The following is a 57,671-nucleotide window of genomic DNA, read 5'->3' on the forward strand; positions in this document are numbered from 1 at the left end:
CTTTGGCAAAGGCATGGGCGGCATGGGAGCCGCAGGCGGCTTCGTCACCCTGCCACCCTCCATGCGCAGCCGCTGCTCCACTCAGGAGCGCCTTGAAAAGCTCCGTCAAAACGGCGGCACCCCCGAGTGCGAGGCCGCAGTCTCCGCCTCCCTCGAATGGCTCAAAGGCAAGCAAAACGCAGACGGCTCCTGGGGTCGTGGCAACAAGTGCGCCATGACCGGCCTCGCCCTCCTCTGCTTCCTCGGCCGCTGCGAGACCCCCGAATCCCCCTTCTACGGCGACAACGTCATGAAAGGCATCATGTTCCTCATCGAAGTCGGCAAAAAGAACCCCTATGGCATCTTTTCCGAGACTGGCTGGAAAGGCGAGGCCAATGGTGGCAAAGGCGGCGCAGGCACCTACGAGCACGGCATCGCCACCTACGCCCTCGGTGAAATGTACACCCTCGCCCGCCTCGGCAGCAAATCCCTCCCCGGCATGCGTGAAGCCTTTGAAAAAGGCGTGAAGACCATAATCGAAAACCAGACCCCCAAAGGTGCGTGGGCCTACGGTGGCAAGGACCAGATCGTTTACAACAAAGACGCCGGCGCTGACCTCTCCGTCGTCGGCTGGCAGTTCCAGGCCCTCAAGGCCGCCAAGAACACTGGCCTCAAGATCGACGGCCTGCATAGCTGTATCGGCAAGATGACCGACTACCTCGAAACCATGCAGACCAAGGATGGCGGCTTCGGCGGCCCGAACCGCGATGCCCACTACAACCAGTGGTCCCTCTCCGGCGTCGGCATCCTCGGCCTCCAGACCATGGCCAAGGGCAAGACCACCGCGATCAAGAAAGGCATCAAGTTCCTCACCGAATTCCTCACCGCCGAGCCCCTCGACTGGAACAAAAACTGCAACCTCTACTGCTGGTACTACTACACCCAGGCCTTCTTCCAGCAGGGCGGTGAAGACTGGAAGTTCTACAACCAGCAGTTCCTTCCCCAGATCCTCAGCGCCCAGCAGGCAGACGGCTCCTTCAAGGCCGGCCGCCCCAACTGGCCCGCAGGTGATGCCGCAGACCCCATCTACCGCCAGTGCCTCTGCACCCTCCAGCTTGAAGTTTACTACCGCTACCTCAAAGTCGGCGACCGCGAAGAGGCCTCCTTCTTCGACAAGTAAGCTCAATCTCATCCAGATCTCTGGGTGGCATCACACGCAACGCATCGCTGCTCCGGCGCTTTGCGTTGCAGCACGCCATGAGCAGAGTTGCCGCGCGCCAGAGCTTTGACTCGCTTCGTCTGGCTTCTAAAACGCTGTCGTGGATCTGCGGCCTGACACCGCTTTGAGGCATTCAGGCACCCGCTAGGCCGCCACCATCTCATCTCGCATCTTCCAGCGCTGCTCGTGGCTGAGCAGGCTACGGAAAAAATCTTCCTCCTTCTTGGGCTCCGGGTTTGTTTCCACCGGCAGGCTGAACTCGAGCTCCAGACCTCGCGGCTCCAGATGCCGGGCCTCTGCAGTGCCGCCATGCAGATGCATCGTGACATAGCAGGCCATCATGTTCACACCAAAATCATCCGGCTTGCGGCTCCGGGTGTAGAACGGGTCAAATAGATTCACCGGCTTGTCCGCGCTCTCCCACATCCCGGTGTCGCGCACATACATCACCAGGTGGTTCTGCCCTTTCCCGTCCTGCCGCACTTTGGCGCTGATGTGTATGCTGTCGCCGGGGCTGAGGTGCGTGAGCTCCTCCATGAAAATCAAACGCCACATCTGGCGGAAGCGCGCCCCATTCACCATGACAGGCGGCAGCCCGGGATCCACCGAGACCTCCACCTTCAGGTTTTTCTCCTTCATCTGCGCTGAAAACATCTCAAGCATCTCGTTGATCACGCTGCTGAGGTGGCACGGGTCCGTGCGGTCCAGGCGCTTGGAATGCGACGCTTCGGCCAGCCGGGCCAGCATGGACTGGATGCGCTCGAGCTGCGACTGCGCCTGGTTCTGCACATCGATCCAGAAGGACGGATCTCGCGGATGCGCCCCCCCGATTTCCTCCATCAGCTTCATCGGCGCCAGGTCGATGAAGGCACGCACGACCGTGAGCGCGTTGCGCAGATGATGGTTCAGGCCCTCCGCCAGGATGCCCAGTCCGGACACCTTGTCCGCAGAGAGCATGTTACGCACTGTCTCCGCCTTTTCCGCCAGCAGGCGCTCGCGTTCGATCAGGGCGTGGTAGTAGTCCAGCGCATGCCTGATGATCATGCCCAGTTCATCCGGGTCCCAGGGCTTGTGCAGGTAGCGAAAGCAGCGCCCGGAGTTCACCGCGTCCACCGCCGCCTGGTAGTCCGTGTACGCCGTGACGAGAATGCGTACGAGATTGGGGTTCAGCTTCCGTGCATGCTCCATCAGTTCCACCCCGCTCGGGCCCGGCATCCGCTGGTCCGTCAGCAGCAGCCCGATCTGCGCCCCGTACTGCTGCAGCATGCGGTAGCCGTCCATCGCGTTGTTCGCGATGTGGATGGTGTACTCGTCGCCAAAGATCTCCTTGAAATAGTGCAGCGCCTTCTCCTCGTCATCGACGTACAAGATGTGGTAGGGCGATAGCAGCGGTGCGGGCATTGCTGACTCAGGTATGCTCAGGTTTCTTCAGGCTCAAGGTAAACTGAGTGTGGCTGCCTGCCATGGTATCTATCTTCACTTCTCCGCCCATGTTCTGGATCATGCGGAAGCAGATGCTCAGCCCCAGGCCCATACCCTGCCCCACCTGCTTGGTGGTGAAAAATGGGTCAAAGATCTTCGAGAGGTTCTCCTTCGGGATGCCCGCGCCGTTGTCACGCACGATCAGGTCCACCCCGTTGGCTGTTTCGCAGGCCTTCAGCAGGATCGTCGGAGACGGGCGGCCCGCCAGCGCATCCAGGCTGTTCTGCACCAGATTGAGCAAGATCTGGATGATGTAGTTTTCATCCCCCTGCGCGATGACTCCCGCCGGCATCTCATCCACCAGCAGCACCCCACGGTCCCCGATCTCTTTTGCCAGCAGGCGCAGGGCCTTGCGTGCGGCCTCCTGCAGATCCACCGGCCTCGACCCTCGGTTTTCCGGGTGCGCAAAGGTGCGCAGGTCAGACACGATAGCGCTCACTCGGTCGATGCCCTCGCCAATGTCCTCCGCGATGCTGTTGAAAGTCTCCGCCAGCTCCGGAGGCAGCGTCTTGCCCTTCTTCTTCAGCAGATAGATCGCCGACTTAACATAGTTCAGCGGATTGTTGATCTCATGCACGATCCCCGCGCTCAGTCGGCCGATGGAGGCCAGCTTTTCGCTCTGGTCCAGCTGTGCCTCCGTCTCACGCAGCCGCTTCAGTGTGGCTGTGAGCTCTTCATTGCGCGCGGCCAGCTCCTCGCGCTGGTCTTCCACCTTGCAGCGGTTGGCAAATTCGCGCACTCGGATCGCATGATGCTGCCGGCTGCCCACATACAGCACCACGCAGTGCAGCAGCAAAAAGCCGGTGTTGTTCACAAAGATGCCCAGCGCCCGGGGATCATCCGTCGTGAAAAGATTTGGCAGCGTCGCGGCAAAGTAGGCCGCAACCACCAGACCGAGCGTGATGCCGATCTCCCGAAACGTCCAGTGAAAGACAAAGGCTGTGGCCACGATGCACAGCAGCAGCCCCGCGTAGTAGCCTGAGCCAGGGTCCCCGCTCAGGTAGATCATGAAGCAGATCATCAGCGCAGGCAGCAGCGGCAGGATGATCGGGTAGGCGCGGCAGTACCTCCGTCCCAGCGATCCATTCAGCGCCAGCAGCAGCGGCACGCAGCTGGCCGCACAGGCCAGGCGCAACACCAAAAACTGCCAGTAGTCTGTCGGATAAGCCATCCAGTCAAGAAAGCTGCAAAGTGGCACAAGGACCATCACAAACCACGCGCCCATTTTGGCATTCCGTAGATTGAGCTCCATCTGCTCCTTTTCAAAACGGTTGGGGGCGGGCACAATCGTTTCTGCACCATTCCTTCGGGAATGATCTGTGCTGGATGCGATCAGCGGTGAACCAATCTCTGCCAGGGCTGCTATTGACATAATTACTATAAAATTAATAATAATTAGGTTATTAAAGCAAGGCTTATTCAAGGTTTTTTACAATTCCCTGACATCCAGAAGGAGCATCCCTAAGCCATTGATAATCAGCCCCCAACCCACCTTCCCTCCACTCCCATAAAAAGCGGTCTAGAAGCTCACCCCGCACCGCACGTCATCTCGCAGGCTTTGACGTCTGAAGTTCAAATTTCACGGTGGCTGGCGCGCCTTTCTGGGTAAGAACCACATTCTTGGTGTCAGCCCTGCTCTCAATGATGCACATGATTTCAGCCTTGCCCTCGGGCAGGCGGGAGAGCGTCACCTTCCCGCTTTGATCGGTGTTCTTGTGGCGGTAAAAGAGTTCGGACACCTGATCTTTGATAGCAATCTGGGCGCCAGGCACAGGCTTGCCGTCGCGCGTGACCTCCACGAGGATGGTGACCGTTGGAGCCTGCTGAAAGTCCACTCGGCTGGTCTCTCCCGCTGTCAGTGTCACCGTCTGGCTCATGCCCAAGCTGCCGTCGATTTTGTCGGTGCACAAGACGCTGGCAGGTCCCGCAGACAGCCCTCCCACTTCAAAGCTGCCGTCAGGCTGCACCTGGATGTCCTGAAAATCAAAAGCCTTGGTGCTGAGGCTCAGCCGGTCACGCACCGGATCAAAGTCTGGCAGCCCCGCCAGCGTACCCCTCACCTTCGCCTCAGGCTGCAGGTCGGACAGCTGGAGTTCTACATGGGTCACAGACTGGTTCTTTAGCAGAACAGGCGCATAGCCGCTGGCTAGAACGACGGCGGTATAGGCGGAAACGGAAGACGGAAAATGAATCTCGACCCGCCCTTGATCGTCGCTCTTCAGGATTTCGACATCATCATAGCTGCCGTAGCCCTGGATGTCCGCCAGATGCTGGCTGTTGACCCGTGCAGAATACCATTCGGGCTTACCCACGCAGAACAGGCGTGCTCCGGACACGGGTTTCTGGGTCCGGGCGTCCCGCAGCATTCCCGTGACCGTCTGGCCACGCTCCAGGGCGATCTCCACCGGCCATGCGGGATCATCTGCCGGCAGCGCAGCCAGTCGCTCCACGTGTTTCATCGCATACCCGGGCGCCGTGATCCAGAGGTCATGGCGGGCCCGGGTGATGAGGTCATCAATGATGAACTTCCCGTCTTCGCTCTGACAGTCCTGCCCACGGCGGCTAAGGTGCGCCGAGTAGCTCGGCGATGGCTCGTCAGCCGCTTTCTCTCCTTTGGGAAAGCCCAGCCGGATGTTGGCAGACGTCACCGGCTTCCTGGTCTCTGCATCTATGAGTCTTCCGACGATGGCACCCGGCCGGTCCACAGTGATGAGCAGCGGCTGGCTGGGGTCCAGCGCGGCGCGCCGGATGGATGACACCGTCCTGCCCCAGACGTCATAGGTCATATCCTTTGCAGCCAGATTCCGCAGCTCAAAGCGCCCGTCTTGATCGCTTGAGACACTGTTGCCGACATACTCGGAATGTCCCCGAATGATCATTTGCGGGGATACAGAAGCCTTGGGCACAGGGTTCCCCTTGCGGTCCACGACCTGCCCTTTGACCACCAGTCCTTTTTGCATGACGAAGCTCAGAGAGCTTTGGGCAGGATCCTTCAAAGGTGCCGCCTCCAGCCATGCCGGCGCAAATCCCTCTGCCTCAGCCACGATGGCACGCTGCTCCGTGCGCCCGATCTTCGTGATCGTGAATTTTCCCTCCGCGTCGGTGCGCGCCCACCGCAGGCCCACCAGCGACCATGAGCCGCCATAGCGCACCGTGGCCCCTTGGATTCCCTTGCCATCGGTATCCTTCACCGTGCCGCCAATCTTGAGCCCTGCATCCAGGGTAATGTCACAGCGCGCAGTCAGTCCTTCCACTGGCGGGGCTATCTCAGAGCGGTTCTGCTCGGCATAGTCCTTGTGAGCCACCTCCATGCTCCACATGGGCTTGGCTTTTGAGTACCAGCCCAGCTGATAGTTTCCGTCCGCATCGGTGACGCTTTTGTGCAGCCAGACGATGAGGTAGGGCCCCGAGTAATGATCGCGCACCGCGGCTCCCTTGACCGGTTTTCCACTCGCATCCGTCACGCGCCCGCGGATCTCAAATCCGGGCTCCAACCTGACCGCAACCCTGCTCTCGGGCTGCTCGGTCGAGTTGAAGTTCACCCGCGTGTCCGCCAGCGGAGGCGAGATCACCACCAGCTCCCGCTCTCCCATGGGCACGCCTTGCAGGGCCAGCTCCCCGTGGGCATTGGTGATGCCACAGTGCCCCGTGTCCACAACCACCCGGGCATTGGCCAGCGGTCTGCCTGTCGCCGCATCCGCTGCCGAGACATGCAGCGTGCCACCGGGAATGAGCTTGAATTCAAAATCGCGCTTTTTGTCCTTCTTCAGAATCTCCAGGTAAGTTGGGTTGTCGGGACCACCTGCCACAAGATTTCCTTGGCTGGCCAGTGCTATGTACTCTCCAGGCTCGATCTCGCCCTGCCAGGCCCCCGTGGCATCGCCCGTCACCGATACCTCAGGAGCAAAGGGACTCATGGGTTCGGGCTTGGTCACTCGAAACAGACGAAACTGAACTGACGGAACAGGCTTGCCGGCCGCATCGCGAAATTTCACCGCCAGCGCCACTTTGGGAGAGGCAGTTTTGGCAGGCACAGGCTTCGCTTTTTCAGGCACCGCCGTCTGGGCCAGCATGACAGGCAGGCCGATGACAGCCATCACAGCGGCGATGACCACAGCGGCAGACCACCGCAGCGCGCCGCGTCTGGCATGAACGTCCAGCACCGCCCTCACGCGCTGACGCAGGCTGGAGGGGCGGGACATCGAAGGTACCAAGGCGGATACACTGCGACCTCCGGAGGCCACCGTGAGCAAATGATCCGCATAAATGTCTGCCCGCATGTCGGAGCGCAGCACGGCATCATCGCAGGCGCATTCGGCCTCCAGCAGCGCCGCCCTGAGAAGCAGCCATGCGAACGGATTGAACCAGTGCATGACACAGACGCAAGCCGCCAGAAAGTGACTCTGCGCATCTCTGCGCCGGGCATGGGCAAACTCATGCATCAGCACCGCCTGCTGGCGGCCCTCCGGCCAGGAGTCAAAGCTGGCAGGCAGCAGCACCTTGGCAGAGCCAAAACCAAAAACAAACGGGCCCGAATCATCAGCTGCCACACGCATGGCAGGCACACGCTTCAATCCCGCCCGTTCCGCACACCGACCAGCGAGATCCGTCGAGGCAGCGCCCCGCCAGGCACTTGAGCCGGACCACAGCTTGCTGAGTCGTCTCAGCTCTCGCAGCAGCGCGGCCAGCCCTGCACACACCCCGGCAGCCCAGATCCAGAACAGCTTGGGCTCAAAATCTTTCCAGCTTATCCAGGTTTCCTTTCCTGCCGGAGGCGCTTCCACACGCGGTGCCATCGGCGACGGTGCGGAACTGGCCGCGCCCGAGAACGGTGCGCTGACCGGCTTTGGAGCCAGGACTGGATTCAGCGGCCGTACAGGTGGGATGGCCTGCACTGAAGCAGACGTTTGCCTCACCGGCATGGCGGGCAGCACTTTCCAGCCTTCACACAGGCCGATCAGCAAAGGCGCCAAGCCCAGAGCCGCCAGTGCGCACATCAAAAACCGGTGTCGCATGGCGGCAGAGAGCCGCGACCGCACCGTCTGGTAAAGCAGCAGCGCTATCAAGGCCAGGAGAAGTCCCCGCAGGCATGTGGAGTACAGCAGTGTGGTGGCCGTGTTCATGACTTTTCAGGCGTGTTGCGGGTTTGCTTTTGGGCCTCGCGTATCATTTGCGCTATCTGTTTCAGCTCCTCCTCAGGCAGCCGCGCGTCTGCCCCCGTCAGGTGGGAGGCGATGGCCTCACGCAGGCTGCCGCCGAAAAAGGTGTCCAGCAGCCCCTGCAGCGCCCGGCGCGCGGCAGAGCGCTTGGGCTTGGTGGGACGATACACGTGCTCACGCCCCGTTTTCGCATGGGTGAGGTGCCCTTTGTTTTCGAGGATTTGCACCAGCTTGCGCACGGTGGCGGCTCCTGGTGCATCGTGCATGGCCTCACGTATGGCAGCGGCTGTAGCCTCCCCCTGCGCATAGACAATATCCATGATTTCACGCTCGCGGCGGCTGAGTTGTTTTTCAGAGCTCATGATTTCAAAAGCGAAATTTTTCGCTCATTTGTCGAAGCCTACGCAAAAAAGGCGCATGGACACAAGCTTAATGAGCGAAATTTTTCGCTCATTCATTCCCGCCAGTCTCATGCCCCCCCTTTGCTGACGCGTTTCGAAACCTCCTTGCGCCTCTTCCCCTTGGCAGTCTGGCTCACCTCGCCATCATGCGCGGCACATGCGCATCCTTATCGCGATCGACAAGTTCAAAGGCTCCATCCCCGCCACCACAGCCGCACAGGCCATCGCCTCGGCTTTGAATCAAGTTTTGCCTGAGGCTGACTGCGATCTCTGCCCCATCGCAGACGGAGGGGAAGGCACCGCCGAGGCCGTCGTCACAGCTCTCCACGGAGAGTGGTGCCAGGCAGCCACATCGGACGCCCAAAAACGCCCGGTCACCGCCAGCTACGGCCTCGTGCGCACGGCCGCCGGCCACCTGGAGGCCGTCATGGAAATGAGCGCCGCCTCCGGCCTCGCCATGGTCAGCGATCTGCCCCTGGACCCGGCAGCCGCCACCACGTGCGGAACAGGCCTGATGCTGCAGGACGCCATCTCACGCGGAGCGCAGCGCATCGTCATCGGCATCGGCGGCAGCGCCACCAACGATGCAGGCATCGGCATGGCAGCCACGCTCGGATTTCGCTTCCTGGATGCCTCCGGTGCACCTCTGGAGCCCGTCATCGCCAGCTTGGACCGCCTCGCCGCCATTGAGCCTCCGCAAACCTCCTTCCCGGAAATTTTGGTGGCCTGCGACGTGAACAATCCCCTCCTCGGCCCCCACGGCTGCACCCGCGTCTATGGGCCTCAGAAAGGCGTGGCAGATTTCGAGTTCTTCGAGAGCCGTCTGCAGCACCTGGCCTCTGTCGCCAGCCGCGATCTCGGCGTCGACCACCGCGATGTTCCGGGCGCAGGCGCAGCCGGGGGCCTCGGCTTTGGGCTCATGACCTTCTGCAAGGCCAGGCTCACCAGCGGTTTTGATCTCATCGCTGATCTTGTGCATCTGCGTGAACGCATCGCCGCCGCCGACCTCATCATCACCGGAGAGGGGCGGCTGGATGCCCAGACCCTCCACGGCAAAGGCCCCATGGGCGTCGCCGAAATGGCACGCGAACTCGGCAAACCCATCGCCGCCTTTGCCGGAGCCATCGAGGCCGAGGAGCAGCTTCGCACCCGCTTCGACCTCCTCTGCGCCATCAAGCCCCGGGAAATGCCCCTGACCGAGGCCATGCAGCGCGGCCCCGAGCTGCTGACAACGGCGGTACTCGATCAAAGCCACGCGCTACTGCGGCTTTTGACCACCCCTTGACCGGTCCCCTGGCCCGTGCTCAGTGCATCCTCCCACTCGTCTCGAACCACCTACCACCTATCCAGCATCCCCGAATGAACGCAGTCCTCCTCTTTGCCGGTCAAGGCGCCCAGAAAGTCGGCATGGGCAAAGATCTTGCCGAAAGCTACCCCACCGTCCGCGCCCTCTTTGACCAGGCAGATGCCACCCTCGGCTATTCGCTTTCCAGCATCATGTTCGAGGGCCCGATGGAGGAGCTGACCAAGACCTCCCGCTGCCAGCCCGCACTCTACGCCCACGGCCTGGCCATTCTGGAAGTGCTCAAAAGCAAAGTCCCTGCACTGAACATCACCGCCACCGCAGGACTTTCCCTCGGCGAATTCACCGCGCACGCCGCCGCCGGCACCTTTGACTTTGCCACCGGCCTCAACCTCGTCTTCCAGCGCGGCAGCTTCATGGAGGAGGCCTGCGAAAACACCAAGGGCGCCATGCTCGCCCTGCTAGGTGGGGAAGAATCCGCCATCCGCGAACTCGCCAAGGAATGCGATGTGGACGTGGCCAATCTGAACGCCCCAGGCCAGATCGTCCTCAGCGGCAGCGCCGAAGGCATCGCCGATGCCGCTGCCAAGGCCAAGGACAAGGACAAAGGCATCAAGCGCGCCATCCCCCTCCCCGTCGCTGGTGCCTACCACAGCCGCCTCATGAAGTCCGCCCAGGACAAGCTGGCCGCCGTGCTCGCCTCCGCCCCCATCCAGAGCCCGCGCGTTCCCGTCGTCTGCAACTTTGAAGCCCGCACCGTCTCCACTCCCGAGGAGATCCGCACCACCCTCACCAGTCAGGTGACCGGCAGCGTCCGCTGGGTGGAAAGCATGCAGCACCTCATCGCCGCAGGCCACACCACTTTCATCGAGCTGGGCCCTGATGCCACCCTTGCCGGGCTCATGGGCAAGATCGACAAGTCCGTGAAAGTCATCAGCATCAAGGACGCAGCCTCCCTGGATGCAGCGGTGACGGCGCTGACGGCAGGCTGAAAAATGCTTGCCCCGTGATGCCGCAGCCGATGTTTCGCATTGAAACATCGGCCGCACTGAAGGGTCGTCTCTGGACAAGACGTTTCACCATGATGCGCTCCGTTCTTCATTCCTTCGCCCTGCTTTTCCTGCTGCTGTGCAGTCCTGCCTCCGCGCTGGAGCTGCCCGCAACGGATGGCAAGAACTACGACCCTGCTGCGACAGGCTCCAAGAAGGCATGCGTCCTCTTCTTCGTCTCCCCCTTCTGCTCCACCACGAAGTCCTTCATCAAGGAGATCAACCAGATCACCGCCGACTACGGCGACCGCGTGAATGTTTACCTCGTGCATTCTGATCCCGAGATCACCCGCGAGGTCGCCATGGAGCATGCCATCCTTTCCGAGGTGAAGGCCACTGTGCTTCTCGACAAGGAGCAGGTGCTGGCAAAGCAAGTGCAGGCAAAGATCACACCTGAGGCCGTGGTGACCGGCACGGATGGAAAGACGCTATATCAAGGCCGTATCAACGACCTCTATCTCGGCCCCACCAAGCGCCAGCGCGCCGCGACCACCAAGGATCTGCGCGATGCGCTGGACGCCATCCTTTCTCAAAAGACCGTCCCCTCTCCGCAGGAGCCCGCGCAGGGCTGCAAGATCGGCGGCATAAAGTAGTCTGGCGCACAGCTAGGCTCAGCACTACCAGACCAGCACCTCTTCCTCCTCCGGCTCCTCCTTTTTCACCACCGTCCAGCGGTACATGATGGGATAGATGGGACGCTTGTCCTCAAAGAAGTCCGAAACAAACGGCGGCCCAAACATCGTAAAGCCAAAGTGCTGGTAGAGAGGCAGCAGGTGCTTGCCTGTTTTGGTGATCAGGTATTCAGCCTCGTTTTTGACGGCATACTCGTTGATGCCCATGCATAGCTTCAGCAGGTGCATTCCGCCGCTGCCTTTGATGGTGCATGCTCGAGAAAGCTCCAGGCTCAGCTTGGCCGGCGGCAGCACGAGATCCTTCAGCTGCGACTCATGCATCATTTCAAACCTGTCCACCTCATCGCTGCGCAAAACCCGCGTCACCCCCAGCGCCTTGCCCTTCTTGTCAAAAAGCGCAAAGTGGTGCGCCTTCTCATCAAACTCATCAAGCACATGCGTTATTGATGCTCCGTACGAGGCTCGGCGGAAAGACTCAATGAGTTCACGGTTGGATTGGAAATCAATTTCTTTGACCATGGTTTTTCTTGCAGGAATACGTATGCGTTGGTTCGGTTGGCGCCAGCATTCTCTTCATTCGTTTGTTGTTGCACCCACGTCTTCCTGTTGCACCAACACCGCATGTTTAGAACATGGAATCTTTACCGGGCCGCAAAGGCCGTTCGCCATGCCCAGCGTCTCAGCCGCCCGGAGATGCTCGCGCTGCAGGAGCGCCGATGGCGCGCACTGGCTCACCGTGTCTTTGCCACCAGCCCGTTTTACCGCCGCAGGCTGGCAGGCCTGGATCTGGACTGTTGCGCCCTTTCAGACATCCCCGTCCTCACCAAGGCAGAGCTCCTGGCGCACTGGGATGAGATCGTTTCTGATCCCCGGCTGAAATGGGACGCACTGCACGAGTATCTGCATGATCCCCGCAACTGGGGCCGTCTTTATCATGGCCGCTGGATGGTCAGCATGACCTCCGGCACTTCCGGAGCCGCCATTCCCATCCCTCATGAAATCACGGCCGTGGACTGGAACAACGCAGTCTATGCTGTGCGCCAGCACCCCGAGGCCGGAAAGCAGGCTGCCAGCCCTTCGCTCTTTTTTAATAGGCGTCCCGTGGTCGCCGCTCTCGTCTGCTCTTCGGCGCCCACCGTGTCAGCCAGCATGGTGGCAACCCGCCCGTTGATCGGTTCGCTCATGTGCGACTACCGTCCCATCAACGTCACCTCCCCCTGGCATGAGATCATAGATCACCTCCATCAGATCCGGCCCACGGTGATTGCCGGGTACGCGTCACTGGTCGGACGTCTGGCCCAGGCAAAGCTCGACGGCACGCTCAGGCTGGAGCTGCCAGCTCAGGGCGGCGCCATCGTCACCGGCGGGGACAGCCTCACGCCCGGCATCCGTTCGCTCTGTCGGCAGGCTTTTGGCATCGAGCCTCTGAACGGCTATGGCTGCGGAGAGACACTGGGCATCGCACGCCAGTGGCAGGGCATGGAGCACATGGCTGTGTTTGAAGACATGGTGGTCTTTGAAGCCGTGGAGCGGGACGAAAGTGAGTCCCCCTCCGGAACGCTCTCAGACCACGCCCTGGCCACACCACTAATGGACACAGCTCTGCCGCTTTTGCGCTACCGCATCGACGACCGCGTCCGCTTCGGGCCACCTCAGGAGGGCTGGCCCTTCAAGGCCATACTGGAGCTCAGCGGACGCGGCAATATGACCTACCTTTTCAGTGTCCCGGAAAAGCTCGTCTTTGTCGGCACCCAGTTGCTCAGCGTCATGGAATACCAGCCCTTGGTGGCCCTCTACCAGTTTTGCCAGACAGGCCCCAGCACCCTTGAGGGGCGTTTCGTCCTGCAGCCGGGCGCAGAGGCCTCCGCTGTGCAGCCAGGCCTGGAGGCATCCATACGTCAGTGCCTGAATGAAGGCGGCTGCTCCAAAGTTAGCTATCAGGTGAAGTTCGTTCAGCACCTGGAGGCCGACCCGCGCACCGGCAAGGTGGAGCAGAATGTTCCCTTCAAAGGGTAGCACGCCCCCTGCTCTCTCTATTCTTTCACACCTCGGCCCTTCTTGGCCTTGCCTGCAGGCTTCGGCCCTGCCTGTGCGACGTACTCCCTCTCAAGCTTCTCCCATCGCTCGGACATCGCCTTCACGCGCTCCGGCTGTTTGGCAGCGAGGTCGTTCGACTCGGCGCGGTCCGTGTCCAGATCATAGAGCTTCCAGGCATCGCCGTTGTCGGCAGCGCTGACGAGCTTCCAGTTGCCCTCACGCAGCGCACGGTTGCCGGAGTGGTGCCAGAAAAGAAAATCGCGGCTGATCGCGTCATCCTTGGCAAACGCGGGCACCAGGCTGCGCCCGGGAAAAGATGGCGCTTTTTCCGGCATGGCGGTGACATCCCCCCCGGCAAGCGTGAGGATCGTCGGCACGATGTCGATCACATGCCCCGGCGTCTGGCGCAGTTCTCCCCTCGCACTGATCCCCCGCGGCCAGTGCGCAATGAACGGCGTGCTGATGCCGCCCTCATGCACCCAGATCTTGTGCCGCCTGAACGGCGTGTTGGAAACCGTGGAGCCTCCCGGCCCGAGGCACAGATAGGAGGCCGCCGCCCCCATCGGCGCGTTTTTGTCATGCCCCAGCCCCCTCACCATGATCTCCGCGCTCGCGCCATTGTCAGAGAGAAAAAGGATCAGCGTGTCCTCAAACGCATTCATGGCCTTGAGCTGCTCCAGCACACGTCCCACCTCCTGGTCCAGCCGGTCGACCATCGCCGCATGGATCGCCTCCTTCGTGGCCTGAAACTGCTTCTGCTCACCGCTCAGACTCTCCCACGGCACTGCATGGCGCGTCTCGCCCGGTCCCAGGATCTCCAGATCGCTCTCCTTGCCGCTCGGCGCCGTGATCTGCGGCTCAGGGTCGGACAGGCGGGTGTCCACCAGCCCCAGTTTCTTCTGCCGTTCAAAGCGCGCAGCGCGCGTTGTCGGCCAGCCCTGCTTGTAGGTGTCCTGGTATTTGGCAATGTCCTCCGGCAGCGCCTGGATCGGGAAATGCGGCGCTGTGAAAGCCACATACGCAAAGAACGGCGTCCCTGCACGCTGCTGCGCATGCTCCTTCAGAAAGTCGATCGCGTGATCCGCTATCGCAATGCTCGAATACCAGGTCCCCTCCGGCTCCGGCAGCGGCTTGTCATCCAGTTCATGCCTTTGCGGATGAAAGTGGTTGTCCTGCTTCGCCACATGGTAGGAGCGCGTGAATCCCCCGTCTGCCACCACGCGCGGCGCATTGTTCACATGCCACTTGCCCGAATGGTAGCTGCAGTACCCCAGCGGAGCCAGTCGCTGCGGCAGCGTGCGCACCCAGGCCGGAAATTTGCCATACGGAGGGTCCATGCCGATCTGCTGCGCATAGTGCCCCGTCATCAGCACGCTGCGCGTTGGCCAGCAGCGCGCCGTGTTGTAAAACTGCGTGAACTTCAGCCCGCCCGCCGCCAGCTTGTCCAGATTCGGCGTCGCGATCTCACTGCCATAGCAGCCCAGATCCGAGTAGCCCAGATCATCGGCAAGGAAGATGACGAAGTTAGGCTTTGATGGCGCAGCTTCGAGCGTGGCACACAGCAGCAGCAGCAGAAAGAAAAGAGGCAGGCGGATCATGCACCATCCAAACGATGGGCATGCTCACTTCCTACCTCAAATTCCTCCAGCCGGCGGCGGGCGTTTATTCCGCTGCAGGCGCGTCTTCCGCAGGTGGGCTCTCCTGAGCCGGCTCGGCGCCAGCCTCCGCCGCAGCTGGGGCAGCCTCCTCGCCGGAGTCTGCCTCATCCGTCACCACGGTGGCCACGTCCTGGATGGTTTCACCCTCGTTGAGCCCCATGAGCTTCACGCCCTGGGCGTTGCGACCGGTTTCGCGGATGTCACACACGCGGATGCGCACGCTCTGCCCTTTGGTGGTCATGAGCATGAGTTCATCCTTGTCGTGCACCGCCTTGGCGGCCACCACCTTGCCAGTCTTCTCCGTCACGTTCATCGTCGTCACGCCTTTGCCGCCTCGGTTGGCCAGCAGACGGTACTCGTCAAAGGCCGTGCGCTTGCCAAGGCCGTTCTCGGAAACCACCAGCACCATCGTGTCAGGCTCGTTGGTGATGCAGCTTACAATGAAGTCGCCATCGTCCAGCGTGATGCCACGCACACCGGCCGTGTTTCGGCCAATGGCGCGCAGATTCGGCGTCTCAGGATCATCCCCCGTCTCATGGAAGCGGGCACACATGCCCTCATGGGTCACGAGGCACACCTCCTTGTTGCCGTCGGTGAGCACCACGTCCACCAAGTCGTTGCCTTCATCCAGCTTGATGGCGATGATGCCGTCTTTGCGGTAGTTCTTGAATTCTTCGAGCGCGGTTTTCTTCACCGTGCCGTCCTTCGTGGCAAACAAGACATACTTGTCCGCCGCCCACATGGCCTCGTCCTCCTGCCCCTGGGCTTCCAGGATCAGCACCGCGGCGATCTTTTCTTCGGCACGCAGATTCAGCATGTTCTTGATGCTGCGCCCCTTGCCCGTGCGGGATGCCTCCGGAATCTGGTGCACACGCTCCACATACATGCGGCCCGTGTTGGTAAAGAAGAGCAGGAAGTCATGCAGGTGCGCGCTGAAGAGACGCTCCACAAAGTCGCTGGCCTCGTCCTCGCCCTGCGCCTCCCGGGTCTCCATGCCTTTGAGCCCCTTGCCTCCACGCCCCTGCACGCGGTACTCGGCGGTGGCGGTGCGCTTGATGCTGCCCAGATGCGTCATCGTGACCACCGTCGGGTCGTTCGGGATCAGGTCGATGTTTTCGATCTCGCCTTCGGCGGCCTCGATCCGTGTCAGACGCGGCGTGGCGTGCTTCAGGCGGATGGCCTGCAGCTCGTCCTTGATGATCTGCAGCACGCGGGCTTCACGCGCCAGGATGTCCATAAAGTCGCGGATGCTGACGAGTACCTCGTCATAGTCTGCCTTGATCTTGTCACGCTCAAGCCCGACAAGTTGGTACAGGCGGAGTTCCAGAATGTCCTCCACCTGCTTGTCGGTAAAGATGTACCTGTCTCCGATCACGCTGGCCTGGCCGCGGATCAGGATGCCGAGCTGCTCCGCAGTGCTGACGGCAAAGTTGTAGGCCTTGAGGCGCTCACGCGCTTCATCACGGCTCTTGCTGTCACGGATGATCTTGATGAAGTCATCCAGGTGGCCGAGCGCGAGCAGCTGGGCCTCCAGCTTCTCCGCACGGAACTCCGCCTGCTTCAGCAGGAAGCGCGTGCGGCGGATGATCACCTCCCGGCGATGCTCCACATAGCACGCGATCGCGTCCTTCATGCTCAGCACCCGCGGCTTGCCGCCGTCGATGGCCAGCATGTGGATCGAGAAGCTCGACTCCAGAGCCGTGTGCTTGTACAGGTTGTTCAGCACCACCTGGCCGCGTGCATCGCGCTTGAGGTCGATCACGACCCGGGTGTTTTCATCTGACTCATCACGTACCCCGCTGATCTCGGTGATCACCTTTTCATTCGCCAGCTCGGCGATGCGTTTCACCAGCTCGGCTCGGTTCACGTTGAACGGGATCTCGGTGATGACGATCTGCTCGCGGTTGCCGTTTTCGACAATCTCCGCCTGTCCGCGGATGCGCACGCTCCCATGCCCCGTTTCCATGTACTCACGGATGCCGTTGGTGCCCAGGATCACGCAGCCCGTGGGGAAGTCAGGCCCTTTGATGTGTGCCTGCAGCTCGCTGCAGGTGATCTGCGGATTGTCGATCTGCGCACACACGGCGTCCACCACCTCGCCGAGGTTGTGCGGCGGCATGTTGGTGGCCATGCCCACGGCGATGCCCGTGCCTCCATTGACGATCAGGTTGGGAAACGCCGCCGGAAACACCGTCGGCTCGGTGAGACGCTCATCGTAGTTCGGCACGAAATCCACCGTCTCCTTCTCCATGTCAGACATCAGCGTGCCTCCCAGCTGCGTCATGCGCGCTTCCGTATAACGCATGGCTGCCGGAGGGTCGCCTTCCACAGAGCCAAAGTTCCCCTGCGGGTCGATCAGCGGCTCACGGATGGCCCATGGCTGGCCCATGTGGACGAGCGTCGGGTAGATGACCGCCTCGCCGTGCGGATGGTAGTTACCGGAGGTGTCACCGCAGATCTTCGCACACTTCATGTGCTTCTTCGGCGGGTAGAGCGAGAGCTCATGCATCGCGTAGAGAATGCGGCGCTGGGAGGGCTTCAGACCGTCGCGCACATCCGGCAGCGCACGGGCAATGATGACGGACATCGAGTAGTCGAGGAAGGAATTCTTCACTTCTTCAGCGACAGAGATGGGGCGGATGTTGGGGTCTTGCATGAGATTGAAAAAATCGGGGCTGATTGCGGGTTGCCGTCCTAGGTTCAGGCGTTCCAGTCGGAGGATTGCGGGTGGAAAAACTCCTCAAGCGGCAGCAGGTGGATGGAGCCGCCCCTGGAGGTTTTGCTGGCAGGGTTGTTGAATGATGGGGGATCGAATGTCTCGGTGTGGTTGCTGAGCAGGCGGCGGAGGGTGTCGAGGTTCTGGGAGAGCTCCCGTGCCGCAGCATCGGGTACTAGCTTCCGAGCCACCACTTTCTCCAGCCACGTCTGCGTCTGGCTCAGGTGACCCAGGGCATCCGCATAAAATCTGGCACCCTCTTTGGCAGAGCAGCGCGCATGGCCTTCGGAAATGCTGGTGGCGATGGAGTCTGCAGAACGGATCCACTGCAGTCCCACCGTCTGTTTTGCCAGCCAGTCCCAGCCTGCCGTCAATGACCATACCGCCTCCCCAGCACGCATCGCGAGCTGATAGACTTTCAGATCATGTACTTCGGCCGTGGCCATTCAGATTTTTGGCAGTTGCCCGCCACCTTGACGTGCCCTCTCGGCTACACGTCGAGGTTGCGTACGTTGAGTGCGTTCTCCTCGATGAAGTGCTTGCGCGGCTCCACCACGTCTCCCATCAGGATGGTGAACATGCGTTCGGCCTCGTGGGAGTTGGTTTCGTCCAGCTTCACCTGCAGCAGCGTGCGCTTGTTCGGGTCCATGGTGGTCTCAAAAAGCTGCTTGGCGTTCATTTCGCCCAGACCTTTGAAGCGCTTGATCTCCATCCCGCGCTTTCCGATCTCCATCACCTTGTCAAGGATGCCTGGAATGCTGAAAACCGGGTGCACCCTGGCGTTTTCACCCTCGCCTTCGATGACCTCGAAGAGCGGCTTGTCCTGGCTGCTGAAGTGGTCCACGTGCAGGCCCAGTTCATCGAGCTGCTGAAAGCGTTTTTTCATGCCATGCGCCTCATGGATCTCAATCAGGCGCGCACGCCGGTGGGACTTGGGTGCCACACCGCCGCCGTTTGCCTCCACCGAGGCCGCATTGCTGAACAGGTGCAAGTCGTTGTTCTCCCGCGCAAACGCGGCCAGCTGTTCGTTGCTGTGGAAGTAGTGGATGTTCACCTCGTTGCCCTCACGGATGACCACCAGGTGGTGCGGCAGGTTGCCCGTGGCTTCATCACGTGCCTGGAGGTACTGCTCAAAGTCAGCTCCATGCCGGCGGATGATGTCCGCAAACTTGGCCACCGGCACCAGCAGGTCCAGGATCGACTTGAGCCTGTCCGCGGCCAGCTTGCTGCCATCGGAGATGTTGCGCAGGCTGATCTCACCTGAGCCGAGCTCGAGAAGGATGGCGTCCATCTCCGCGTCGCTCTGCACATACTCCTCGCGCTTTTTACGCGTCACCTGGTAGAGCGGCGGCTGCGCCACATAGATGTGGCCTCGCTTCACCAGCTCCGGCATCTGGCGGAAGAAGAAGGTCAGCAGCAGCGTGCGGATGTGGCTGCCGTCCACGTCAGCATCGGTCATGATGACGATTTTGTGGTAGCGCAGCTTGTCGATGTTGAAGGAGCCCTCCACCTCGCTGTCACCACCGATGCCGGTGCCGATGGCGGTGATCATGGTCTGCACTTCCTTGTTCTGCAGCACCTTCTCCAGTCGCGCCTTCTCCGTGTTGATGAGTTTTCCACGCAGCGGGAGGATCGCCTGGTTGTGGCGGTTGCGGCCCATCTTGGCGGAGCCGCCGGCGGAGTCACCCTCGACAATGAACAGCTCCGTCTTCGCCGGATCACGCTCAGAGCAGTCCGCCAGCTTGCCCGGCAGACCGCCGCTGCTCATCGCATCCTTGCGTATGGCCTCACGCGCCTTGCGCGCCGCCTCGCGGGACTTCGCGGCGATGATGATGTTCTTGATCACCTCGACAGCGGTGTCCGGGTTCTCGTCAAAGTGACGCAGCAGACCCTCATACACGACGGAGCTCACCACGCCTTCGACCTCACCGTTCACCAGCTTTACTTTCGTCTGCGAGTTGAACCGCGGATTCGGCAGCTTGACACTGAGCACGCAGATCAAACCTTCGCGGCAGTCATCGCCCTCGATGTCGGGCAGCTTGTCTTTGAAGGACTTGGGGTTGGAATTGATGTACTGCTTCACCGCCTTCGTCAGCGCGCTCTTGAGGCCGCTGTAATGCGTTCCCCCGTCCGGATTGGGGATCGCATTGGCAAAGCACAGCGTCTGCTCGCTGAGCCCCTTGTTGTATTGCAGCACACAATCCACGAGGATGAACTTCGGCTTGTCATCGATCATGATCTCACGCCGCCCGGCCAGCGCGATCGGCTCCGGATGCACCTTGTCCTTGTCCGCACCCATCTCCCGCACAAACTGCTTCACACCTTCCGTGTAGAGCAGCACCTCCTGCCGCGGTGGCGACACACGCTCATCGGTGACAGTGATGTTGATTCCAGGATTCAGGAAGGCCAGCTCACGCAGGCGCACCAGAAGGCGGTCAAAATTAAACGTGGTGGTGATGGTGAAGATCGTCGCATCCGGGAAGAAGGTGATCTTCGTGCCCGTGCGCTTCGGCTCCTCCTGCTCGCCAAGGACCGTGAGCGGCTCGGTCGTGATGCCGCGTTCAAAACCGATGGCGTAGATCTTGCCGTCACGGAACACCTCGCACTTGAACCAGTCCGAAAGCGCGTTCACGCACTTCGCACCGACGCCGTGCAGACCGCCGGAAAACTCATACGCACCGTCGCCAAATTTGCCACCGGCGTGCAGATTGGTAAGCACCAGCTCCACGGTGGGAATGCCTTTGGCATGCATTTCCACAGGAATGCCGCGGCCGTCATCCTCCACACTGAGAGAGCCGTCGCTGTGAATGGTGACGCTAACGTTTTTGCAGTTGCCCGCCAGATGCTCGTCGATGGAGTTGTCCACCACCTCAAACACGCAGTGGTGGAGGCCGCGCTCATCGGGATCGCCGATGTACATGCCCGGACGGAGGCGGACAGCCTTGAGTCCTTCGAGATGCTGGATTTGCTCTGCGCCGTAGGCTTGGGTGGCGGCTACGTGGGTGGTGCTGTGGAGGTCGTTGTTGTCGTCAGACATAGCTTTGCTTTGCGGTGAGTTCCATCGCCTGAGTCCGTCCTCAAAAACCGCTCCGGAAACGTGCTCGATGAAGGTGGTTTAAGCCTAGCAAGCTGAGGGGGCTAGCCAAGGGGTTTTTTGCTCCAAAAAGCAGTCTTTTTCGGGGTCAAAACCCGCCGTCAAACCACGTCCTGCAGCCCCAGCTTCTCGACGACCTCCGGCAGCACCCCGGGATAGGGGCCGCCGATGCTCATATTCCCCACGTATCCGAGGCTTTTCCAGGTCTGGCTGTGGCTGTAGTACCCGCCCACGCACAGCTGCCGGAACCGCTTGAAAAAGGCCGCCCCCACCCGGTGCTCCGGCTTCACCTCCGCCGCCCCGCAGATGTCATCCACGATCTGGGTCTGCTGCGCCTCAGCCAGCGCCTCAAAGCCTTTCTCAAACCGCTTGAAGCTCTCCGTGTTCAGCCAGCTCAGACCGCCCCGGATCGTCTCGCGGTCCTCCTGGTGCGCCGGATACTCCGCGCTGACCCATTCGTTGATGAAATCCGGCACCCCCACCTCCGAGGCCGCAGGCGAGGTTTCGTCCTTGGGCAAAATCAAATCCGCCAGCGCCTGCGTGGTGGCCAGTTCCTCGGCAGTCAGCAGCTTTTCCCACGGAAACTTCACCCCCGCCATGAAGTCCGGGTCATGAAAGACAAAGCGCGAGGCATGCACGGGCGGTGCCGCCTCCGTATGGTTGGGCGCGGCCATGGCAGGCGCCGCAGCCACGCCGGCGGCGCCGCCGAGGAGGCCCTTGAGAGCATGGCGGCGGGAAATGGAGGAGCTTTCAGACATAATGCAAATCGGTTAAATGTTCCCCCTCTTCATCTCCTCCATCAGCCACTCGCAGGAGCGCCAGGCCAGGGCAAGGATGGTGAGCGTCGGGTTTTTGTCAGGATTGCTGGGCAGCACGGCGCCGTCCATGAGAAAGAGGTTCTTCACATCCCACGTCTGGCAGTACTGGTTCGTCACGCTCTCAGCGCCCTTTGCCCCCATGCGGGCCGTGCCCACCTCGTGGATGATCTCCCCGGGCCGCTGGATGGCATCAGCCCCGCTCTGCGGCTTCGCCTTCCCACCCATGCCCTCCAGCAGTTCCGCAAAAGTCTGCTGCATGTGCTCCGCCTGCTTGATCTCATGGTCGCTCCACTTCCAGTGAAAGCGCAGCACAGGGATGCCCCACTGGTCCACCACCTTCGGGTCCAGCTCGCAGTAGCAGTCCTTGTTCGGAATCATCTCGCCGCGTCCCGAGAAGCCAAACTGCGCCCCGTAGTAGCGCCGCGCCTCCTCCTTCAGCTTGCGACCATAGACTCCGGGCGACGTGGAGTCCAGGTAGCCAAAGCTCTTCACCTCCGGCATCTGCCGGCCGCCGCCCATCTCGATGTGGTAGCCGCGTGCAAAGCCCAGCTTGGCATGCTCATGCACCAGCCACCACGGCACGTAGGTGTGCAGCCCGCCTGCGCCATCCTCGTTCATCGGCGGCAGATCCTCCATCGCGGGAATGTGCGCCCCCAGGCGCGTACCCACGCTGTCCATCAGATTGCGCCCCACCTGCCCCGACGAGTTGGCCAGCCCCGCCTTGTCGCGCGATTTTGAGTTCAGCAAAATGCGCGAGGTCTCGCAGGTGCTCGCCGCCAGGATGACCACGCGCGCCTTCACCACCGCATCTCGCCGCGTCACCTTGTCGATGTAGTGCACCCCCGTGGCCTTGCCATCCGCACCCATCACCACTTCGCGAACCATCGCATCCGTGATGATGTCCAGGTTTCCCGTCGCCAGCGCAGGCGGCAGCAGCACCGTCGTGCTTTGGAAATTGGCGCGGATGCTGCAGCCACGGATGCAGTTCGTCGCCCAGAAGCACGCCGCGCGCGACATCATGTCCTTGCCGATGATTTCCTGCGCCTTCGGATTGTTGGGGAAAAGCACCTTCGGCAGGTTCTTCCAGTCCATCGGCTGGCTCAGCACCGCACGATGCGCAGCCACCACAGGCACCCCGAGCTTCCTGCCCGCCTTCTTCGCCAGCAGCTCGCCCACACGCGGTTTCGGCGGCGGCATCAGCACGCCAGGGGAAGAGTTCGGCGCATTCGCGATGCCGTCATTCTCTCCATACACACCGATGAGCTGCTCCACTCGGTCATACCACGGCGCCATGTCCTCATAGCTCATGGGCCAGTCCACACCCAGCCCGTCGCGCGACTTCGGCTTGAAATCAAACTCACCAAACCGCAGCGAGATGCGCCCCCAGTGGTTCGTGCGCCCGCCCAGCATGCGCGCACGCCACCACCAGAAGTCTCCCTCGGTCCCCTGCTTGTTGGTGTAGGGCTCTCCCGGCACCTGCCAGCCACCGTTCACCGTGGCGTCATAAAATCCGAAGGGCCGGTCCGGCGTGGCGGTCCCGCGCAGCGGTGCCATCTCCGGCGTGTTAAACATCGGCGTCTCTTTCACCGGCTCATAATTCCGCCCGGCCTCAATCATGAGCACCTTCACTCCGCTGAGCGCCAGGATCATCGCCGCCATGCCCCCACCGGCCCCGGAACCCACGACAATGACATCATACTGCGGCTGCGTTTTGCGTTCGGTGAGGACAGGCATGCCCGGACTATAGCCATGGTCGCAAGGCGACAAGTCATGTTACATTTTTTCCAGATTGAAGAGGGCAAACACCAGGGGTTCACCACCCAAATGTGGCAGGACTGCCACAAGGCAAAATCGTAACGCCGCGTCTTTCGACAGCCGCCCCCGGCGCACGCATAAGCGCCCGCCCTACCCCCTTTCAAGACATGACTCCCCAGCATCGCCACATCACCGCCTCAGCCTTGGCAGCACTCGCCATCTTTTCGGCACCCGCGCTTCAGGCCGCCACCTTTGTCATCAGCACAAACACCACCACCGCGCAAACACTGAACGCTGACGGGCAGACCGGCACAGTGGACTCCGGCAAATCCCTGACCCTCGGGGGCAGCACGGTGGCGGTGACGATGAGTGCCACAACCTCACTGACCAACAATGGCACGATTCAGCAGACGGGATCTGGCCGCACCATTGACAGTACGGTGAACAATTCCGTGCTCACGATCTCAAACACGGGAACCATCACTTCAGTAAGCACCGATGCAGTTCGCGTTAATTCGGCCAACACCGCTGTCACATTGACAAACAGCGGCACCATCAGTGTCAGCGCCGGCGGTCAGGCGATTGACTGGGCTGCAATCACCACTGCCGCCAACAGTTTGACCAATCAGCTCGGCGGCATCATTTCCACTGTCGGTGAAGATGCCGTGCGTCCCGGCACCAATGGCACGGTGATCAATGCAGGAACCATCTCTGCCACTCCCACCGGAACCGCAACGCCCTCCGGCAGCGATGGCATCCAGGCAAACGGCACGGGTGTCACCGTGACCAACACCGGCTCCATCTCGGGTCGGCATGGCATCACCGGAGGTTTTGCCGGATTCACCATCACCGTGAACAACAATGCGGGCACCATTTCCGCAGTGAACGGCTCCGGCGTCAACATCGATGATCTTGGCTCTTCAGCCAGCGTGACCAATGCCCTTGGCGCAACCATCAAGGGCGGCGTGTTGTCCACCGCGACGGATGGCGATGGTGACGGTGTGGATGTGGACGGCACACTCACTCTGAATAACTCAGGCGACATTCTGGGCCTCGGTGCACGGGGCACAAACAATGCCGAGGGCGTCGCTGCCGGCGGTGGCAGCATTACCAACACTGTCACCGGCAGGATCATCGGCAGCTCGTTGTCGGCCGACGCGCCGAATGGTGATCCCACCAAAGGTGGCAACGGCATTCTGATCGATGACAGCAATGGCGGCAATGCCATCGCGGCAACCACCGTGACCAACAGCGGCCTCATTCAGGGCAAGGCGGGATTTGGCATCAAGTTTATCGGCACTTTTGCTGACATCATCACCAACAACGCCACGGGAACCATTCGTGGAGCAGGAGCAACCGCTGGCGCAGCCATCCAGACCGGCGATGGCGACGACACCCTCAACAATGCAGGTTCAGTCATCGGAGACAACGGTCAGGCGGTCGATCTTGGCGCTGGCAACGACACCCTCACAGTCACCGGCGGCTCCATCACAGGCGACATCGACGGCGGCACCGGCACCAACACCGCCACATTCAATCCAGGCACAGGCAACACTTTCAGCTACGCAGGCTCCCTCTCCAATTTCAGCAGCGTCTCCATCTCCACCGGCAACGTCATCCTTTCAGGAGCCAGCACCTACAGCGGCACCACCACTGTCAGCGGCACACTCAGCGTCACCAACACCACGGGCAGCGCCACCGGCTCCGGCAACGTCATCGTCAACTCCACCGGCACCTTGAAAGGAACCGGCGACATCGCAGGCAATGTCTCTGTCGCCAGCGGCGGCACCATCGCCCCCGGCCTCAGTCCCGGCACCTTGAACATTGATGGAAACCTCAGCATCGTGGACGGCTCCCGCTTCGCCTTCGAGCTCGGCACCACCTCAGACCTCCTCAACATCGGCGGTGCCCTGAGCTTCACCGGCGGCGGCACCACCATCTTTGACATCCTGAACACCGGCAGCCTTGCCAGCGGCTCAGACTACACCCTGATGAACTACAGCTCCGTCTCCGGTCTTTCGCTCTCAAACCTCGCCTTCGGCTCCACACCGCTCGGTTTTGCCGGGCAGTTCACCATCGGCGCCACTTCTCTCTCGCTGCATGTGGATGCCGTGCCAGAGCCTTCACGCACCCTGCTGGGCGGTCTCGGCCTCGCATTGCTGGCACTCCGCCGTCGCCGTGTCCACGCGGCGGCCTGAGCCCGGCCGGCTCAAAACTCGCCACGAAACACGCAGCGTGCGTTGGGTGTTTCGTGGATCACGATCTCACACAGGCCCGGCAGCTGCGGAGCCAGCTTCTTCCACAGCCACGCCGCCATGTACTCAATCGTGGGATTCTCCAGCCCTTCGATCTCGTTGAGGTAGGAGTGGTCCAGCTGGTCCATGAGCGGCTTCATCGCTCTGGAGATTTCCGCATGGTCATACACCCAGCCGATCTTCGGATCCACCTCGCCCTCGATTGCGATTTCCAGCTTGAAGGAATGACCGTGCATCTTGGTGCACTTGTGGTCGCCAGGGAGGTTAGGCAGCGTCTGGGCGGCCTCGAAGCGGAAGTCTTTGATGATGCGTGCTCGCATGAAGGGGGTGGTTGGGAGGAATGGGTAGCTTTAATCCACTTATTCTCTCTGGCCAGCACGAAAGATGCGCGGAATCTGTGAATGTGGCCCTTCGCCCGCTCAGGGCTTCTTCTCAGCCGCCGCCGTGGGCGCTGGCACCGCATGCGGCGGCAGCACGGTCAGCTTCAGACGGTGCACCACACCGTCAAACGGCGTGCTGTTCGGGTATTTCGCAGGCTTCAAAATCCCAAAACTCTGCCCGGCGCACAGGCCCGTCTTCGGTTCCTGCGGAAATCCCTGCTCAAACGGCGCCACCCCCAGCACCTCGCTGTGTCCCGGCACAGCCAGCGTGATAACGCCCCCAGTGTCGATCTGCGCCCGGATGTTCACACGGCCTTTCTCCAGCGCCGCACTGCTGATCGCAGTGCTCTTGCCGTTCGCAAACACAGTCAATGTCGGCTGCGAAGCCACCAGATGCAGCACATACCCGGACTCTTCATCCCCCTGCGCCAGCAGCGTGCTGTCCTGGTCCGCCAGCGGATCAAACTCCACCACAGCGTCGATAAAAACACCCCTGCCCTTCAGCTTCGGTGCCTCGCCAGCACTCAGCTCATCCCCGATGTTCAGCTTCAGATCGACCGAGCCCGAGGGGCTCGCTGCACCGCTCATTTCAGCAGCAGGCCGCACCGCGCTCTTGAAGTCCTGCGGGAAAAATTCCGCCAGCCGGGTCTTCACCGCCGCATGCTCCGGCCTCGCCGCCAGGTTCGTCCACTCTTTCGGGTCGCTCTCGTGATCATACAGCTCCTCGCTGCCGTCCGCGTAGCGGATGTAGCGCCACCGCTCGTCACGCGCGGCATACCCGGCATTTTTGCCGCCGCCCATGCAGGTGATGGCGGGCCCCTTGCTTTTGGCAGCCGGGTCCAGCAGCAGAGGTTTCAGGCTGCTGCCGTCCAGGTGCTCGGGCCGTGGCAGCCCGGCCAGTTCACACAGCGTGGGATAGAGGTCTGTCAGCGACGCCGGCTGCCCCGAAAGGCTGTCCGCCTGCGTCACACCCGGCGCATAAATTGAAAGCGGCACTCGCGTCGCCTCCTCCCACAGCTTGCCCTTGTGCCACATCTGCTTTTCCCCGAGATACCAGCCGTGGTCAGACGTGAAAACGATGATCGTGTTCTTCGCATTCGGCCCTTGTTCCACCGCCTCCAGAATGCGCCCCAGCATGGCGTCGCAAAACGCCACATTGGCCAGGTAGGCACGCACCGCATCCTTCCAGAGGTTCTTTTCCAGGATTCGCTGGTGATACCCCTCCTTGAGCTGCGTTTTCGCACTCGCAGGCACATCATCCAGATCATCCGCCTTCACCTCCGGCAGCTTGATCGACTCCAGCGGCAGCGCATCAAAGTACTTCTGCGGCACATACCAGGGCGAGTGCGGCCGGTAGAGCCCCAGCGCCAGAAAAAACGGCTTCTTCTGCTTCTGCAGCAGAAACTCTGCCGCAAACGCCGCCACCTGACCGTCATCCGTCTTCTCCTCAGGCACTGAGATGCCACCCCAGTCCCAGTGCCAGATGTTCAGCCCGTTGAAATTCTGCCCTGTATGCACCGGCAGGTCCGGAATCTGCACCCCCGGCTGTGGAAAGCGCAAATCCCACGCCGAGTCCTGCTCAAAGCCGCGCCGCCCTCCGTGCCAGCCAGCCAGTCGCCCCTCCGGCCCGCCATGGTTCGCATGGAAAATTTTCCCCGCCGCAGCCGTCGTGTATCCCTGCGCCTTGAAATGCTCCGGCAGCGTCGGCTTGCCAGAGATCTTCACACTGCGCCTCCAGTCCTGCTCATTCCCGTACACCCCGCTCGATGACGGCAGCATGCCCGTGAGCAATGCCGTGCGCGAGGGATTGCACAGCGCGTAGTTGCAGTGTGCATTCGTAAAGCGCATGCCCATTTTCGCCAGCCGGTCCATGTTCGGAGTCACCGACTGCGGGTGCCCGCCCATCCAGGCTGCGTAGTCACGCAGATCATCTGCAATGATGAAAAGGACGTTCGGCTTGCCCTCTGCTGAAATCATCTTGGGCCTGGACTTCCCCGCCGCACCTGCAGGCACAGCCAAAAGCGAAAGGACAAACAACACAGCGAATGAGTGGGAAGACATCGGCGAAAAGCTTGCACGAGCCAGAAGCGCTGTCGAGATCTTGCCCTCAGATATTCGGCCCGGAAGCGCATGAGCGGGCAAAAAACACCCTGCACCGCAGCATTGGTCCCTACCGTCTCACCCCAGGCTACACATAGGCAAATAAGCCATTCTCCCCCACCGCAAGAAAACCAGATTTTGCGACTCCAGCCCTGGGGCCCCCATCGGCCCACAGCCACGCCTTCAGCACCTGCAATCCCTGCAAAAACACACTCTCTCCTCCGCAAATTTCAAGATCTCCCCCTTTCAAAGCAGCAAATCCAGCCGCATCCCAAGGCCTCAAACGCCGACTTTGTGAAATTTTTCACAAATAGGGCTTGCCACCCACCTTTCATGTGGCTAAAAAAACTGCCCGCCATCCCGGCGAGACCCTACACCGACCCTCCCCGGTAGCCCCTACCCCCATGTTGCCCACGTTTCTCCCTTCAACCTCCTTCTCGCCGCTGCTCGCGAATGTGCCCAGCTATGCGTCGGAGTTCTTCCAAGAGAGTAACCTCAGCTTCATCACCACTTCTCTTTTTGTAGCGGCCATCATCACCGTCCTGCTCCTCTGGTTCGCCCGCAAGGCCACCACGAACATGACCCTGATCCCGCACAAGACTCAGAACCTCTTCGAATTCATCGTCGAGTTTCTTTACGGCCAGGTCGAAGGCATCGTAGGCGCAAAGCTTGCCCCCAAGGTCTTCCCCCTCCTCGCCACCGTTTTCATCTACATCTTGGTCTCCAACTGGTTCGGCCTCCTTCCAGGCGTCGGCACCATCGGCTGGGGCGAAGGCACCGGCACCCTCAGCGTCAAGGAAGTCCATTTCGCACTGCTTCGTCCGCCAACGACTGACCTCAATGCCGCCTTCGGCCTTGCAGCAGCCATGTTCATCGTCTGGCTCTACATCACCATCAAGGAAGTCGGCGTCTGGGGCTTCATCGTCCACACCTTCGGCCCCAAGGGCGGCCTCAAAGGCATCATGGGCATGGCAGTGGCTGCAGTGTTCCTCTTCGTCGGCGTCATCGAAATCTTCTCGATCGTCTTCCGCCCCATCACCCTCTCCTTCCGTCTCTACGGCAACATCATCGCCGGTGAAAACGTGCTTCACACCATGAGCGGCATGGGCGGCTTCATCGGCAGCGTCCTCGCCCCCTTCCCCTTCTATTTCATGGAGCTGCTGGTCGGCCTGCTTCAGGCCATCGTGTTCACCCTCCTGAGCACCGTTTACATCCAGCTCTCCACCGCTCATGACGAAGAACACGGTCATGAGGAGGCGCACCACTAATCTCTGACTTTGCCCGCGGGACCATGCGCAACGCGTGGACGCTGGCGACACAACAAACCACATACTCGCATAACACTATGACAATGGAACTCATCTCTATGGCCGAGCAGGCCGCCGCTCACGGACCCGCAGTCGCCGCTGGCGTCTCCGGCTCTATCGCCACCGGTATCGGTGCAGGCAGCGCCGCCATCGGCGTGGGCCTCATCGGCTCCAAGGCTGTGGAAGCCGTCGGTCGCAACCCCGGCGCTTTCGGCAACATCCTGACCCTCGGCATTATCGCCATGGCCCTCGCAGAAGGTCTCGGCATTCTGTCCTTCATTCTTGGCAAGTAAGCCCTGAATTTCGCGGCGGGCTGTGTCCCAGCCCGCCGCAGCTAGTCAACTCTTCCTCTCCTTTTCTCTTCAAACTCGGCTATGGACCAGATCAAAGGCATCGCATATCAAATCGCAGGCGACTTCGGACTCGCCTGGGGCAAGTTCTTCGCCCAAGTCATCATTTTCATCGCGGTCTATAGCATCCTGAAGAAGTACGCTTTCGGTCCTATTCTGGCCATGCTTGAGCAGCGCCGCCAGCGCATCGCCGACGGTGAAGCCAAGCTCGAAAAAATCGCCCGCGACGCCGCTGAGGCCAAGCAGAATTCCCAGGCCATTCTCGACAAGGCGGAGGCTGACGCAGCCCGCCTCGTGAAAGAAGCCGACGACGCCGCCAAGCTCATCCAGGAGCGCCGCCAGCAGGAGGCCGTCTCTTCCGCCAACACCATCATTGCCAAGGCCCGTGAAGCCGCCCAGCTTGAGCAGGAGCAGCTCATGTCCCAGCTGAAGCGCGAATTCGGCCGCATGGTCTCCGACGCCACCAGCCGCGTCACCGGCAAGGTCCTCAACACCGACGACCAGACCCGCATCAACCAGGAAACCGCTGCCCAGGTCTCCGCTTAATTTTCCCGCCGCCGCGCCACCATGAAGATCACCAAGGAAGCCCGCCGCACCTCTCGCCAGCTTTTCCGCGCCTGCATCGCCAACGGAAAGCTTGATGACGCCAGTGTGCGCAAGGTGGTCAGCACCGTCGCCAGCAGCAAGCCCCGTGGCTACATCGGCATCCTCGACGCCTTTGCCCGCCTCGTGGCCAACGAAGTGGACCGTCAGCGCGCCGCAGTGGAAAGCGCCACCGCCCTCGCCCCTGCCACTCAGTCAGAGCTCCAGGCCAGCCTCTCCAAGAAGTATGGCCGCCCGCTCACCCTCGAGTTCAGTGTCAATCCAGAACTGCTCGGCGGCATCCGCGTGAAAGTCGGTTCCGACGTTTGGGATGGCAGTGTCAAAGCCCGTCTCAAAGCCCTCTCAGACTCCCTTTCCGCCTAATTCTTCCCGCCCCTCTCTCAGCTTTTTCAAACCCGCAATACCATGAGCAACATCCTCCAGGAGATCGAATCCCAAATCGCCGGCCTCAAGACCGCCGTCACGAAGTCCAATGTGGGCATCGTACGTGAAATCGGTGACGGCGCAGCCAAGATTGAAGGCTTGAGCGATGTCATGCTCAACGAAATGATCGAGTTCCCCGGCGGCGTTTACGGTCTGGCCCTCAACCTCGAAGAAACCGAAGTCGGTTGCGTGCTTCTCGGCTCTGGCGAAAACATCAAGGCTGGCGATGAAGTCAAGACCACTGGCCGTCTCCTCTCCGTGCCGGTCGGCAAGAGCCTCCTTGGTCGCGTCGTGAACGCCCTCGGTCAGGCCATCGACGGCAAAGGCGACATCAAGGGCGAAACCCAGTACCCCGTCGAAAAGCTTGCTCCTGGCATCATTGCCCGTAAGTCCGTGTCCGTCCCTGTGCAGACCGGCATCATGAGCATCGACGCCATGATCCCCATCGGCCGCGGTCAGCGCGAGCTGATCATCGGTGACCGCTCAACCGGCAAGACCACCATCGCCGTTGACGCCATCATCTCCCAGGCTCAGCAGAACAAGGCTGCCGAACAGGGCAAGCTTAAGGGCCACAAGCCCCTCTACTGCATCTACGTCGCCATCGGCCAGAAGCAGTCCAACATTGCCCGCGTCGTCAAGACCCTCGAAGACGCCGGTGCCATGGAATACACCACCATCGTCAGCGCTTCCGCTTCTGACTCTGCGGTGAACCAGTACCTCGCCCCCTACGCCGGCGCCGCCATCGGCGAGTGGTTCATGGACCAGGGCCAGGACGTCCTCATCGTCTATGATGACCTTTCCAAGCAGGCCGTCGCCTACCGTCAGGTTTCCCTCATCCTGAAGCGTCCTTCCGGCCGTGAAGCTTATCCGGGTGACGTGTTCTATCTCCACTCCCGTCTGCTTGAGCGCTCCTGCCGCGTGTCCGAAAACTACGGCGGTGGTTCCATGACCGCCCTGCCCATCATCGAGACCCAGGCTGGCGACGTGTCCGCTTACATTCCGACCAACGTGATCTCCATCACCGACGGTCAGATCTTCCTCGAAACCGACCTCTTCTACCAGGGCATCCGTCCTGCCATCTCCGTCGGTCTCTCCGTGTCCCGCGTGGGTTCCGCCGCTCAGACCAAGGCCATCAAGAAGGTCTCCGGCACCACCAAGCTCGACCTCGCCCAGTTCCGCGAACTCGCCGCTTTCGCCCAGTTCGGTTCCGACCTCGACGCCAGCACCAAGGCCAAGCTCGATCGCGGTGCTCGCATCGTGGAACTCTTCAAGCAGCAGCAGTATCAGCCGAAGAGCCTGCCCATCATGGTCAGCACTCTCTACGCCATGCAGAAGGGCTACTTTGACTCCGTCGCCGTGGACCGCGTGAAGGAATTCCAGGCCAAGCTCGAGGAGTACCTCAGCACCCGCAAGAGCGAGCTCATGGACCAGCTCGCCAACGAGAAGACCCTCGACAATGTCGAAGCCGGCCTCAAATCCGCCCTCGACGACTTCAAAGCCTCCTGGAAGTAAGCTGTTTTAGTTTCTAGTTTTTCATCCTTCATCCTTTAAAAGATGCCCTCCACCCGCGACATCAGACGCCGAATCAAATCGGTCAAAAACACGGCCCAGATCACCAAGGCCATGCAGCTCGTCGCGGCTGCGAAGATGAAAAAGGCGCAGGACCAGGCCAGCCATGGCCGTGCCTACGCCGAGATGCTCAACAAGATCCTGGTGAACCTCAAGGAGCACGCTGAAGAGGGCATCCACCCCTTCTTCTCCGAAGGCAAGGGAGACAAGACCCTCGTCCTCCTCATCGCTTCGGACAAAGGCCTCTGCGGCGCCTTGAACACCAACCTGTTCAAGAAGCTCGTCACCACTCAGATCGAAGGCGAAGTCGAATACGTCACCGTCGGCAAGAAGGCAGTCCAGGCCATCAACCGCCTGCGCCGCACCCTCGTCGCTGACTTCCCCATCAAAGACCCCGCCAAGTTCGCCGAAGTCCGCTCCGTCAGCCGCTTCATCCAGGAAAAGTACCGCACGGGTGAGTACAAGAAAGTGCTCGTGGTCTTCAACAACTTCATCAACACCGTCACCGTTCTTCCCTCGGTCGAGCAGCTTCTGCCCGTCAATCCGGTGACTCTTGGTGGCAAGCGTGACTTCGGTCATGAGATCACCCCGGCTGCCGCTGACTCCCTTGAGTACAAGTTTGAGCCCAGCGCCGCAGTCGTCTTTGAGACCGTTCTCCCGCAGTATGTCAACGACACCATCTACCAGATGGTGCTCGAATCCCGCGCCTCCGAGCACTCCAGCCGGATGGTCGCCATGAAGAACGCCACCGACAACGCCAAGCAGATGATCAAGGACCTCAGCCTTGAATACAACAAGCTCCGCCAGGCCGCGATCACCAACGAACTCCTCGAAATCACCACCGCCAAGATGGCTCTTGAATAAAGCAGGCCCTTTTAACTTTTTACTTACCCCTTTTCACTTCATATGAGCAACATCGGCAAAATCGTTCAAGTCATCGGTCCCGTGGTGGACGTGGATTTCTCCGCCTCCGGCAAGCTGCCCGCCATCTACAACGCCCTCGAAATCAACTTCGAGCAGGGTGGCAAGGCCGCACGCCTCACCTGCGAAGTGCAGCAGCATCTCGGTGATGGCTGGGTGCGCTCCATTGCGATGATTTCCACCGAAGGCCTCAAGCGCGGCATGGACGTCACCGACACCGGCGGCCCCATCACCGTCCCCGTCGGCGAAGAAGTTCTCGGCCGTATCTTCAATGTCACCGGCGACGCTTGCGATGACCAGCCCTCCCCTGCGACAGCAAAGCGCTACGCCATTCACCGCGCCGCCCCTGCCCTCGTCGACCAGAATCCTTCCGCTCAGATCCTCGAAACAGGCATCAAGGTCATCGACCTTATCTGCCCCTTCACCAAGGGTGGTAAAGTCGGCGCCTTCGGTGGTGCTGGCGTCGGCAAGACCGTCGTCATCATGGAGCTCATCAACAACATCGCCAAAGGCCACGGTGGTTACTCCGTGTTCGCCGGCGTGGGTGAGCGTACCCGTGAAGGTAACGACCTTTACCATGAAATGATCGAGTCCGACGTTATCAAGGTGAAGAAGAACGGCCACGACATCGTCAAGAACGACCAGGGCGGCTACATCAGCGAGCCCGGTTCCAAGGTGGCCCTTGTTTACGGCCAGATGAACGAGCCCCCAGGAGCCCGTCTCCGCGTCGCTCTCTCCGCCCTCTCCATGGCCGAGTATTTCCGCGATGAAAAGAACCAGGACGTGCTCTTCTTCGTGGACAACGTCTTCCGTTTCTCCCAGGCCGGTTCCGAAGTGTCCGCTCTCCTTGGACGTACGCCTTCCGCCGTGGGTTATCAGCCCACCCTCGCCGCTGAAATGGGTCAGATGCAGGAGCGAATCACCTCCACCAAGACCGGTTCCATCACCTCCTTCCAGGCCGTTTACGTCCCTGCTGACGACTTGACCGACCCTGCCCCGGCCAACACCTTCGCCCACCTTGACTCCACCGTCGTGCTTGAGCGTTCACTCGCCGAGCTGGGCATCTATCCCGCTGTGGATCCTCTCGCCTCCGTTTCCAAGGCCCTCGCCCCCGAAATCGTCGGCGAAGAGCACTACCGTGTCGCCCGCGGCGTGCAGCGCGTCCTTCAGCGCTACAAAGACCTTCAGGACATCATCGCCATCCTGGGCATGGACGAGCTCAGCGAAGAAGACAAGCTCACCGTGTTCCGTGCACGTAAGCTTCAGCGCTTCCTCTCCCAGCCCTTCCACGTCGCAGAAATCTTCACCGGCACCAAGGGCGAATACGTCAAGGTCGCAGACACCATCAAGGGCTTCGCCGAAATTCTTGACGGCAAGCACGACAGCGTCCCCGAGGCCAACTTCTACATGAAGGGCGGCATCGACAGCGTGAAGAAGGACTAATCGCTGCGCTTCATTTATGATTTACGATTTTTGATTTATGATTTCCAAACCATAAATCGCGGTGCCACTGGCAAATCGTAAATCATAAATCGTAAATCATAAATCTCCCCCGCACTCGCCCATGCCTCTCAAATTGGAAATCGTCACCCCCGAAGCCCGCATCTTCTCTGATGAGGTCGATACCGTCGTGCTGCCGGGTTACGAGGGTGAAATGGGTGTCCTCCCTGCGCACAGCAACCTCGTGACCACCCTGGTCCCCGGTGAGCTGCGCATCACCAAAGGTGGCAAAACCACCGAACTGGCCGTCGGCGACGGTCTCGTCGAAGTCACAGGCTCCGTCACCCGCATCCTCACCGACTCAGCCATCGATTCCGAAAAAATCGATGAAAAGGCGGCAGAAGAAGCCATCGCACGCGCCAAGAAAACCCTCGAAGACCTCAAGCCCGGCGAGCATCAGGAAGAAGTGGCTGCAGCCATGGCCGCCATCCAGCGCGCCACCATCCACCTCAATATCAAGCGCAAGCGCAGGACCGTCTGACCTCCTGCACATCGCCCTGACAAATTCGGCACTGAGACCAAAATCTCAGTGCCTTTTTGTTTCCAGCCAGTCGCAAAATTCACTTCCGCAGATCAGGCTCGCCGCGTCACCCGGCATTGGGTCGGCGGGCACCAGGCATGACGCATGACATGTCCCGCCGGTGCCTCTGCGGCTATTTCAGCCTCACTGAGCGATCGAAAAGGAGTCCACGATGCGCTGCACCGCTGGCCCCTTCGTCACCGGCATGCCGTAGTAGGAAAACAGCAGCCCGGTCATCTGCCCCTGGTGGATGAAGGTGTAGTTCAGCAGCGATTGGCTGGCCTCAGGCTTCTGCGCCTCAAACCGCAGCGCCTCGCGCCCGCCCACCCTGACCACCTGCGGCTTGCCGAATTTGGTAAAGCCCTTCCGGCTCCACGAGTTTTGCAGCGTCTTGAAAAGCCGCTTGTCCGTCACGCTCTGAAAGCTCGTCTCAGGCACCGAGATCAGGCCAAAGACCATGCCTCCCGCCTGGCCTCCGTCGTTCTCACGCGCAGCCCCCATCAGGCGGCCGGGCCCTTTGGTTTTCGGCATCGTCTTCCATCCGTCCGGCAGGAAGAACGAGATGCGCTGGCTCGGAAATGAGATCATCTCGCCACCCGCCGCAGGCTGGCGTTGCGGCTTCGAGGACGTGGCGCAGCTCATCAGGGACAGGGCGCCGGTAAGCAGGAGGGTCAGGCAGGCTTTGTTCATGGCAGGCCTCCGCAGTAGCCGCTCACCCCTGCCGGGGTCAAGCACGAAAGAGCCCCACGCACCCCGGCATCCATTCCAAAGCCCTCCCCGCCTTTGTAGTTGGCATCCGCGCCATTCCCCCTGAGTCTCCCCGCAGCAACATCCTTGTCCTATGTCCACTGCCTTTGGCTGTTTCGTTGGGTTCCTTGTGTGGTTTCTGATGCGTTACCTCATCGCTGGCTTCTACACGGTGAATCAAAACGAGCGGGCCGTGAAGACCAGCTTCGGACGTGCTCAGCGCGTGCATGACCTTAGCACCAATGACGACGCCATTTCCGACGCCCTTACCCCGGAGCAAAAAGTCCGCTACGACTACCCCCAGGTGCGCGTCATCCCCCCAGGCGGCCCCTATTTCAAATGGCCCTGGGAAAAGGTCTACAAGGTGGACATCGCCACCAGCACCGTCAACATGGCCTGGGATCCGGATGATCCCTCCGCCAACAGCTCCGGCAGCATTCTTGAAGCCGTCACCAAGGACCAGCTCAATGTCGGCCTCAACGGCCAGCTCCGCTTCCGCGTCTCCGAGCGCAATCTCTACGCCTTTATCTTTGGCGTGAAGAACGCCTACGCCCATGTCATGGGCTACTTCGTCAGCGTCCTGCGCGAGCGCATCGCCACCTTTGAGGCGCCTGCCGGCACCGCTGCCGCAGACTCCGGCTCCGGTGCCGCCTCCACCATCGGCATCTCCATCAACGACATCCGCAAAAACCTGCGCGACCTCAACGAGCACATGGACCGTGAATGCCAGAGCTCCTCCGCTCGCTACGGCATTCAGCTCGATGCCTCCCTCATCACCGGCATCGACCCGCCGCATGAAGTCGAGTCCGCCCTCGCCGCCATCAACACCGCCTACAACCAAGTCTCCTCGGACATCAGCCTTGCCCAGGCCAGTGCAGACCAGAAGATCGTCCAGTCTCAGCGGGCCGTCGAAATCGAAACCCTCAAGGCCCAGGCCGAAGTCGAGCCCCTGAAACGCCTCGCCTCCCAGCTCCTCGATCTTAAATCCCGCGGCACCGCCGCCCTGCGCTCCTACGTGCGCAATGTCCGCCTCGCCCTCTTCGACAAAGCCGGCCAGGTCTTCCTTGAAACCCACAAGGACTGAACCAGAAACAAAGAACCAGGAACTAGGAACTTTTTTATGGACGCACTCTCCCACTTCTTCCTCGCCGCAGCCATCACCTTCATCGGCTGCAGCATCGCCGTCCCCCTCCTGCTCTACCTCGGCCGCATCGCCGGGCTCTACGCCATCGTTCAGGAGCGCCGCAGCAATGTTTACATCCTCTTTGGCAAGGTCATCGGCACCATCGATGAGGCCGGCCTCCACTTCCTGCCCGCCAGGCTCGGCCCCGCCGCCTTTCTGGTCAACTGGCTCGGCCAGTGCCAGGTCGTCGATCTCCGTCTGGACCAGACCTACCTGCGCAGCCAGCCCGTCAACTCCGAGGAGGGCGCCCCCATGGGCATTGGCATCTGGTATGAAATGTTTGTCAGCGACCCCGTCGCCTTCCTCTTCAAAAACACCGACCCCGCCGGCTCCCTCTCCGCCAGCGTCAGCAACTCCACCGTCCGCTGCCTCAGCAACATGCCGCTCGCAGACATGCTCGTAAACCGCCACGTGATGAGCGACACCGTGCGCAGCGAGGTCACCCCAAAGTCCCACGAGTGGGGCTTCAAGCTCGGCAGCGTTTACATCCGCAAGGTCCACTTCCGCGATGCCAAGATGATCAAGCAGATCGAAAGCAAGGTCGTCAACCGCCTCCGTCAGGTCACCTCCGCCATCAAGCAGGATGGCGCCAACCAGGTCAGCATCATCACCAGCACCGCCGAAAAAACCGCCGCCATCGAGCTCGCCAAAGCAGCCGCCGTCCGTCCCCAGATCGTCGGCGACGCCCTCCGCGACATCTCCACAGACCCCGACGTCTCCCAGGCCGTCTTCGATGTCCTTGAGGCCCAGAAAATCATCACTGGCAAAGCCGCCGTCACCCTCATGCCCGCCTCCTCCAGCGCACTCCTCACCAATCTTCTGGCAGCTCAGCCCCCGAAGCATGAGGGAGACACACCGCCAGTGAAGCTGTGATTGGCATTCGGCTTCAGCAAGGCACGGAGATCATGTGATCCCCCGCCATTTCCGTCGCTTGCATTCCCCCCACGCCTGCTACACTCGCCCTCCCGCCATTTCTGGCGCTCGTTCGTCATTTCCCCCCATTTTCCCACCCCACATGTCCCACAGAGTCCTCATCATCGGTGCCGGCGGCGTTGGCCGCGTTGTTGTCCATAAATGCGCCCAGCAGCCCGACGTCTTCGGCGAGATCATGCTCGCCAGCCGCACCAAGTCCAAGTGCGACAGCATCGCCGCAGAGCTCAAGCGCCCCATCCAGACCGCCGCTGTGGACGCCGACAATGTGCCCGAGCTCGTCAAGCTGCTCAAAAGCTTCAAGCCCGAGGTCGTCATCAATGTCGCCCTGCCCTACCAGGACCTCACCATCATGGACGCCTGCCTCGAGGCCGGCGTGCACTACATCGACACCGCCAACTACGAGCCGCGCGACGTCGCCAAATTCGAATATCACTGGCAGTGGGCCTACCAGGAGCGCTTCAAGCAGGCCGGCCTCACCGCCCTCCTCGGCTGCGGCTTTGACCCCGGCGTGACCAATGTTTACACCGCCTACGCCCTCAAGCACCACTTCTCCAAGATCGACACCCTCGACATCATCGACTGCAACGCCGGCGACCACGGCAAGGCCTTCGCCACCAATTTCAATCCCGAGATCAACCTCCGCGAAGTCACCGCCAACGGCCGCTACTGGGAAAACGACCAGTGGGTGGAAACCAAGCCACTTGAAATCAAGCGCAGCTTCTCCTTCCCCGACGGCATCGGGCCAAAGAACATCTACTGCCTCTACCACGAGGAGCTGGAGTCCCTCACCAAACACATCCCCATGCGCCGCGCTCGCTTCTGGATGACCTTTGGCGACGCCTACATCAAGCACATGGAAGTGCTCGTAAACGTCGGCATGACCGGCATCCATCCCGTCAAGCACAAGGGCGTCGACATCATCCCCATCGAGTTCCTCAAGACCCTCCTCCCAGAGCCCGGCACCCTCGGCCCCGACACCAAGGGCAAGACCTGCATCGGCAACTGGATCGAAGGCACCGGCAAGGACGGCAAGCCCCTGCGCTACTACGTTTACAACATCTGCGACCACCAGGACTGCTACAAGGAGACCAACAGCCAGGGCGTCAGCTACACCACCGGCGTCCCTGCCATGATCGCCGCCCGCCAGCTCCTCACCAATCCCGCCGAATACCGCCAGCCCGGCGTCTGGAATGTCGAGCAGCTCAATCCCGATCCCTTCATGAAGGACCTCAACGCCTACGGCCTGCCCTGGGTGGAGACCTGGCCCACCGAAAAGATGCCGGGCGAGTAACCGCCCTCGCAAGGTCAAGGCTTGGTTTCAAAGTGGGGGCGTCATCCACGCCCTCATTTTTCATGTGCTGATCACACGCTTCCCTCAGACCTCATCTCAAAAGGAACTCGCTCCAGCCCCAAAGGGGCGTCGTATCCAGCCCAGGGCGCAGTGAGGCACGAGCAAGCCCTGGGCTCCCCACGCCAAAGCCGTGGAAGCAAACCCAGCACCCCGCCACACCACGCCAGGTACCAGCAGCGCCTGCACCGAGCCCCGCCCCCACGTCCCCAGCACCTTCCTTAATTCCCCTCTTTAACCTTGCCCCCGCCACACGCCCAAGTGATGCTGATGCATGCGCCGCATAGCCCCTCTCCTCCTCTCTCTGGCCATGGCACTGGAATCCGCCGCATTTCCTGCGGAAGGCTTCGAACCCGAGAACCTCGTGCTCTATCAAGTCGATGAAGTCCTCAGGCAGCGTGTGCCCTCCGTGAATGACCTCGGGAGCTACTACAAGAAGATCGTCGCCGAATGCCAGAGTTTCCTGGCCAAGTCCACCACACCCGCCAATCTCGTGGTCGTCCTCGCTGCCAAACCCGGCGGGCAGTGCAGGTTTTGGTTCATTCCCAGTGCGGCCCAGAACAAGGAACTGAACCTCCCCGGGCTCCAAAAGAGGCTGGAGGCCATACCCGCTCTGGAGGTTTATGGCGGCCCCTTTGCCATGGCCATCCGTGGCAAGATCGCCGGAGGCCTGCCAGCCAGCAAAGAAGAAGCAAACGCAGGCATGCCCATCCCTCAGGAATGGAAGGACGCCATCAAAGAAACGAAGGAAAGAGTCGTGGTTCCCGAAGGCATCCTTGCCATCGTCTGGCCGGACCCTCCCGGCACCGTCGTGGAAAAGCTGCCGTCCACACCCACCGAATATGTCACCCAGATTCTGGAGCCCCTGGGCGGCAAGATCCAGAAGCCCAAGGACTGGTTCTACTCGCAGTCCCAAAAAGGCCCCGCCTACACGTGGACGCTGTCCCGTGAGGACAGCTCAAAAGGCCACTACACCACAGGCGTCCGCATCCAGGCCTTCATCGGCGTCAAAGAGGCCACGGGACAATCTCCCAAAGATTTCATCCTCGACTTCATCAAGTCCAAGCAAACCAGCCCGGACGTGCATGTGCTCGAAACCTGCGAAGAAAAGAACCAGGGCATGTTCACCCGCATGTGCCTGCAGACGGAGGAAGGCCCGCACCACATCCTCTACTCCGTCTTCTGGGGCAATGACCTCGACATGGCCGTGGTCACCATCGCCGGCACCAGCAAGCAGCTCTGGCGCATCTACGCCCCCACCTTCGACAAGATGAACACCTTCGAACTCATCGACATGAAGCGCTTTGCAGAGGAGAAAGAGTCCGGCCCAAAGAAATAGCCCGGCTCTCATTTTCGCATCAGCTCACGTCCGTCGCTGCCACACAGCGGCAGGAGCCCCCCCTCAGACCGGCTCAGGCACCGCTTCTTCATCCAGCGGTGCCTTCTGGTTCTGCTTCTCGCCCTCCAGCCCGCTTTCTCTTTTTTCAGCGCCGAGCACACACGCCATTTCGATGCCCAGGATGCACACATCATCATCGAAGTCACTGCGCTGGGAGTAGCCATGGACTTCGGCCAGCACGGACTGGAAGAGCTCGCCCGTTGGGAAATGGAGGCGTTCATCCACAGCTTTGAAGAGGTCCTCCTGGCTGAAAAGATTGCCCTCCTCATTCTCGACCTCAAACAGTCCGTCGGTGTACAGCATGAGGAGATCTCCGGGAGCCATCGTCGCGCGGGTGGTCGTAAAGACCACATCGGAGAAAAGCCCCAGAGCGCCTGCTCTGCCGTGGAGTTCCAGAAACGTCGTCCGGCCTTCATGCCGCTTGAGATGCAGCGGCGAGGGATGCCCGGCGATGGCGTACTGAAACTCCCCCTTCGCCGCATCGGCGATGACCATCACCCCCGTGGCATACATCGTCGTGCCCGCCTGCTTCAGGATGGAATGCAGCCCATGGTTGATCTGGGTCATCAGGCGGCCAGGGTCCATATCGGAGCCGCTGTGCTGCTCCAGCAGCGCCCGCATCATGCTCGTCACCAGCGCGGCCCGCACACCGTGCCCCATCACATCGCAGATGAAGATTCCCACGCCGGTTTCTGAAACAGGAAAGACGCTGAAAAAATCACCGCTCACCTTTCCGGCTGGCTGATACACGGAAAAGAACTTCAGGGCGCTTTCCGCGACAGGCGCCGACTGCGGCACGCTTGGAAAATGGTCCGGCAGCAGCGCCAGTTGCAGCTCCCGCGCCATCGTCAGCTCCTCCTCCATCTGCTGGTTCTTCGCACTCAGCTCCCGGGTGCGCTCGGCGATCCGCTGCTCCAGCTCGCGGTTCAGCGCCTCCAGGGCTGCCTGCGCCGCGTTGCGCTCGCTCTCTGCACGGTCAATGCGCCTTCCCACCAGCCGTGCCACCTGCGAGATCACAGCGCTGATGATCAGGATGTACAGCAGCGTGGACAGCGCCGAGGCCAGCGCTGGATTCAGCGTCCAGCCCGTGAGGAAGTGCGTGCGCAGCAGGCCCTCCGCCAGCGCCACCAGCACCACGGCCGGCAGAAACCAGCGCAGCAGCACCGCGCGGGTGCTGTCTCCCTGCCAGCCCCTCAGCGGCCAGCACTCCGCCCCGATCGCTGCTATGATGCTGCTTCCCATCAGGATAAACGCCGCCGCCGTGGGCAGCGCAACCGGAATGACGGTGCCGCCATACAGCAGCGGTGTACCATGCAGGTAGCCCAGCACCACCACGCAGCTGACGGCCAGCACCAGAGCCGTCATCGGTCCGGCCCAGAAGCGCAGCCTCACCTTCAGCAGCGCCAGCACAGCCACGGAGATCAGCAGAAAATTCAGCGCCGTGATTGGCGACATCCGGCCCGTTCGCACCGCCCCAAACATCGCCGGATCCGCCACCAGCCATTCCTCCACCCCGAGGCTGATCCCGCTGAAAAACTCAAACAGCTTCCCACCCGCCACCAGGCACACCACCACAATCAGCAGTTCCGCCACCGGACGCCGGAACTTCGGGTGCTCGCGCAGCAGCAGCACCAGGCTTAGCAGTGTAAACGCCAGCGCCGTGCTGGGCGCCATCGGGATGTAGCTCTGGCGGATGCTCGCCAGCACCGCCAGCCCCGAAACCCATCCTATCAGCGTCAGCGCCCCCAGCACGCCCGTCATCAAGGCGCAGACAAAGCTGATTCGGCGATAGATCATCTTCATGACGCTGCATCGGTGCCCGCAGTGGTTGGGTTGCCAGCGCCAGGACCAAACCACCCCTCAGCCAAAACACAATCGGAACCCCGTGTCCCGGCAAAAGCTACACAGCCCCCACCTCACCCAGTGCCCGCTTCCATTCGTCATTCGTCATTGCCCCCATCCCCCGCCACGCCTACAAACCACGCCCCAGCCCCCTTTCCCCCATGCCCCTCTCCCTCATCCTCACCCACCCCGGCGGCTCACATAAAGACGAGCTCCTCGCCTGCTGCCTCCTCGCCGCCGTGCATCGCGTGCCCATCGTCCGCCGCGAGCCCACCGCCGAGGACCTCGCAGACCCCACCATCGCCGTCGTCGATGTCGGCGGCGAGCACGCTCCTGAGCGCCACAACTTCGACCACCACCAGTTCCCCGCCGACACCCCGCCCATCTGCTCCCTCAGCCTCGTGCTTCAGCACCTCGGTCTCTATGAAGACGCCCGCGCCTTCTGCGACTGGCTGGAGCCCGCCGAGTGGTTCGACACCCGTGGTCCCAACACCACCGCCAAATGGCTCGGCGTCACCCGCGAGTCGATGACCAAGCTCACCTCACCCATCGACGTCACCATCCTCCGCCGCTTTGCCAAAGCCAAACGCCTGGAGCCCGGCGAGCCCCTGTGGGAAATCCTCAGCTACATCGGCAGCGATCTCCTCGACTACCTCCGCGACCTCCGCAGCCGCCTCGACTACATCGCCCTGCACGCCAAAATCTGGAACCTCGGCGACCACGAAGTCCTCTTCCTCCCTCGCACAGAACCCCTCCCCGACGAACCCTCCTCCGGCATCGAGCGCTACATCGAAAGCCTCGGCAAAGACACCACCGTCGCCGCTCTGATTTACCCCGACCGCCGCGGCACCGGCTACGGCCTCTCCCGCCACAACGACAGCCCCCTCTACGACTTCACCCGCATCGAAACACAACCCGACGTCCACTTCGCCCACGCACGCGGCTTCGTCGCCAAGACCTCCGCAGTAGAGCTCGACCGCGTGAAGGAGCTGCTGAGTCTGGCGAAGGTGTAGCAGAGTGATAGTTTGGCCTATCCACGTTCTGTCGGTCACGACAAGATTGACGCAAAAGCCTGTCACAAGTAATTTAGTATAAACAGACGTTGCTCATGACCTTTACCGCCGTCCTGCCACCGAACATCAAACTGCCAGAAGAAATGTGGCTGCCCGCTCGTGTGCGTCGGCATGGTCAGTCGCTGGAAATCAGCGCCGATGAGCCTGCCCAAGCCACAACCTTGCCAGACAAGCAAGAGGCTCTCAAGGCATGGCTGTCACGCTGCTCTGCACAGCCGGTGAGCACGTTGAGCGATGAAGACCTCGACGATCTTCGCTGGCAGCATCTGCAAAAAAAACACCAGCTTTGATTCATGCGCATTTTCGTGGACACCAACGTCTGGTTGGATGTGACTCTCAACCGCGCCGGTTTCACTGATGCCTCGGCATTCCTGACTGGATGTGCCGCAAGGAACGATGAACTGTGGATCGCATGGCATACCATCTCGAATGTGGATTACATTCACGCTCGGGCCAAACTCACGACCTCTCAGCGAGAGCAACATCTCCGCGACATGCTGCTGCAGGCCCGCATTTCAGCGACCGACGAAACTGATGTCATGCGAGCGCTGAGCCTTGGCTTGCCGGACTTCGAGGACGCCCTCCAGGTTGCTGCAGCCTTGCGATGCAAAGCTGATGTGATTGTCACCAACAACACCAAGCACTTCATCAACTCCCCAATTCCGACGTTGTCTGTGAGCGAGTTCTTGGTGAAGTTTCCATGAACCATCAAACAGCAGCGCTTACGACTTGGCTCGTTGAGCGCAGCTTCTTGAGCGTGTAGGTGAAATCAATCCACATTTACAAGGCCAAAGTAACGGCGACTCGGTTTGCAAAAAGCAAAACGGTAGAAATGGAAGCAGAGCAAAAGCCCCGCAATCACCATTTCCAGCTGGGAGCTTAGATCGCGCGGGGGGGCACCCGGTAAACCATACAAAATGCTTTCACCCATATTGATCAGGTGAGCTGCTAGTATGACGACAGTGGCCCAATACACCCACGCTTTGCGCACACCAAACACCAAACCAAGACCAGCCACTATGCGAAGGACGTCCTGTGCTGCCGACCAGGGTTGACCGAACCAAAGCGCCCACCCCTGCTCCCTAAAAATCTGGACCTCAAGATACGAGATAACCACCGTGGACACCAGAATCATTGCGAGGGCCCACCTTACCGAAGGTGGGCGTTTGGCACTAGGCTTTGATGCTTGGTCAACCAGCACTTTCGCCTGCGGAGGAGCGTAAGGATTATGACGTTCTTCAAGCTCCTTCACACAAGCTACTCGTTAAACTTACAATCTCCGCTCCTTCACCTCGCTCGTGATCTCCGCAATGAAGTCATCAATCGCCTTCACACCCAGATCACCCTTCTTGCTGTGGCGCACCGCCACGCTCTGCGCAGCGGCTTCCTTCTCACCAAGCACGAGCATGTAGGGAATGCGGTCCAGCTGGGCCAGACGGATCTTGGCGCCGATCTTGTCCGCGTCGTTGTTCAGCGTCACACGCAGGCCGGCGTCCTTGAGCTTGGCGTACACTTCATCGGCAAAAGCGTCCACCTTCTCGCTGATGGTGAGGATGCGCACCTGCTCAGGGGCAAGCCAAGTCGGGAAATGTCCGGCAAAGTGCTCGATCAGCACGCCGCAGAAGCGCTCCATGCTGCCAAACGGCGCACGGTGGATCATCACTGGGCGATGCGGTTTGTTGTCCGCGCCATTGTAGGACAGGTCAAAGCGCACCGGCAGCACGTAGTCCACCTGCACAGTGCCCAGCTGCCACTCGCGGCCGATCACGTCCTTGATCACAAAGTCGATCTTCGGCCCGTAGAAGGCAGCCTCGCCAGGCTCTTCGGTGAAGGGCACGCCCAGCGTCGCGGCCGCCGTGCGGCACGCCTCTTCCGCAGCATCCCACTTGGCAGGATCTCCGGTAAACTTGCTGCTGTCAGGATCACGCAGGCCCACGCGCACGCGATAGTCGTGCATGCCCAGCGTGTTGAGCACGATCTTCACGAGGCTCAGGCAGCCCAGCACTTCCTTCGCCACCTGATCTTCCGTGCAGAAAAGATGCGCATCATCCTGCGTAAAGCCACGCACGCGCGTCATGCCATTGAGCTCACCGCTCTGCTCCCAGCGATACACCGTGCCAAACTCGGCCAGTCGCACGGGCAGGTCTCGGTAGCTGCGCGGCTGGCTGGCGTAGATCTTGATGTGGTGCGGGCAGTTCATCGGCTTCAGCAGGAAGCCGTCGAGCAGCTGGTCATCCGGCATCACGCGATCCTCCGGCACCACTTCCTTGCCGGCACGCTCGTTGAGCTGCTGACGCAGGCGGGACGACACAGCACCCAGGCGCTCCATCACCTCGCAGCAGCCACAGCCTTCCTTGATCACCTTGGCCAGGTCATCATTCTCAATCACGGGCGCAAACTGGCTGTCCTTGTAGTAGGGGAAATGGCCGCTCGTCTTGTACAGCACCGTCTTGCCGATGTGCGGCGTGAAGACCTGGCTGTAGCCCTGCTTGCGCAGCTCTTCGCTGATGAAATTTTGCAGCTCCTGGCGCAGGATCGCCCCGTTCGGCGTCCATAGGATGAGCCCCTGCCCCACGTCTTCATCAATGTGGAAGAGCTTCAGCTCACGCCCCACCTTGCGGTGGTCGCGCTTCTTCGCCTCCTCCAGTTGCACCAGGTGCTGGTCCAGCTCCTCCTTGCTCGGGAAAGCCGTGCCATACAGGCGCTGCAGCTGCGGCTTCGTCTCGTCGCCCATGTAGAAGGCGCTCGCCACCGACATGATCTTCACGTTCTTGCACTTGGACGTATAGCCCACGTGCGGCCCCGCGCAGAGGTCGATGAAGTCGCCGTTCTGGAAGGTCGAGATCTGCTCGCCTTCAGGAATCTTTTCCAGCAGGTCCAGCTTGAAAACACTCGGATTCCCCGGACGCTCCGTCAGGCCGCCCAGACGGCCGGACTTCGCCAGCGCGATCGCTTCTTCGCGGCTCACGCCCTTCCATTCAAACTTCTGGTTCTCCTTGGCGATCTTCTTCATCTCCGCCTCGATCTTCTCAAAGTCGTCCGGCGTGATGCGGTGATCCGGCAGGTCAAAGTCGTAGTAGAAGCCATTCTCCACAGGCGGCCCGTAGGCAAACTGGGCGTTCGGCCACAGGCGCAGGATGGCGGTGGCCATCACATGGGCACAGGAGTGGCGCAGGCGGTCGATGTCAGACATCTGAGCGCGTTCTTCGAGGGTCTTTCGGGCTTCGGACATGGTTGTAAAGTAGGGCCGTGTCCATGCCTCAGGACGCAGTAAGATTCAAGGTGATAACGATCCGCAGCTCAGTCACGCTCGTTCCTCTCCCCAGACACAGCTCCTCGCAGGTGCGGTCGCGCACCTCCGGGCAGCCTTCTTTTCGCAGCATGCAGGTCCGCTCCCCACCGGCTCCCGCAGTCATACCACACCCCGGCATCATCATCGCTGTGTCACAGCCAACACTCAGTCCCCTCACTTTTCCCGCCCCGAAAAAAAACCTTGCATCCTGCCCCTCCATCCAGCACACTCCATCTCGTTCCAAGTTCTCTCAACTTGGTGAACACTTGGTGTTGTCCCCGGCAGGATTGCCGAAGTTTCCCCAGCCTTGGTGCTGATGAAACGCGACCCCGCACTCGCTGCGTGGCCGTCATTCCTGCAAGAGCTCACCGCGGCAATGCCGCTTTCCCCCACATTCCCCCAAACCACACCGCACGGAAGGCCGCCGTCATTGTCATGGCCGCATCCGTTCGCGGCATTCCCCAAGACATCGCTCTCATCATGGCAGGCCACAACAAATGGTCCAAAATCAAGCGTGGCAAAGCCATCACGGATGCCAAGCGCGGCAATGCCTTCAGCAAGCTCTCGAAGGAAATCACCCTCGCAGCCAAGCACGGTGGTGGCAACATCGACATGAATGCCCGCCTCCGCAGCGCCGTCCTCGCGGCACGCGCCGCCAACATGCCCAATGACAACATCGACCGCGCCATCAAAAAAGGCACCGGCGAGCTCGGCGGCGCTCAGATCGAGGAAGTCCTCTACGAAGCCTATGCCCCCGGCGGCGTCGCCATGATGATCGAAATCGTCACCGACAACCGCAATCGCAGCTTCAACGACATCCGCGTCCTCCTTTCCAAAAACAGCGGCACCCTCGCAGACTCCGGCAGCGTCGCCTACATGTTCCAGCGCCGCGGCGAAATCCGCCTCGACAAAGCCGCCGCCACCGAAGACCAGATCATGGAGACCGCCCTCGACGCAGGCGCCGAAGACATCCAGGAAGACGGCGACGAATGGATCGTCTACACCGCCACCGACCAGCTCTTCCAGGTCAATTCCGCCCTCCGCGAAAAAGGCCTCGCCTCCCGCTCTCAGAAGCTCATTTACCAGCCTCAGACCACCGTCACCATCAGCGACGTGGAAACCGCGAAATCACTCATCCGTCTCTACGACGTCCTCGACGACTACGACGATTCGCAAAACATCCACGCCAACTTTGAAATCGACGACGCCATTGCCGATCAGCTCGATTAATCACCTCCCCTTTCCTCCCGTTTATGTCTGACGAAACCACAGCCGAGCTCGAAGCTCCCAAAACCAAGCGCAAAGCCCCGGCCAAAAAAGCAGCGGTCAAAAAAGCCGCCACCAAAGCCAAAGCCGAGCCCCTCGTGGAAATCGCCGCCGCAGAAGAAGCCGCGCCTCCTGCGAAAAAAGTCTCTAAAGCTAAGGCCAAAGCCGCCCCCGCAGCCGAACCCGTGGTCGAAGTCGCCCCCGTCATCACAGAACAGGAAGCCCCCGTCGCCGCCAAGCCCAAGGCCAAAGTCGCCCGAAAGACCGCCAAGAAAAAGGCCGACTCCGCCGAAGCCGCCCCCGAGCTCAATCTTGAGATCACCGCAGCCCCGGCTCCCGCCCCCGCAGAAGCCCCCGCCACCCTCGTTCAGGAGGCCCCCGCCCCGGTCGCCGAAGCTCCCGCACCCGTCGCAGCCCCCGCTCCAGCAGCCGCACCCCAGCCCACGGCACCTGCCGCCAATCCAGAAAGTGCCGAAGACTCCGAAGGCGACGACGAAGCCGAAGGCAGCAGCCCCGCCACCGAGCCCAATGGCCTACCCCGCTACACCGTCATCGGTGAAAACGGCCAGCCGCGCCCCATGACCGCCAAGGAGCGCCGCAAAGCCAAGTTCGAACGCTGGAAGCAGCGTCGCGCCGAGCGCGATGCCCAGCGCCGCTCCGGCGCCCCCTACACCCCCAATCCCAATGGCAACCGCGACGGCGGCAATCGTGATCGCGACCGCGACAACGGCTCCCCCCAGCAAAACGCCCAGGGCGGCCGCAACTACGAGCCCGAGCCCCCCGTCCCCCTCGGCCCACCGGAGCCCGCCAACGGCATCCTCGAAATGTCCCCCAAAGGCTACGGCTTCCTCCGCCGCCGCGAGCTCTCCTTCGCCCAGCACCCGCAGGACGCCTTCATCGCCCCCGAGTTCATCCGCAAATACGGACTCCGTGAAGGCATGCAGATCGTCGGCGTCCAGTGCAAAGGCGCACGCGGCCCCCAGATCACCGAAGTCACCGAGGTCAACGGCCGCAATCCCCTCGCCATGCGCGACATGCCCCTCTTCGAGGAGCTCAAGGCCGTCAACCCCAACAAGCGCTACCAGCTCGAAACCGTCAAAGACCGCCTCACCACCCGCGTCATCGACATGATGACCCCCGTCGGCCGCGGCCAGCGCGGCCTCATCGTCGCCGCACCCCGTGCCGGCAAGACCACCATCCTCCAGCACATCGCCGAGGCCGTCGTCACCAATCACCCCGGCACCCACCTCATGATCCTCCTCGTCGATGAGCGCCCCGAGGAAGTCACCGAGTTCAAGCGCATCCTCCCCCAGGCCGAAATCTACGCCAGCAACAACGACCAGGACGTCAAGAGCCACACCCGCATCTCCACCTTCGCCATCGAGCGCGCCAAGCGCCTCGTCGAATGCGGAGAGCACGTCTTCATGCTCATGGACTCCATCACCCGCATGGCCCGTGCCTTCAACAACACCGCCAAATCCGGGGCCGTCATGAGCGGCGGTGTTGGCGTCGGCGCCCTCGAAATCCCCCGCCGCCTCTTCGCCGCCGCGCGCAACACCCGCACCGCCGGCTCCCTCACCATCCTCGGCACCGCCCTCGTCGAAACCGGCACCCGCATGGACGACCTCATCTTCCAGGAGTTCAAAGGCACCGGCAACATGGAGCTCGTGCTCGACCGCAAGATCGCCGAGCAGTTCGTCTTCCCCGCCGTCAACATCTTCAAATCCGGCACCCGCCGCGAAGAGCTCCTCCTCCAGACCTTCCAGCTCGACAAAATCCACATGCTCCGCCGCGGCCTCGCCGGCCACAAGCCCGTCGAAGCCATCCAGCGCGTCATCTCCCTCCTCGAGCGCTACCCCAGCAACGCCCAGATGCTCGTCGATCTGCCCAGCAAATCGTAGCATCCAGGTCCAGCACCCATCCTCCCCCAGTCCGGGCTTTCCCATCCGCCACCCAGGCGAAGCGGAAAGCCCGTTCTGCTTTTCCCCCACCGCAGTCCCTCGCTCATTCCGCGGCTTCGCAGCATCCCCCATAGGGACTGCGGTCGCGCAGCTACCGCCTTCCGCAGGCCGGTTCAGCCTACGCACACCACCTCACACTCAAACGCAGCCCGCACACACCCGCCCACCTGCCCGGCCTACCCTGCCACGCGCAGTAGAAACAAAATCCAATCCACGTTTAAAGCCGTCGCGCGCGATCCTCCACAGCGCACCGCGAACGCGTCAGCGTTCTGGCGGAGAGGGATCGTCCCGATCCCTCACGCTCTCACATCGTCCGGCATACTCGCCCATCCAGCCCCCAAACCGAGAGATCAAGTCGATCCCCCTCCGTCAGCAGACCTGTGTTCAACGGCAAAGGCATCCGTCCCATCCCAGTGGCACAGTCCTTGCACCCACCAGACCCGCTCCTCCCCTTCCGCATCCAGCCCCCATTCCCCGTTGCCCCCGCCCGTCCCCCCACGTATCCCCTCCCATGCCAGCTCCCGCCCGTGACCTCAAAGTGGACACCGTCCTCCCGCCCACGCAGCCAGAGATCAACCCCATCGCCGCCCAGCTCGCCTCCAGCAAAGACCCCGCCGGCAACGCCGCCGCACGCATCCTCTCCAAATACCTCGACGAACTCCTCCGCGTCCCCGGCACAAACGTCCGCTTTGGGCTCGATCCCATCCTCGCCCTCATCCCCGGCGTCGGCGACACCGTCGCCTCCAGCGCAGGCGTCATCATCCTGTTCGATGCCCTCCGCTCCGGCATCCCCATTCCCGTCTTCCTTCGCATGGCCCTCAACATGGGCACCAATTTCCTCATCGGCCTCGTCCCCGGCGCCGGAGCCCTCGCCTCCGTCTTCTTCAAATCCAACACCCGCAACTTGAAACTCCTCCTCGCCTGGCAGGCCGGGCATCGTCACACAGTCCGGCGCAGCACCCTCCACTACTACACCGGCATCCTCATCCTCCTCGCCATGGTCCTCGGCTTCATCCTCACCGCCTGGGCCGTCTACACCTGGCTCTTCTACTCCGCCGCACAGGCCGTCCTCCACGCCCTCGGCTTCAGCTGAGCCAAGCCCCCGAAAAGTACGATGGGCACTCATGCCCGTCGATCAACGCTTTCGCATCCCCCACGCCAACGCACCAGCAAAACCTCCGCAGTACGATGGCCATTGCCTCACTGCGCTCGCCCTCCGCGCAGCCTCAGGCTGGCCACCTGCGCCACGCTCCGGTTGCTGCCCGTCGCCCAGCGCCCTAAGACCACCCCACGCTCCCTCAGCACCACAGGCCAGCTTCGCAGCCCACCCCAATAACCATAAAGCAGTATAAAATACCATCCACTCACCACGCTGCCGCCAGTCATTCACCACGCATGCAAAAGAAAGAGCCGCCCCTCTCCGCCGCATTGACTTCCACCCAACCCACAATCACCAATCCCCGCCGCACACCACATCCTTCCTATTCCGCCTGTCTGCCCCAATGCCCCCCCTCCTGACCATCTCCCACAGCAAATCATAAATCATAAATCGTAAATCATAAATCCCCCCTCCCTCCCCATGCCCCGCCCCGCCCTCCACACCCTCGCCCCCGACTTCACCGCCCCCGTCATCGGCGGCAGCTACAAAACTGAAACCACCCTCACCCTCAGCCACCTCCGCGGCCACAAAATCGTCCTCTACTTCTACCCCAAAGACGACACCCCCGGCTGCACCACCCAGGCCTGCGCCCTCCGCGACGCCTGGTCCCAGATCCAAAACAAAGCCCACCTCTTCGGCATCAGCACCGACCCCATCAAGCGCCACGCCAAGTTCATCGAAAAACACACCCTCCCCTTTCCCCTCATCGCCGACGAAGACCACCACATCGTCAACGCCTACGGCGTCTGGGTCGAAAAATCCCTCTACGGCAAAAAATACATGGGCACCGAACGCACCACCTTCATCCTCAGCGAGACCGGCCACATCACCACCCTCCTCGAAAAAGTGAAACCCGCCGAGCACCTCCAACAAGTCCTCGCCGCACTCACTTTATAGCTCTTGGCCTTTACTGGGAGCGCCGATTTTCAATCGGCTTCACAAATGCAAATCCTTAGCTCTTATTATTCCGGTCAATCACTCCCGTCTTCATTGCTGGAGTTATTTCCAGCCGGTTCAATGAACTCCTGCTTAACTAGTGGAATAACGCAAAGACGAAGGAGAAGCCACCACAAAAGCTGTGTTGCCGGTGAATAACAGTCCCCGTCTGCCAATAGGCCATGAGCGAGTCGGTTGCGCAGGTTTGATCCGAATTCTTCAGTCAAAATACAACGTAGTTCAAAAAGGTGTCCTTCGCCAAGCAGTTCGGTTGTTTCCGGCAAGGATAACAGCTTGTCGAGAATTCGAACCTCCTGAATCAGTTTGTTATCCAGCTTTGAGGTAATCACGTTATGCCTGTCCAATAAATAGCGGATAGAATTCTCAACTTGCGGCACAAGATAGTAGGCTGCTGCATGCCAGTCCCCTTCAAATCCTGCATGAAAACCACGAGCAAAACTAAATTCGTGGCCATGCGGGATGAAAGGCTGATTCTCAATGAGAAAACTCAGGTCACCGATTCGAGGGTGATGCTCACGCCAAATCTGCATCCGGCACGGGTCAATGTAAGACTGCACACGGAATGGCAAATGAAGCATTGCTGCTTGATGGATCATTTCCGTCCAGACAGCAGACTGATACTGCTGAGGATCGTTCGTAAACATGCTTGGACGACATCCGACGACGCGGCCATCTCTTTCGACTTTCGATGAACCAATCATCGCTAAAAGGGGATTTTCATTAGCCATCTTTTCGATGCTTTTCCGATGAGAAATAACATCAATGACATCCACACCGGAAATCATAAGAAGAATCGATTCCGGAAATGACCGACCTTCCACATGTTTTCTCGCCTGCTCTTGAATTGGAGTGATTTCGACTTGCGGTCCAAATGACCCCATCTCTTTGTGAACGTGCTTTTGATGCTCTAAAAGCATCCGATGAACTTCATCAATTCTTTCTTTGGGAGCGTTGGCTCGACGCAACGCCTCAACTGCATGGGACAGGTGCGAAGAGGATGCCATGAAGCTTGGGTTTGCGCTTTTAATCGCCGCCTCCGCATCGAGAACGTGTGTTTCTGCTGCTCGGATTGCACATCGCTGATGCTCAATATTTTTTCCTTCAATTCGGTACAGGTCTGCCGCAAGCTTCCAGTATGAGAGAGAGAAAGCAGAGGAGATATTTGCCTCGAAACGCTCAGCAATGGATTCAGAAACTTTCGCATTCGCCAGCGAATCACCATGAGCATATTTTTTTAAAATCCCCAGCAACTTGCTACAGCATAGACCCGATTCGGTTGGCGCAAACTTGGCTATTAATTCATCTGCATACTGCATTACATCTTGAAACGGTTTCTGCTTCCGTCCAAGCCTAAAGGCTAGCTGAGCAGCCCGTTCGACGTCGCTAATAAAAAAGAACCAATCTTCGCAGCTCTCGCGAAGTCGTGCAGTATCAAGGTAGGCATATGCCGCCACTTGAACTTGGACATGATCAAACTTTAAAACGGAAGAAACATCTGCAAAATGCGCTTTAATTTCGGTATTCCCCACGACTGTTGCAAGTTTTGCGAGGACTAAAGCGCTATCTTTCGTAAAGTCTTCGAGTGCCGCGCTTCGGCTTGTCGAGGTCGAATAACGCGGACTAAATGGAATCTCAGTTGATTCGAAGTTAGGAGACAGTGAAGTAATTGCCGCGAGAAATGAAAAAACACGCTCGCCAAGCTTATCGCCTGCGTCGTGCAACGCCAATGCCTTTTGATACAAAACACCCGAAGCAGTATCCCGACCTGGCAAATTGGAATCGATTTTATCCAGTATCGATTGCCAATCATACTTTTGAACTTCATCGAAGGTGACGTGGAATACCTCAGCGTTCATTTCAATTCCTCAATTAGCATTTCACGTAAAATTTTTAACGGCATCAGTTTTTTTAGAAGCAATACAATATTCGACATTTACTAACTTACTATACAATTAGAATGGAGTTCAGTCGACCACATCATTTTCGCACAATTTCAGCGCCGCTTGAGCACCCGCGAGATCAGGCGAACCAAGGCGAGTGAAGATTTCCACTGCCCGATGTGCGTAGGGCAGTGCAGCAGCCTTACTTCCTTGCCGTGCCAAGGCCACGGCGATGCGACGACTGTCCATGGCAATCAATTCTAGGCGCCCCACCTTTTCGGATAAAGCCAGAGACTCACGAGCAAGCCTCTCAGCCAGCGGCCAGTCCTCGCGTGTCATCGCCAGCAGCGCCAGATTGCCCGTGCAATATGCTACTCCCTCAGCGTAGCCAGCCACATTGGCTACATGTAGAGCTTCTCGAAAATCTCGCTCTGCGGCTTCGAGATCACCAGAGAGTTGCTCGACACTTGCCAGAGAATTTAAAGCAAGTGCTACATCCTCGCTAGCGGTGGCCAAGCTGCGAAACAGCTCCACAACTTGGTGATAGGCGGCGATTGCGGCGATGTAATCCTTTTGTAACTCCAGTCCAATGCCACGGAGACGAAGAGCGAAGGCGCGCACGCGAATGCCTTCCCGCCTGGCGTCGCATGTCGGAAAGGCCTTCTGCCAATGTGATGCTGCTCGGTCCGCGCAAGCTGAGACTGCCTCCGCCTGCTCGTGCAGACGATGAACCCAGCCTGCCTGGTACGCCCGCCAACCAGCCCATTGATAATCACCCGCTGCAATAGCTCTAGCCTCTGCCTGCGTTCCGAGGGCAAGCCATTCATCCCAGCGGCCGGTAAAATCTAAGAAGTCATCAAGCGCAAGGCACACTCTTTGTAGCCGATCATTCGGTCCAGCTAGGAAAAGCGGCAGGGCCGGGGCAATGCCCGGCCAAGCAGTCTCCAGCGTGGGAAAGTTGCCGTGGTTTCGAAAGCCGTTTTCCAAGATAAGCGTCAATGCGCGCTGCTCCAGACGATTCCCTGTAGCGGCGATGACTTCGGGCTTATGTTTCCTCAGGAAATCTGCCACCAGAGGCACGAGGCTGAATCTTTGTAACTCCGTACTAGGAATGACTAGTGAGCGGTTGGCGAGGCTTCGCAGGGCACGGTCTATTTCAATTTCACTGAAACTTTGCCCCTTTATCGCATCGTCCGTGTCTACGGGCATCGGCTTTTTCAACGCGTGGTAGAAAGCGGCACGCGCAGCAGTCCTTTCTTCACGTTCTGCAGGCATGGGATTCACCAATGCAGCAATGTGCTCTACACTCACCGCCAGCGTGAAGAACGTAAGCGCACAAAGCGCCAGCGTCTCTGCGACGCTGAAGTCGGCAGCCAGGTCACCAAACACAAACTCTAGCGGATCATTCCCCTTCGGACAGGAACGCAGGTACTCGATGGCATCCGTAAATGTCAGGCAGTGCCCACGCCCAATCTGCCCCGCCGTCCAGCGCAGCAGCAGCGGTGCACCACCCGTCTCGCGATAAAGCACTAGCCGCTCCGCCTCGCTCGTCTTCGCTAGCTCGCGGTTGTGCGTAGCCAATTCCGCCAGTGTCGCCAGAGCAGCATCCTCGTTCAGCTTACCCAAGATCAACTCCTCCGCACCAGAGCCGATACGCCCTCGGCAGGTAAGAATGGCCTTGCAGCCAGCAGGCAGTCGTTTGACGAAGGTAAAGACAATGTCCCGCTCCTTTTTCAGCAGGCTCTCCAAATTGTCCAAAATCAGCAGCGCGCGACTGCCGCGTAGCGCCTCCAGCAGCAAGAGCGGTCGCTGCTCCTCCGCCTGCTTCAGAATGTCATCACGCCCCAACTCACGCGCCAGCTCACCCAGCAACTCCGTGAGGCCGCTAAGGATGAAGCCGCTTAAATCCCGCAGGCCCTCATCATCCAGCTCACGCGATTTCAGGGACACAAAAACGATGCGGTCAAACGCCCCCGGCTTCACGCTGAAGGCCGCACGCACCGCCAGCGACGTCTTGCCCATGCCCCCCGGCCCATCAATCAGCGCCCCCCAGGTCCGCGACTCCGGCTCCAGCGCCACCGCAATCTGCCCCAGTTCCTCCTCCCGCCCAAAGAACGGCTGCAGCGCCGGAAGGTTGTGAGGAATAGAGAATGGAGGAGAACCGGGAAAGGCAGGCGGAGCAGCAGTCACGCCAGCGGGTGCGGCGGCCACAGCAGCGGGAGGAAAGCCAGGAGCGCTGGCAGGCACAGCACGCTTATGATCCAGCCGCTCCATCAAACGAGCACGAGCCTTCTCCTCAGTGAGACCCACAAGATCAATGTACGTACGCCCCCGCAACAGCCCATCCGGTTTGAAATCCGCCACCCGCACGCAAACAAGCACACCCTTCTCTCCCGTTGGATCATCCGCAAAAGCCGCCTGCCACTCCGGCTGGCAGAAGCCCGACTCCATATACGCCGGACTCAGCACCGCGATCACACGCGCGCTCTGCTGCAACGCACGGTGCATGTCTCCCGGAAACACCCCTCCCGACTTAAAGTCCCAAGCCTGAATCAACGTCCGCTGCCCCGCCTGCTCCAATTGCCACGCGATCCATTCCGCCCAGCCTTGGTCCACACCCGTGTAACTGATGAAGAAATGAACCTTGTCGGATGAAGTGCCGGTCATAAGCGAATGACTATTCGAAAGCGGTGCCCATGCACCTCCCGCCACAAAAGCGACACCTAGCCTTTTGGCTAGGCAATTTTCGGGGTTCTGTGCCAAAGGCAGCGATCCTGCCTTTCCGCCATTCAGCTCATCCATTCCATTGCCAATCATCCCCCTCCACCCCGCCTAGAGTGGCCAAATCCAGAATCACCTTCAACATCCGTCGATTCCACGAAACCTCTGTGTCCATCGTGCCTTCCGTTCATTCCGTAGGCACTCCCTCCGGCTCCCACCTCCGCCATACTCAGCGGTGAAAATTCAGTTCTTCCCTGTGTTGCCGCCCTCCCCTCTCGCATCAAACGGCAGATCCCCCGCATAATCAGGAACCAGGACCTCATAGTGCACACGCCGCGTCATCGGATCCAGCACGAACTCCCAGGCATTGAAGTCGCTGTGCGCCCATAGCACCCAGGTGTCTGCATACCGGTCCTTAGGCACCGCATAAGCCAGAGTTCCCCGGTGCAGCGATCCATCATCCTCCACATGCTCAATCATCCGCGTCAGACCGTTCACGCGAATGAACTCCTGCACATCCGCATCCGACTTCAACTCAATCGTCCCCGCATACTCCACCTCCGTCGGATGCTCCACCGCGCTCATCACCGCACCCGCCGGAACCTTCACCCCCGTCATCCTCGCCATCTCCTTCCAGTCCGCAGGGCGTGCAGGCCAAAACAACGCCAGCACCACCGCAC

General features: G+C 60.6%; 45 protein-coding genes (2 of these 45 running past the window's edge). 25 read left to right on the forward strand and 20 right to left on the reverse strand.

The features are described 5' to 3' along the window. Window positions 1–1,159 carry the 3' portion of a prenyltransferase/squalene oxidase repeat-containing protein gene (locus ACFQDI_RS19885; RefSeq protein WP_377170114.1) on the forward strand. The gene continues 1,025 nt to the left of window position 1, outside the view, so 1,159 of the gene's 2,184 nt are visible here — the last part of the coding sequence; its start codon lies beyond the left edge, outside the window; the stop codon is at window positions 1,157–1,159. 183 nt (window positions 1,160–1,342) lie between these two features. Here ACFQDI_RS19885 and ACFQDI_RS19890 read toward each other — a convergent pair whose 3' ends face one another. The 4 genes from ACFQDI_RS19890 to ACFQDI_RS19905 all read right to left on the reverse strand — a co-directional run bounded on the left by ACFQDI_RS19890 (window position 1,343) and on the right by ACFQDI_RS19905 (window position 8,201). Then, the gene (locus ACFQDI_RS19890) at window positions 1,343–2,599 is read right to left on the reverse strand and encodes a hybrid sensor histidine kinase/response regulator (protein WP_377170116.1); all 1,257 of its coding nucleotides are present in this window, start codon (window positions 2,597–2,599) and stop codon (window positions 1,343–1,345) included. 7 nt (window positions 2,600–2,606) lie between these two features. Beyond that, window positions 2,607–4,052, reverse strand: coding sequence for an ATP-binding protein (locus tag ACFQDI_RS19895; protein WP_377170118.1), 1,446 nt, complete (start codon window positions 4,050–4,052; stop codon window positions 2,607–2,609). A 172-nt stretch (window positions 4,053–4,224) separates the two neighbouring features. Then, complete coding sequence (locus ACFQDI_RS19900; protein ID WP_377170120.1) at window positions 4,225–7,803, reverse strand: carboxypeptidase regulatory-like domain-containing protein; 3,579 nt, start codon at window positions 7,801–7,803, stop codon at window positions 4,225–4,227. After that, window positions 7,800–8,201 carry a BlaI/MecI/CopY family transcriptional regulator gene (locus ACFQDI_RS19905; RefSeq protein ID WP_377170122.1) on the reverse strand — a complete coding sequence of 134 codons (402 nt, stop codon included), beginning with the start codon at window positions 8,199–8,201 and terminating at the stop codon, window positions 7,800–7,802. Before ACFQDI_RS19905 ends, ACFQDI_RS19900 begins: the two co-directional genes overlap by 4 nt. Window positions 8,202–8,397: 196 nt before the next feature. Between ACFQDI_RS19905 and ACFQDI_RS19910 the strand changes: the two genes are divergently transcribed. The 3 genes from ACFQDI_RS19910 to ACFQDI_RS19920 all read left to right on the forward strand — a co-directional run bounded on the left by ACFQDI_RS19910 (window position 8,398) and on the right by ACFQDI_RS19920 (window position 11,185). Beyond that, window positions 8,398–9,525: a glycerate kinase gene (locus tag ACFQDI_RS19910; RefSeq protein WP_377170124.1), complete on the forward strand. Its 1,128-nt coding sequence runs from the start codon at window positions 8,398–8,400 to the stop codon at window positions 9,523–9,525. Between the two features lie 74 nt (window positions 9,526–9,599). Continuing rightward, the gene (gene fabD / locus ACFQDI_RS19915) at window positions 9,600–10,535 is read left to right on the forward strand and encodes an ACP S-malonyltransferase (protein ID WP_377170126.1); all 936 of its coding nucleotides are present in this window, start codon (window positions 9,600–9,602) and stop codon (window positions 10,533–10,535) included. Window positions 10,536–10,624: 89 nt separating this feature from the next. After that, window positions 10,625–11,185, forward strand: coding sequence for a redoxin domain-containing protein (locus tag ACFQDI_RS19920; RefSeq protein WP_377170128.1), 561 nt, complete (start codon window positions 10,625–10,627; stop codon window positions 11,183–11,185). A gap of 24 nt (window positions 11,186–11,209) precedes the next feature. Here ACFQDI_RS19920 and ACFQDI_RS19925 read toward each other — a convergent pair whose 3' ends face one another. Continuing rightward, the gene (locus ACFQDI_RS19925; protein ID WP_377170130.1) at window positions 11,210–11,743 is read right to left on the reverse strand and encodes a GNAT family N-acyltransferase; all 534 of its coding nucleotides are present in this window, start codon (window positions 11,741–11,743) and stop codon (window positions 11,210–11,212) included. 102 nt (window positions 11,744–11,845) lie between these two features. On the opposite strand from ACFQDI_RS19925, the gene ACFQDI_RS19930 reads away from it, so the two are divergent. Beyond that, the gene (locus ACFQDI_RS19930) at window positions 11,846–13,240 is read left to right on the forward strand and encodes a phenylacetate--CoA ligase family protein (protein ID WP_377170132.1); all 1,395 of its coding nucleotides are present in this window, start codon (window positions 11,846–11,848) and stop codon (window positions 13,238–13,240) included. A gap of 17 nt (window positions 13,241–13,257) precedes the next feature. Here the strand turns inward: ACFQDI_RS19930 and ACFQDI_RS19935 are convergent, their stop codons facing one another. The 6 genes from ACFQDI_RS19935 to ACFQDI_RS19960 all read right to left on the reverse strand — a co-directional run bounded on the left by ACFQDI_RS19935 (window position 13,258) and on the right by ACFQDI_RS19960 (window position 23,281). Continuing rightward, window positions 13,258–14,859 carry an arylsulfatase gene (locus tag ACFQDI_RS19935; RefSeq protein ID WP_377170134.1) on the reverse strand — a complete coding sequence of 534 codons (1,602 nt, stop codon included), beginning with the start codon at window positions 14,857–14,859 and terminating at the stop codon, window positions 13,258–13,260. Between the two features lie 64 nt (window positions 14,860–14,923). Further along, entirely contained in the window at window positions 14,924–17,575 is a 2,652-nt protein-coding gene (gene gyrA, locus ACFQDI_RS19940) for a DNA gyrase subunit A (protein ID WP_377170136.1), read from the reverse strand. A gap of 44 nt (window positions 17,576–17,619) precedes the next feature. Beyond that, window positions 17,620–18,081 carry a four helix bundle protein gene (locus ACFQDI_RS19945; protein WP_377170138.1) on the reverse strand — a complete coding sequence of 154 codons (462 nt, stop codon included), beginning with the start codon at window positions 18,079–18,081 and terminating at the stop codon, window positions 17,620–17,622. A gap of 44 nt (window positions 18,082–18,125) precedes the next feature. Continuing rightward, window positions 18,126–20,672, reverse strand: a complete 2,547-nt coding sequence (locus ACFQDI_RS19950) for a DNA gyrase subunit B (protein ID WP_377170140.1) — start codon at window positions 20,670–20,672, stop codon at window positions 18,126–18,128. Between the two features lie 158 nt (window positions 20,673–20,830). Next, the gene (locus ACFQDI_RS19955; RefSeq protein WP_377170142.1) at window positions 20,831–21,487 is read right to left on the reverse strand and encodes a gluconate 2-dehydrogenase subunit 3 family protein; all 657 of its coding nucleotides are present in this window, start codon (window positions 21,485–21,487) and stop codon (window positions 20,831–20,833) included. Window positions 21,488–21,499: 12 nt separating this feature from the next. Beyond that, complete coding sequence (locus ACFQDI_RS19960; RefSeq protein WP_377170144.1) at window positions 21,500–23,281, reverse strand: GMC family oxidoreductase; 1,782 nt, start codon at window positions 23,279–23,281, stop codon at window positions 21,500–21,502. Between the two features lie 188 nt (window positions 23,282–23,469). Here ACFQDI_RS19960 and ACFQDI_RS19965 point away from each other — a divergent pair, with 188 nt between their 5' ends. Next, a complete protein-coding gene (locus tag ACFQDI_RS19965) occupies window positions 23,470–25,500 on the forward strand; it encodes a beta strand repeat-containing protein (RefSeq protein WP_377170147.1) in 2,031 nt (676 codons plus the stop codon). Window positions 25,501–25,511: 11 nt separating this feature from the next. Here the strand turns inward: ACFQDI_RS19965 and queD are convergent, their stop codons facing one another. After that, entirely contained in the window at window positions 25,512–25,877 is a 366-nt protein-coding gene (gene queD, locus ACFQDI_RS19970) for a 6-carboxytetrahydropterin synthase QueD (protein WP_377170149.1), read from the reverse strand. A 99-nt stretch (window positions 25,878–25,976) separates the two neighbouring features. Continuing rightward, on the reverse strand, window positions 25,977–27,998 hold the full coding sequence (locus ACFQDI_RS19975) for a sulfatase (protein ID WP_377170151.1): 2,022 nt from the start codon (window positions 27,996–27,998) through the stop codon (window positions 25,977–25,979). Between the two features lie 443 nt (window positions 27,999–28,441). Between ACFQDI_RS19975 and atpB the strand changes: the two genes are divergently transcribed. The 8 genes from atpB (at window position 28,442) to atpC (ending at window position 35,191) form a co-directional block, all read left to right on the forward strand. Beyond that, on the forward strand, window positions 28,442–29,305 hold the full coding sequence (gene atpB, locus ACFQDI_RS19980) for a F0F1 ATP synthase subunit A (RefSeq protein ID WP_377170153.1): 864 nt from the start codon (window positions 28,442–28,444) through the stop codon (window positions 29,303–29,305). Between the two features lie 83 nt (window positions 29,306–29,388). Beyond that, on the forward strand, window positions 29,389–29,637 hold the full coding sequence (locus tag ACFQDI_RS19985; protein WP_377170155.1) for an ATP synthase F0 subunit C: 249 nt from the start codon (window positions 29,389–29,391) through the stop codon (window positions 29,635–29,637). 81 nt (window positions 29,638–29,718) lie between these two features. Then, the gene (locus tag ACFQDI_RS19990; protein ID WP_377170157.1) at window positions 29,719–30,240 is read left to right on the forward strand and encodes a F0F1 ATP synthase subunit B family protein; all 522 of its coding nucleotides are present in this window, start codon (window positions 29,719–29,721) and stop codon (window positions 30,238–30,240) included. Window positions 30,241–30,261: 21 nt separating this feature from the next. Further along, a complete protein-coding gene (gene atpH, locus ACFQDI_RS19995) occupies window positions 30,262–30,660 on the forward strand; it encodes an ATP synthase F1 subunit delta (RefSeq protein WP_377170159.1) in 399 nt (132 codons plus the stop codon). A gap of 42 nt (window positions 30,661–30,702) precedes the next feature. Continuing rightward, window positions 30,703–32,232, forward strand: a complete 1,530-nt coding sequence (gene atpA, locus ACFQDI_RS20000; RefSeq protein ID WP_377170161.1) for a F0F1 ATP synthase subunit alpha — start codon at window positions 30,703–30,705, stop codon at window positions 32,230–32,232. Window positions 32,233–32,274: 42 nt separating this feature from the next. Then, window positions 32,275–33,153 carry an ATP synthase F1 subunit gamma gene (gene atpG, locus ACFQDI_RS20005; RefSeq protein WP_377170163.1) on the forward strand — a complete coding sequence of 293 codons (879 nt, stop codon included), beginning with the start codon at window positions 32,275–32,277 and terminating at the stop codon, window positions 33,151–33,153. 42 nt (window positions 33,154–33,195) lie between these two features. Then, complete coding sequence (atpD, locus tag ACFQDI_RS20010; RefSeq protein ID WP_377170165.1) at window positions 33,196–34,653, forward strand: F0F1 ATP synthase subunit beta; 1,458 nt, start codon at window positions 33,196–33,198, stop codon at window positions 34,651–34,653. A gap of 121 nt (window positions 34,654–34,774) precedes the next feature. Continuing rightward, on the forward strand, window positions 34,775–35,191 hold the full coding sequence (gene atpC, locus ACFQDI_RS20015; protein ID WP_377170167.1) for an ATP synthase F1 subunit epsilon: 417 nt from the start codon (window positions 34,775–34,777) through the stop codon (window positions 35,189–35,191). 183 nt (window positions 35,192–35,374) lie between these two features. Here the strand turns inward: atpC and ACFQDI_RS20020 are convergent, their stop codons facing one another. Then, a complete protein-coding gene (locus ACFQDI_RS20020) occupies window positions 35,375–35,920 on the reverse strand; it encodes a hypothetical protein (RefSeq protein WP_377170169.1) in 546 nt (181 codons plus the stop codon). A 151-nt stretch (window positions 35,921–36,071) separates the two neighbouring features. Here ACFQDI_RS20020 and ACFQDI_RS20025 point away from each other — a divergent pair, with 151 nt between their 5' ends. The 4 genes from ACFQDI_RS20025 to ACFQDI_RS20040 all read left to right on the forward strand — a co-directional run bounded on the left by ACFQDI_RS20025 (window position 36,072) and on the right by ACFQDI_RS20040 (window position 40,780). Beyond that, window positions 36,072–37,061, forward strand: a complete 990-nt coding sequence (locus ACFQDI_RS20025; protein ID WP_377170171.1) for an SPFH domain-containing protein — start codon at window positions 36,072–36,074, stop codon at window positions 37,059–37,061. A 36-nt stretch (window positions 37,062–37,097) separates the two neighbouring features. Next, the gene (locus ACFQDI_RS20030; RefSeq protein ID WP_377170173.1) at window positions 37,098–38,033 is read left to right on the forward strand and encodes an SPFH domain-containing protein; all 936 of its coding nucleotides are present in this window, start codon (window positions 37,098–37,100) and stop codon (window positions 38,031–38,033) included. Between the two features lie 142 nt (window positions 38,034–38,175). Further along, window positions 38,176–39,384: a saccharopine dehydrogenase family protein gene (locus ACFQDI_RS20035; RefSeq protein ID WP_377170175.1), complete on the forward strand. Its 1,209-nt coding sequence runs from the start codon at window positions 38,176–38,178 to the stop codon at window positions 39,382–39,384. 331 nt (window positions 39,385–39,715) lie between these two features. Next, window positions 39,716–40,780, forward strand: a complete 1,065-nt coding sequence (locus ACFQDI_RS20040) for a hypothetical protein (RefSeq protein WP_377170177.1) — start codon at window positions 39,716–39,718, stop codon at window positions 40,778–40,780. 63 nt (window positions 40,781–40,843) lie between these two features. On the opposite strand, the gene ACFQDI_RS20045 is transcribed toward ACFQDI_RS20040, so the two are convergent. Beyond that, window positions 40,844–42,637 (reverse strand): PP2C family protein-serine/threonine phosphatase, encoded by a 1,794-nt coding sequence (locus ACFQDI_RS20045; protein ID WP_377170179.1) that lies wholly within the window; start codon window positions 42,635–42,637, stop codon window positions 40,844–40,846. Between the two features lie 206 nt (window positions 42,638–42,843). Between ACFQDI_RS20045 and ACFQDI_RS20050 the strand changes: the two genes are divergently transcribed. The 3 genes from ACFQDI_RS20050 (at window position 42,844) to ACFQDI_RS20060 (ending at window position 44,459) form a co-directional block, all read left to right on the forward strand. Further along, on the forward strand, window positions 42,844–43,695 hold the full coding sequence (locus ACFQDI_RS20050; protein WP_377170181.1) for an MYG1 family protein: 852 nt from the start codon (window positions 42,844–42,846) through the stop codon (window positions 43,693–43,695). Between the two features lie 95 nt (window positions 43,696–43,790). After that, window positions 43,791–44,045 (forward strand): hypothetical protein, encoded by a 255-nt coding sequence (locus ACFQDI_RS20055; RefSeq protein WP_377170184.1) that lies wholly within the window; start codon window positions 43,791–43,793, stop codon window positions 44,043–44,045. Window positions 44,046–44,060: 15 nt separating this feature from the next. Continuing rightward, window positions 44,061–44,459, forward strand: coding sequence for a PIN domain-containing protein (locus ACFQDI_RS20060; protein ID WP_377170187.1), 399 nt, complete (start codon window positions 44,061–44,063; stop codon window positions 44,457–44,459). Window positions 44,460–44,524: 65 nt separating this feature from the next. Here the strand turns inward: ACFQDI_RS20060 and ACFQDI_RS20065 are convergent, their stop codons facing one another. After that, window positions 44,525–45,007, reverse strand: coding sequence for a hypothetical protein (locus ACFQDI_RS20065; RefSeq protein WP_377170189.1), 483 nt, complete (start codon window positions 45,005–45,007; stop codon window positions 44,525–44,527). A gap of 18 nt (window positions 45,008–45,025) precedes the next feature. After that, entirely contained in the window at window positions 45,026–46,987 is a 1,962-nt protein-coding gene (gene thrS / locus ACFQDI_RS20070) for a threonine--tRNA ligase (RefSeq protein ID WP_377170191.1), read from the reverse strand. A 495-nt stretch (window positions 46,988–47,482) separates the two neighbouring features. Here thrS and ACFQDI_RS20075 point away from each other — a divergent pair, with 495 nt between their 5' ends. From ACFQDI_RS20075 to bcp, 4 genes are all read left to right on the forward strand, one after another. Continuing rightward, entirely contained in the window at window positions 47,483–48,277 is a 795-nt protein-coding gene (locus ACFQDI_RS20075; protein ID WP_377170193.1) for a YebC/PmpR family DNA-binding transcriptional regulator, read from the forward strand. 23 nt (window positions 48,278–48,300) lie between these two features. Further along, on the forward strand, window positions 48,301–50,214 hold the full coding sequence (rho, locus tag ACFQDI_RS20080; RefSeq protein ID WP_377170195.1) for a transcription termination factor Rho: 1,914 nt from the start codon (window positions 48,301–48,303) through the stop codon (window positions 50,212–50,214). A gap of 571 nt (window positions 50,215–50,785) precedes the next feature. Beyond that, on the forward strand, window positions 50,786–51,367 hold the full coding sequence (locus ACFQDI_RS20085; RefSeq protein WP_377170197.1) for a DUF4112 domain-containing protein: 582 nt from the start codon (window positions 50,786–50,788) through the stop codon (window positions 51,365–51,367). Between the two features lie 486 nt (window positions 51,368–51,853). Beyond that, window positions 51,854–52,330: a thioredoxin-dependent thiol peroxidase gene (bcp, locus tag ACFQDI_RS20090; protein ID WP_377170199.1), complete on the forward strand. Its 477-nt coding sequence runs from the start codon at window positions 51,854–51,856 to the stop codon at window positions 52,328–52,330. A 74-nt stretch (window positions 52,331–52,404) separates the two neighbouring features. On the opposite strand, the gene ACFQDI_RS20095 is transcribed toward bcp, so the two are convergent. From ACFQDI_RS20095 to ACFQDI_RS20105, 3 genes are all read right to left on the reverse strand, one after another. Then, a complete protein-coding gene (locus ACFQDI_RS20095) occupies window positions 52,405–54,246 on the reverse strand; it encodes a DUF4209 domain-containing protein (protein WP_377170201.1) in 1,842 nt (613 codons plus the stop codon). Between the two features lie 108 nt (window positions 54,247–54,354). Then, entirely contained in the window at window positions 54,355–56,937 is a 2,583-nt protein-coding gene (locus ACFQDI_RS20100) for a TIR domain-containing protein (protein WP_377170203.1), read from the reverse strand. Between the two features lie 297 nt (window positions 56,938–57,234). Next, window positions 57,235–57,671 carry the 3' portion of a hypothetical protein gene (locus tag ACFQDI_RS20105; protein WP_377170205.1) on the reverse strand. It continues 46 nt past the right edge of the window, so the window shows 437 of its 483 coding nt (coding positions 47–483); the start codon falls outside the window, past its right edge; its stop codon occupies window positions 57,235–57,237.

Source organism: Prosthecobacter fluviatilis (assembly GCF_042655725.1).
Taxonomy (GTDB): Bacteria; Verrucomicrobiota; Verrucomicrobiia; order Verrucomicrobiales; family Verrucomicrobiaceae; genus Prosthecobacter; species Prosthecobacter fluviatilis.

Bases quoted from the DNA above. Each gene is read 5' to 3' on its own strand.
- ACFQDI_RS19890 (WP_377170116.1), bottom strand. From the start codon at position 2,599: ATGCCCGCACCGCTGCTATCGCCCTACCACATCTTGTACGTCGATGAC.
- ACFQDI_RS19895 (WP_377170118.1), bottom strand. From the start codon at position 4,052: ATGTCAATAGCAGCCCTGGCAGAGATTGGTTCACCGCTGATCGCATCC.
- ACFQDI_RS19900 (WP_377170120.1), bottom strand. From the start codon at position 7,803: ATGAACACGGCCACCACACTGCTGTACTCCACATGCCTGCGGGGACTT.
- ACFQDI_RS19905 (WP_377170122.1), bottom strand. From the start codon at position 8,201: ATGAGCTCTGAAAAACAACTCAGCCGCCGCGAGCGTGAAATCATGGAT.
- ACFQDI_RS19910 (WP_377170124.1), top strand. From the start codon at position 8,398: ATGCGCATCCTTATCGCGATCGACAAGTTCAAAGGCTCCATCCCCGCC.
- fabD (WP_377170126.1), top strand. From the start codon at position 9,600: ATGAACGCAGTCCTCCTCTTTGCCGGTCAAGGCGCCCAGAAAGTCGGC.
- ACFQDI_RS19920 (WP_377170128.1), top strand. From the start codon at position 10,625: ATGATGCGCTCCGTTCTTCATTCCTTCGCCCTGCTTTTCCTGCTGCTG.
- ACFQDI_RS19925 (WP_377170130.1), bottom strand. From the start codon at position 11,743: ATGGTCAAAGAAATTGATTTCCAATCCAACCGTGAACTCATTGAGTCT.
- ACFQDI_RS19930 (WP_377170132.1), top strand. From the start codon at position 11,846: ATGTTTAGAACATGGAATCTTTACCGGGCCGCAAAGGCCGTTCGCCAT.
- ACFQDI_RS19935 (WP_377170134.1), bottom strand. From the start codon at position 14,859: ATGATCCGCCTGCCTCTTTTCTTTCTGCTGCTGCTGCTGTGTGCCACG.
- gyrA (WP_377170136.1), bottom strand. From the start codon at position 17,575: ATGCAAGACCCCAACATCCGCCCCATCTCTGTCGCTGAAGAAGTGAAG.
- ACFQDI_RS19945 (WP_377170138.1), bottom strand. From the start codon at position 18,081: ATGGCCACGGCCGAAGTACATGATCTGAAAGTCTATCAGCTCGCGATG.
- ACFQDI_RS19950 (WP_377170140.1), bottom strand. From the start codon at position 20,672: ATGTCTGACGACAACAACGACCTCCACAGCACCACCCACGTAGCCGCC.
- ACFQDI_RS19955 (WP_377170142.1), bottom strand. From the start codon at position 21,487: ATGTCTGAAAGCTCCTCCATTTCCCGCCGCCATGCTCTCAAGGGCCTC.
- ACFQDI_RS19960 (WP_377170144.1), bottom strand. From the start codon at position 23,281: ATGCCTGTCCTCACCGAACGCAAAACGCAGCCGCAGTATGATGTCATT.
- ACFQDI_RS19965 (WP_377170147.1), top strand. From the start codon at position 23,470: ATGACTCCCCAGCATCGCCACATCACCGCCTCAGCCTTGGCAGCACTC.
- queD (WP_377170149.1), bottom strand. From the start codon at position 25,877: ATGCGAGCACGCATCATCAAAGACTTCCGCTTCGAGGCCGCCCAGACG.
- ACFQDI_RS19975 (WP_377170151.1), bottom strand. From the start codon at position 27,998: ATGTCTTCCCACTCATTCGCTGTGTTGTTTGTCCTTTCGCTTTTGGCT.
- atpB (WP_377170153.1), top strand. From the start codon at position 28,442: ATGTTGCCCACGTTTCTCCCTTCAACCTCCTTCTCGCCGCTGCTCGCG.
- ACFQDI_RS19985 (WP_377170155.1), top strand. From the start codon at position 29,389: ATGGAACTCATCTCTATGGCCGAGCAGGCCGCCGCTCACGGACCCGCA.
- ACFQDI_RS19990 (WP_377170157.1), top strand. From the start codon at position 29,719: ATGGACCAGATCAAAGGCATCGCATATCAAATCGCAGGCGACTTCGGA.
- atpH (WP_377170159.1), top strand. From the start codon at position 30,262: ATGAAGATCACCAAGGAAGCCCGCCGCACCTCTCGCCAGCTTTTCCGC.
- atpA (WP_377170161.1), top strand. From the start codon at position 30,703: ATGAGCAACATCCTCCAGGAGATCGAATCCCAAATCGCCGGCCTCAAG.
- atpG (WP_377170163.1), top strand. From the start codon at position 32,275: ATGCCCTCCACCCGCGACATCAGACGCCGAATCAAATCGGTCAAAAAC.
- atpD (WP_377170165.1), top strand. From the start codon at position 33,196: ATGAGCAACATCGGCAAAATCGTTCAAGTCATCGGTCCCGTGGTGGAC.
- atpC (WP_377170167.1), top strand. From the start codon at position 34,775: ATGCCTCTCAAATTGGAAATCGTCACCCCCGAAGCCCGCATCTTCTCT.
- ACFQDI_RS20020 (WP_377170169.1), bottom strand. From the start codon at position 35,920: ATGAACAAAGCCTGCCTGACCCTCCTGCTTACCGGCGCCCTGTCCCTG.
- ACFQDI_RS20025 (WP_377170171.1), top strand. From the start codon at position 36,072: ATGTCCACTGCCTTTGGCTGTTTCGTTGGGTTCCTTGTGTGGTTTCTG.
- ACFQDI_RS20030 (WP_377170173.1), top strand. From the start codon at position 37,098: ATGGACGCACTCTCCCACTTCTTCCTCGCCGCAGCCATCACCTTCATC.
- ACFQDI_RS20035 (WP_377170175.1), top strand. From the start codon at position 38,176: ATGTCCCACAGAGTCCTCATCATCGGTGCCGGCGGCGTTGGCCGCGTT.
- ACFQDI_RS20040 (WP_377170177.1), top strand. From the start codon at position 39,716: ATGCGCCGCATAGCCCCTCTCCTCCTCTCTCTGGCCATGGCACTGGAA.
- ACFQDI_RS20045 (WP_377170179.1), bottom strand. From the start codon at position 42,637: ATGATCTATCGCCGAATCAGCTTTGTCTGCGCCTTGATGACGGGCGTG.
- ACFQDI_RS20050 (WP_377170181.1), top strand. From the start codon at position 42,844: ATGCCCCTCTCCCTCATCCTCACCCACCCCGGCGGCTCACATAAAGAC.
- ACFQDI_RS20055 (WP_377170184.1), top strand. From the start codon at position 43,791: ATGACCTTTACCGCCGTCCTGCCACCGAACATCAAACTGCCAGAAGAA.
- thrS (WP_377170191.1), bottom strand. From the start codon at position 46,987: ATGTCCGAAGCCCGAAAGACCCTCGAAGAACGCGCTCAGATGTCTGAC.
- ACFQDI_RS20075 (WP_377170193.1), top strand. From the start codon at position 47,483: ATGGCCGCATCCGTTCGCGGCATTCCCCAAGACATCGCTCTCATCATG.
- rho (WP_377170195.1), top strand. From the start codon at position 48,301: ATGTCTGACGAAACCACAGCCGAGCTCGAAGCTCCCAAAACCAAGCGC.
- ACFQDI_RS20085 (WP_377170197.1), top strand. From the start codon at position 50,786: ATGCCAGCTCCCGCCCGTGACCTCAAAGTGGACACCGTCCTCCCGCCC.
- bcp (WP_377170199.1), top strand. From the start codon at position 51,854: ATGCCCCGCCCCGCCCTCCACACCCTCGCCCCCGACTTCACCGCCCCC.
- ACFQDI_RS20095 (WP_377170201.1), bottom strand. From the start codon at position 54,246: ATGAACGCTGAGGTATTCCACGTCACCTTCGATGAAGTTCAAAAGTAT.
- ACFQDI_RS20100 (WP_377170203.1), bottom strand. From the start codon at position 56,937: ATGACCGGCACTTCATCCGACAAGGTTCATTTCTTCATCAGTTACACG.